This window comes from Vibrio sp. 10N.286.55.E10 (genome assembly GCF_002872555.1).
GTDB lineage: Bacteria > Pseudomonadota > Gammaproteobacteria > Enterobacterales > Vibrionaceae > Vibrio > Vibrio crassostreae.
Map to the genome: position 1 here is coordinate 69148 of NZ_MCSD01000035.1, position 57671 is coordinate 126818.

General features: G+C 44.8%; 57 protein-coding genes (1 of these 57 running past the window's edge). 27 read left to right on the forward strand and 30 right to left on the reverse strand.

Annotated elements, in window-relative coordinates; translation table 11 throughout:
- Window positions 1-163 precede the first annotated feature (163 nt).
- On the forward strand, window positions 164-1603 hold the full coding sequence (gene nhaD / locus BCV39_RS16855; RefSeq protein ID WP_055319220.1) for a sodium:proton antiporter NhaD: 1440 nt from the start codon (window positions 164-166) through the stop codon (window positions 1601-1603).
- Here nhaD and BCV39_RS16860 read toward each other — a convergent pair.
- From BCV39_RS16860 to BCV39_RS16870, 3 genes are all read right to left on the reverse strand, one after another.
- The gene (locus tag BCV39_RS16860) at window positions 1600-1986 is read right to left on the reverse strand and encodes a hypothetical protein (protein ID WP_102432112.1); all 387 of its coding nucleotides are present in this window, start codon (window positions 1984-1986) and stop codon (window positions 1600-1602) included. The two genes, nhaD and BCV39_RS16860, sit on opposite strands and share 4 nt — an antisense overlap.
- 171 nt (window positions 1987-2157) lie before the next feature.
- Complete coding sequence (locus BCV39_RS16865) at window positions 2158-2640, reverse strand: methylated-DNA--[protein]-cysteine S-methyltransferase (RefSeq protein WP_102432113.1); 483 nt, start codon at window positions 2638-2640, stop codon at window positions 2158-2160.
- A gap of 62 nt (window positions 2641-2702) precedes the next feature.
- Entirely contained in the window at window positions 2703-4079 is a 1377-nt protein-coding gene (locus BCV39_RS16870) for an AlkA N-terminal domain-containing protein (RefSeq protein ID WP_102432114.1), read from the reverse strand.
- A gap of 236 nt (window positions 4080-4315) precedes the next feature.
- On the opposite strand from BCV39_RS16870, the gene BCV39_RS16875 reads away from it, so the two are divergent.
- Window positions 4316-4519 carry a hypothetical protein gene (locus BCV39_RS16875; protein WP_048660610.1) on the forward strand — a complete coding sequence of 68 codons (204 nt, stop codon included), beginning with the start codon at window positions 4316-4318 and terminating at the stop codon, window positions 4517-4519.
- Between the two features lie 190 nt (window positions 4520-4709).
- On the opposite strand, the gene BCV39_RS16880 is transcribed toward BCV39_RS16875, so the two are convergent.
- Entirely contained in the window at window positions 4710-5600 is an 891-nt protein-coding gene (locus BCV39_RS16880; RefSeq protein ID WP_102432115.1) for a LysR family transcriptional regulator, read from the reverse strand.
- A gap of 154 nt (window positions 5601-5754) precedes the next feature.
- Between BCV39_RS16880 and BCV39_RS16885 the strand changes: the two genes are divergently transcribed.
- Entirely contained in the window at window positions 5755-6108 is a 354-nt protein-coding gene (locus BCV39_RS16885; protein WP_019819999.1) for a DUF413 domain-containing protein, read from the forward strand.
- 580 nt (window positions 6109-6688) lie between these two features.
- Window positions 6689-7489, forward strand: a complete 801-nt coding sequence (gene nagB / locus BCV39_RS16890; protein WP_008216780.1) for a glucosamine-6-phosphate deaminase — start codon at window positions 6689-6691, stop codon at window positions 7487-7489.
- A gap of 298 nt (window positions 7490-7787) precedes the next feature.
- Here the strand turns inward: nagB and BCV39_RS16895 are convergent, their stop codons facing one another.
- The 3 genes from BCV39_RS16895 to BCV39_RS16905 form a co-directional block, all read right to left on the reverse strand.
- Window positions 7788-8324 carry an MltR family transcriptional regulator gene (locus tag BCV39_RS16895; protein WP_196303849.1) on the reverse strand — a complete coding sequence of 179 codons (537 nt, stop codon included), beginning with the start codon at window positions 8322-8324 and terminating at the stop codon, window positions 7788-7790.
- A gap of 50 nt (window positions 8325-8374) precedes the next feature.
- Window positions 8375-9523, reverse strand: coding sequence for a mannitol-1-phosphate 5-dehydrogenase (locus tag BCV39_RS16900; protein WP_102432116.1), 1149 nt, complete (start codon window positions 9521-9523; stop codon window positions 8375-8377).
- Between the two features lie 185 nt (window positions 9524-9708).
- A complete protein-coding gene (locus BCV39_RS16905) occupies window positions 9709-11601 on the reverse strand; it encodes a PTS mannitol transporter subunit IICBA (protein ID WP_102432117.1) in 1893 nt (630 codons plus the stop codon).
- A gap of 576 nt (window positions 11602-12177) precedes the next feature.
- Between BCV39_RS16905 and BCV39_RS16910 the strand changes: the two genes are divergently transcribed.
- The 4 genes from BCV39_RS16910 to norW all read left to right on the forward strand — a co-directional run bounded on the left by BCV39_RS16910 (window position 12178) and on the right by norW (window position 16962).
- A complete protein-coding gene (locus BCV39_RS16910) occupies window positions 12178-13044 on the forward strand; it encodes a glycerol kinase (RefSeq protein ID WP_102432118.1) in 867 nt (288 codons plus the stop codon).
- Between the two features lie 291 nt (window positions 13045-13335).
- The gene (locus tag BCV39_RS16915; RefSeq protein ID WP_102432119.1) at window positions 13336-13992 is read left to right on the forward strand and encodes an NAD(P)H-dependent oxidoreductase; all 657 of its coding nucleotides are present in this window, start codon (window positions 13336-13338) and stop codon (window positions 13990-13992) included.
- A gap of 293 nt (window positions 13993-14285) precedes the next feature.
- Complete coding sequence (gene norV, locus BCV39_RS16920) at window positions 14286-15791, forward strand: anaerobic nitric oxide reductase flavorubredoxin (protein ID WP_102432120.1); 1506 nt, start codon at window positions 14286-14288, stop codon at window positions 15789-15791.
- Window position 15792: 1 nt separating this feature from the next.
- Window positions 15793-16962 carry an NADH:flavorubredoxin reductase NorW gene (gene norW, locus BCV39_RS16925; protein ID WP_102432121.1) on the forward strand — a complete coding sequence of 390 codons (1170 nt, stop codon included), beginning with the start codon at window positions 15793-15795 and terminating at the stop codon, window positions 16960-16962.
- Between the two features lie 201 nt (window positions 16963-17163).
- Here the strand turns inward: norW and gltS are convergent, their stop codons facing one another.
- Window positions 17164-18390, reverse strand: coding sequence for a sodium/glutamate symporter (gene gltS, locus BCV39_RS16930; RefSeq protein ID WP_048660602.1), 1227 nt, complete (start codon window positions 18388-18390; stop codon window positions 17164-17166).
- Between the two features lie 316 nt (window positions 18391-18706).
- Window positions 18707-19063, reverse strand: coding sequence for a YibL family ribosome-associated protein (locus BCV39_RS16935; RefSeq protein ID WP_017060971.1), 357 nt, complete (start codon window positions 19061-19063; stop codon window positions 18707-18709).
- Window positions 19064-19389: 326 nt separating this feature from the next.
- Between BCV39_RS16935 and BCV39_RS16940 the strand changes: the two genes are divergently transcribed.
- Window positions 19390-20187: a DUF4344 domain-containing metallopeptidase gene (locus BCV39_RS16940; RefSeq protein WP_102432122.1), complete on the forward strand. Its 798-nt coding sequence runs from the start codon at window positions 19390-19392 to the stop codon at window positions 20185-20187.
- A gap of 111 nt (window positions 20188-20298) precedes the next feature.
- Here BCV39_RS16940 and BCV39_RS16945 read toward each other — a convergent pair whose 3' ends face one another.
- Window positions 20299-20685, reverse strand: coding sequence for a tautomerase family protein (locus BCV39_RS16945; RefSeq protein ID WP_017070218.1), 387 nt, complete (start codon window positions 20683-20685; stop codon window positions 20299-20301).
- 252 nt (window positions 20686-20937) lie between these two features.
- On the opposite strand from BCV39_RS16945, the gene BCV39_RS16950 reads away from it, so the two are divergent.
- The 15 genes from BCV39_RS16950 to BCV39_RS17020 all read left to right on the forward strand — a co-directional run bounded on the left by BCV39_RS16950 (window position 20938) and on the right by BCV39_RS17020 (window position 32626).
- Window positions 20938-21558, forward strand: coding sequence for an LON peptidase substrate-binding domain-containing protein (locus BCV39_RS16950; RefSeq protein WP_102432123.1), 621 nt, complete (start codon window positions 20938-20940; stop codon window positions 21556-21558).
- Window positions 21559-21668: 110 nt separating this feature from the next.
- On the forward strand, window positions 21669-22316 hold the full coding sequence (locus BCV39_RS16955) for a sigma-70 family RNA polymerase sigma factor (protein WP_102432124.1): 648 nt from the start codon (window positions 21669-21671) through the stop codon (window positions 22314-22316).
- Window positions 22309-22989 carry a ChrR family anti-sigma-E factor gene (locus BCV39_RS16960; RefSeq protein WP_048663946.1) on the forward strand — a complete coding sequence of 227 codons (681 nt, stop codon included), beginning with the start codon at window positions 22309-22311 and terminating at the stop codon, window positions 22987-22989. Before BCV39_RS16955 ends, BCV39_RS16960 begins: the two co-directional genes overlap by 8 nt.
- 144 nt (window positions 22990-23133) lie before the next feature.
- On the forward strand, window positions 23134-24081 hold the full coding sequence (locus tag BCV39_RS16965) for a DUF523 and DUF1722 domain-containing protein (RefSeq protein WP_102432125.1): 948 nt from the start codon (window positions 23134-23136) through the stop codon (window positions 24079-24081).
- Window positions 24078-25508: a deoxyribodipyrimidine photo-lyase gene (gene phrB / locus BCV39_RS16970; protein WP_102432126.1), complete on the forward strand. Its 1431-nt coding sequence runs from the start codon at window positions 24078-24080 to the stop codon at window positions 25506-25508. Before BCV39_RS16965 ends, phrB begins: the two co-directional genes overlap by 4 nt.
- Before the next feature lie 14 nt (window positions 25509-25522).
- Complete coding sequence (locus tag BCV39_RS16975; RefSeq protein WP_048660595.1) at window positions 25523-25954, forward strand: nuclear transport factor 2 family protein; 432 nt, start codon at window positions 25523-25525, stop codon at window positions 25952-25954.
- Window positions 25954-26685, forward strand: a complete 732-nt coding sequence (locus BCV39_RS16980) for an SDR family NAD(P)-dependent oxidoreductase (protein WP_048660594.1) — start codon at window positions 25954-25956, stop codon at window positions 26683-26685. The genes BCV39_RS16975 and BCV39_RS16980 overlap by 1 nt, the downstream gene beginning before the upstream one ends.
- A gap of 2 nt (window positions 26686-26687) precedes the next feature.
- A complete protein-coding gene (locus tag BCV39_RS16985) occupies window positions 26688-27959 on the forward strand; it encodes an FAD-dependent oxidoreductase (protein WP_102432127.1) in 1272 nt (423 codons plus the stop codon).
- A complete protein-coding gene (locus BCV39_RS16990; protein ID WP_102432128.1) occupies window positions 27956-28762 on the forward strand; it encodes a DUF1365 domain-containing protein in 807 nt (268 codons plus the stop codon). Before BCV39_RS16985 ends, BCV39_RS16990 begins: the two co-directional genes overlap by 4 nt.
- Window positions 28763-28867: 105 nt before the next feature.
- Window positions 28868-30148 (forward strand): cyclopropane-fatty-acyl-phospholipid synthase family protein, encoded by a 1281-nt coding sequence (locus tag BCV39_RS16995; protein WP_061015859.1) that lies wholly within the window; start codon window positions 28868-28870, stop codon window positions 30146-30148.
- The gene (locus BCV39_RS17000; protein WP_048663953.1) at window positions 30126-30647 is read left to right on the forward strand and encodes a DUF2878 domain-containing protein; all 522 of its coding nucleotides are present in this window, start codon (window positions 30126-30128) and stop codon (window positions 30645-30647) included. Before BCV39_RS16995 ends, BCV39_RS17000 begins: the two co-directional genes overlap by 23 nt.
- A 3-nt stretch (window positions 30648-30650) precedes the next feature.
- Entirely contained in the window at window positions 30651-31226 is a 576-nt protein-coding gene (locus tag BCV39_RS17005) for a chalcone isomerase family protein (protein ID WP_102432129.1), read from the forward strand.
- Complete coding sequence (locus tag BCV39_RS17010) at window positions 31223-31765, forward strand: DUF3833 domain-containing protein (RefSeq protein WP_102432130.1); 543 nt, start codon at window positions 31223-31225, stop codon at window positions 31763-31765. Before BCV39_RS17005 ends, BCV39_RS17010 begins: the two co-directional genes overlap by 4 nt.
- 226 nt (window positions 31766-31991) lie before the next feature.
- Complete coding sequence (locus BCV39_RS17015) at window positions 31992-32255, forward strand: hypothetical protein (RefSeq protein WP_017061275.1); 264 nt, start codon at window positions 31992-31994, stop codon at window positions 32253-32255.
- A gap of 131 nt (window positions 32256-32386) precedes the next feature.
- A complete protein-coding gene (locus BCV39_RS17020) occupies window positions 32387-32626 on the forward strand; it encodes an RNA-binding protein (protein ID WP_017057644.1) in 240 nt (79 codons plus the stop codon).
- A gap of 135 nt (window positions 32627-32761) precedes the next feature.
- Here BCV39_RS17020 and BCV39_RS17025 read toward each other — a convergent pair whose 3' ends face one another.
- From BCV39_RS17025 to BCV39_RS17040, 4 genes are all read right to left on the reverse strand, one after another.
- A complete protein-coding gene (locus BCV39_RS17025) occupies window positions 32762-33106 on the reverse strand; it encodes a ribosome recycling factor family protein (protein WP_061015868.1) in 345 nt (114 codons plus the stop codon).
- 96 nt (window positions 33107-33202) lie between these two features.
- Complete coding sequence (locus BCV39_RS17030; protein WP_061015870.1) at window positions 33203-33688, reverse strand: OsmC family protein; 486 nt, start codon at window positions 33686-33688, stop codon at window positions 33203-33205.
- Window positions 33689-33717: 29 nt separating this feature from the next.
- Entirely contained in the window at window positions 33718-34110 is a 393-nt protein-coding gene (locus BCV39_RS17035) for a GFA family protein (RefSeq protein ID WP_017070209.1), read from the reverse strand.
- Window positions 34111-34218: 108 nt separating this feature from the next.
- Window positions 34219-35154, reverse strand: a complete 936-nt coding sequence (locus BCV39_RS17040) for a LysR family transcriptional regulator (protein WP_102432131.1) — start codon at window positions 35152-35154, stop codon at window positions 34219-34221.
- A 116-nt stretch (window positions 35155-35270) separates the two neighbouring features.
- On the opposite strand from BCV39_RS17040, the gene BCV39_RS17045 reads away from it, so the two are divergent.
- The 3 genes from BCV39_RS17045 (at window position 35271) to BCV39_RS17055 (ending at window position 38411) form a co-directional block, all read left to right on the forward strand.
- Window positions 35271-35954: an SDR family oxidoreductase gene (locus tag BCV39_RS17045; RefSeq protein WP_102432132.1), complete on the forward strand. Its 684-nt coding sequence runs from the start codon at window positions 35271-35273 to the stop codon at window positions 35952-35954.
- Between the two features lie 107 nt (window positions 35955-36061).
- Entirely contained in the window at window positions 36062-37270 is a 1209-nt protein-coding gene (locus BCV39_RS17050) for an MFS transporter (RefSeq protein WP_102432133.1), read from the forward strand.
- Between the two features lie 52 nt (window positions 37271-37322).
- Window positions 37323-38411 (forward strand): alkene reductase, encoded by a 1089-nt coding sequence (locus BCV39_RS17055; RefSeq protein ID WP_102432134.1) that lies wholly within the window; start codon window positions 37323-37325, stop codon window positions 38409-38411.
- A gap of 286 nt (window positions 38412-38697) precedes the next feature.
- On the opposite strand, the gene rlmJ is transcribed toward BCV39_RS17055, so the two are convergent.
- From rlmJ to BCV39_RS17135, 16 genes are all read right to left on the reverse strand, one after another.
- The gene (gene rlmJ / locus BCV39_RS17060) at window positions 38698-39564 is read right to left on the reverse strand and encodes a 23S rRNA (adenine(2030)-N(6))-methyltransferase RlmJ (RefSeq protein WP_048660574.1); all 867 of its coding nucleotides are present in this window, start codon (window positions 39562-39564) and stop codon (window positions 38698-38700) included.
- 200 nt (window positions 39565-39764) lie between these two features.
- Entirely contained in the window at window positions 39765-40706 is a 942-nt protein-coding gene (secF, locus tag BCV39_RS17065; protein WP_102432135.1) for a protein translocase subunit SecF, read from the reverse strand.
- A gap of 2 nt (window positions 40707-40708) precedes the next feature.
- Window positions 40709-42508, reverse strand: coding sequence for a protein translocase subunit SecD (gene secD, locus BCV39_RS17070; protein WP_102432136.1), 1800 nt, complete (start codon window positions 42506-42508; stop codon window positions 40709-40711).
- Between the two features lie 275 nt (window positions 42509-42783).
- Window positions 42784-43248, reverse strand: a complete 465-nt coding sequence (locus BCV39_RS17075; RefSeq protein ID WP_048610107.1) for a hypothetical protein — start codon at window positions 43246-43248, stop codon at window positions 42784-42786.
- 293 nt (window positions 43249-43541) lie between these two features.
- Window positions 43542-46316 carry a M16 family metallopeptidase gene (locus BCV39_RS17080; RefSeq protein ID WP_102432137.1) on the reverse strand — a complete coding sequence of 925 codons (2775 nt, stop codon included), beginning with the start codon at window positions 46314-46316 and terminating at the stop codon, window positions 43542-43544.
- Window positions 46317-46531: 215 nt separating this feature from the next.
- Window positions 46532-47353 carry a LytTR family DNA-binding domain-containing protein gene (locus tag BCV39_RS17085; protein WP_102432138.1) on the reverse strand — a complete coding sequence of 274 codons (822 nt, stop codon included), beginning with the start codon at window positions 47351-47353 and terminating at the stop codon, window positions 46532-46534.
- A 72-nt stretch (window positions 47354-47425) separates the two neighbouring features.
- Complete coding sequence (locus tag BCV39_RS17090; protein ID WP_102432139.1) at window positions 47426-48460, reverse strand: sensor histidine kinase; 1035 nt, start codon at window positions 48458-48460, stop codon at window positions 47426-47428.
- Window positions 48460-49752, reverse strand: coding sequence for a hypothetical protein (locus BCV39_RS17095; RefSeq protein ID WP_102432140.1), 1293 nt, complete (start codon window positions 49750-49752; stop codon window positions 48460-48462). Before BCV39_RS17095 ends, BCV39_RS17090 begins: the two co-directional genes overlap by 1 nt.
- Window positions 49753-49761: 9 nt before the next feature.
- A complete protein-coding gene (locus tag BCV39_RS17100; RefSeq protein ID WP_102432141.1) occupies window positions 49762-50562 on the reverse strand; it encodes an outer membrane lipoprotein-sorting protein in 801 nt (266 codons plus the stop codon).
- A complete protein-coding gene (locus BCV39_RS17105) occupies window positions 50555-51844 on the reverse strand; it encodes an ABC transporter permease (RefSeq protein ID WP_102432142.1) in 1290 nt (429 codons plus the stop codon). Before BCV39_RS17105 ends, BCV39_RS17100 begins: the two co-directional genes overlap by 8 nt.
- On the reverse strand, window positions 51832-52530 hold the full coding sequence (locus BCV39_RS17110; RefSeq protein WP_102432143.1) for an ABC transporter ATP-binding protein: 699 nt from the start codon (window positions 52528-52530) through the stop codon (window positions 51832-51834). Before BCV39_RS17110 ends, BCV39_RS17105 begins: the two co-directional genes overlap by 13 nt.
- 45 nt (window positions 52531-52575) lie before the next feature.
- Complete coding sequence (locus BCV39_RS17115) at window positions 52576-53256, reverse strand: hypothetical protein (RefSeq protein ID WP_102432144.1); 681 nt, start codon at window positions 53254-53256, stop codon at window positions 52576-52578.
- A 321-nt stretch (window positions 53257-53577) separates the two neighbouring features.
- Window positions 53578-55047: a S41 family peptidase gene (locus tag BCV39_RS17120; RefSeq protein ID WP_102432145.1), complete on the reverse strand. Its 1470-nt coding sequence runs from the start codon at window positions 55045-55047 to the stop codon at window positions 53578-53580.
- A 278-nt stretch (window positions 55048-55325) separates the two neighbouring features.
- Entirely contained in the window at window positions 55326-55871 is a 546-nt protein-coding gene (locus BCV39_RS17125; protein ID WP_017106464.1) for an OsmC family protein, read from the reverse strand.
- A 96-nt stretch (window positions 55872-55967) separates the two neighbouring features.
- Window positions 55968-56738: an SDR family oxidoreductase gene (locus BCV39_RS17130; RefSeq protein WP_102285520.1), complete on the reverse strand. Its 771-nt coding sequence runs from the start codon at window positions 56736-56738 to the stop codon at window positions 55968-55970.
- A gap of 442 nt (window positions 56739-57180) precedes the next feature.
- On the reverse strand, window positions 57181-57671 hold the 3' portion of the coding sequence (locus BCV39_RS17135) for a TetR/AcrR family transcriptional regulator (RefSeq protein WP_102432306.1). 82 nt of this gene lie beyond the right edge of the window; 491 of the gene's 573 nt are visible here — the last part of the coding sequence; its start codon lies beyond the right edge, outside the window; its stop codon occupies window positions 57181-57183.

The following is a 57671-nucleotide window of genomic DNA, read 5'->3' on the forward strand; positions in this document are numbered from 1 at the left end:
TCTCTTTTCTCTTTTCTCTTCAAACAAGTATTTCGTTTTCATCACAGTCTATTGCTTTCACTATAATCTATTGAATTATTAAGATATCTATCACACTGCACATGATTATTTAGGTCTACGCTTTTACCCGTGTTAATAACTTATTAACTTCGGAGCGTAATCCATGTTAGGTATCCAGCTTTCTGCTGTTTTCTCTTTATTCTTCTTTTCTTCGGTTGCGGGCGCGACTACCTCTCAGTTAGGAGAGCCTCTCAAGCTAACTAACTCATTTGTTGGCTACCTATCACTGACCATTTTTGTTATTGCCTACATTGTGGTGATGATGGAAGAGTACCTAAAACTCCGGAAATCCAAACCTGTGTTACTTGCGGCAGGCCTGATCTGGATAATCATCGGTTTTACCTACCAAGAGTACAACCTTGTTGAAGTGGCTAAACAAGCGCTCGAACACAACTTACTCGAATACGCCGAGCTGTTACTTTTCCTACTCGTCGCCATGACCTACATCAGCGCCATGGAAGAGAGAAGACTGTTTGATGCACTGCAAGCGTGGATGGTGGGCAAAGGCTTTAATTTCCGCTCTCTGTTCTGGTTAACCGGTATTCTGGCCTTCTTTATCTCACCTATCGCCGACAACCTCACGACAGCTCTATTGATGTGTGCAGTAGTTCTTAAGGTCGCAGGTTCTAACCCTAAATTCGTTAACCTAGCCTGTGTGAATATCGTGATCGCCGCCAATGCTGGCGGCGCGTTCAGTCCCTTCGGTGATATCACAACGCTAATGGTATGGCAGGCTGGCTATGTGAGTTTCAGTGAGTTCATTCCCTTATTTATTCCTTCGGTAATGAATTACCTCGTCCCCGCATTGATCATGTCTTACTTTGTACCAACAACCCAACCCGATACGGTTCATCAACACGTTGAATTAAAACGCGGTGCTAGACGCATCGTGTTCTTGTTCATCATGACCATCGCGACTGCGGTTGCTTTCCATGCCGTGCTCCACTTCCCACCAGTGATGGGCATGATGATGGGACTGGCGTATCTACAGTTCTTTGGGTATTTCTTGCGTAAGACCTTACCGAATTCACTAGCGAAGAAAAAGGCAGTGGCGATTGCCAATAATGATGAGGGGGCATTGAAACGACTCGGTTCAGTCGTGCCCTTTGATGTATTTCGAAGAGTGTCGCATGCCGAATGGGACACCTTGCTGTTCTTCTACGGCGTGGTGATGTGTGTCGGTGGCTTAAGCTTGCTTGGTTACTTGGAACTCGCGTCTGGTGTGATGTATAGCCAATGGGATCCAATTTGGGCCAACATTATGGTCGGGATTCTATCTGCGATTGTCGACAACATTCCGGTAATGTTTGCCGTGTTATCCATGGAGCCACAAATGTCGATGGGCAACTGGCTACTGATCACCTTAACCGCTGGGGTTGGTGGTAGCTTATTATCTATTGGTAGTGCAGCTGGAGTAGCATTAATGGGGGCAGCGCATGGCAAATACACCTTCTTTGGCCACTTGAAATGGATGCCAGTGATCATGATTGGCTATGCCGTCAGTATCGCTGCTCACTTATGGCTAAATGGCGGGCTTTTCTAATTCGATGATCCTTTCAAAGGTTGTTCAACGCGTGTCCAGACGTTGCTTAACTGCATCGCTGGACACCGATTGCAGGTTAGCACCGCGCCTTCGTGTTGTATTCGCATCACCAAGCCAGAATCTGATCGGCTATTCGCTGAATTCAACTTAATGTTGAGCAAATCACCTTCAATACGATAGGTTCGAGTCACGGAATTATTCGTTGTTTGATAAATCACTTGTCCCGACTCGAAATACAAATAGCTGTCATTGTCAGCGTTCTCGTACACGCCTTTAAACATAACAAGTTGTGGGACCTCGAAAGGTCGGCTGGTATCAGTTAAGCAACCTGTCAGCAATAATGCGCAGCTGCAGCCAGATATTAATAAGGGAAATCTATTCATTTGGGCATCCTTGCCTAGAGAACATAGTCAAAGAATATGCAACCAAATAGATATTTTCCAGAAAGCGTTGATTTTAATGCAAAGTCACATTTTAAGAACTATTAGCCTTTGTCCTTGAGTGCTACGTAAGCCTCAGCCAGCATCACGACAGGCTCGTTGCCAAATCGCTTTCTAGTCTTGCGATCTTCCCTCAATTACCAATAAGCGCTGTTTGCGTTCTACACCACCCGCATAACCCGTCAGCTTGCCATTTTTGCCAATCACACGGTGACACGGCACAATCACAGAAACCGGATTTTTGCCATTCGCTAAGCCAACAGCACGAACGGCTTTCGGATTACCTATCGCATCAGCCAGTTGTGCATAGCTCCAAGTCTCTCCATAAGGAATGGTAGTCAGCGCCTGCCAAACCGACTGCTGAAATGGAGTGCCTTTGGCTGCGATCGGCACAGAAAATTGGATAGCTTCGCCTGAGAAATAGCGATTAAGCTGCTCGATCGCCACTACAAAGATTGGAAAGCTATCATCTTGAACGCCTAACTGTTCAGGCTTAGTGGTATGCGTTTCAAACCAAAGGCCGAGCAAGCCCTCATTGTTCGCCTGTAAAGTTACGGTTCCCAATGGGCTCTCATAATATGTAAAACGGTTAGCCATAATATCTCCCAGCGTGGTACTGCAAATGTTTGTGGATTGCTCATGTTCGCGGGTTGCTTCTATTAAGACTGATTCCAGCAATGGAACGTGGCGTAGCTCCCCCAAGGTGAAACACTCTCTGTATTAATGGCAGGTCGATGCTCAATAAACTTCTTCACTACCAAATCACCAACCAACAAGTGGTTAGGCTCGCTTAACCCGCGAAGCAGCGCGTATTGAATTGTCCAAGGCCCAATGCCTTTTAGCTCAATCCATTTAGAAGGATGCTCAGTTTCATTGTCGACCATGTATTCGGCAAAACGCTTTAGGGTCTCTTTGCGGCTTCCCGGCATTCTTAAAAAGCTAACATCGGCCTCCGCTATCTGCTTAGGCGTTGGGAAATACGCTTTCTCGGATGCATCAGAAAGCTCTTTAACCAATAAGTTGAGCTGGCCAATCGCTGCGGTTACCGAGACTTGCTGCCCGAGAATCGCTCTCACTCCTGCTTCCCAAGCACTCCACACGCCAGGAATACGGATACCACTCTTGGCCACCAAGTTAGGATCGATAGTCTCAAAGAAGGCCTCGACCTTTGCAATATCGACATCAAGATCGAACATACGTCGAATATTCGCAATCAAGCTTCTTAAATGGCTTATATCGTCCAACTCAAATTCAATATCCAAGCGGTTATCTTTAGCCAGAGTCGACTTGAACCAGCCCTTCGACCCGTTCACATTTACCGTGCGCTGGTAATAGTCCTCACCTACCTCTTCTAAGCCTTCAATCATTCTTCGTCGATAGAAAGCTAACAGGTGCTTCCAATCCAAAGGACCGTGAAAACCAAGCTGAATATGATTACTCACACTATCACTTAGCTTTGCCCGCCGAATTTGACTTGGCGAAAGCTGCAGTTCTTTTTGAAAGGCATCATTGAAACGACGTGTACTATTAAAGCCACTCGCAAAACCTACATCGGTAATGCTCATGCTACTGGTGTGCAGCAACTGCTTAGCAAACATCAACTGGCTATAAAGACTATATTGCTTGGGTGACACACCGATGTAATTGTCGAATAAGGTTCGCAAGTAACGATCAGAAATGCCTAAACGGGTCGCAAGATCGACGATAGATCCTGAATTCAGCGCGCCATTATCAATCAACTGCATCGCACGTAAGAAAGTGGTTTCGACGCCCTTCCAAGCTGGAGAAAAAGGTGCGCTGTCTGGTCGACAACGTAAACAAGGGCGATACCCAGCCTTTAGCGCCTGAGCTTGATGGGAAAAGTATTCGACGTTTTCCTCTTTAGGTGGCGTTGCTGGGCAAATCGGGCGACAAAATATCCCTGTCGTTTTCACCGCTGTGAAAAACATTCCATCAAAGCGAGCATCTCGCGCATATCGAGCCAGATGACACTGCTCGTTCGTTAAGGTGCTGTTGTGATTGATATTTTTCGACATGCTGTACTCTTCCCATTTGCCATCGCTTTCGATCCGATAACTAAAAGTTTACCGTGAACCACCATAGTCGCTAGCCACTTTCGGAACTGAAGGTTAGATAAATCACAAAAAAGGGTTTTAATTTTATTCAATTCGACTAAATTTAACCTAGAGAAGGCATTCTTCTCACAACGTCAACGATCGGTACTTAGCACGCCAAGATGCAGAGACCTATCGAATATAAAAAGGAAAAGGCTATGGTTCTACACACATGTCGTATTGTTTTATCAAACCAACAGGTTCTCACCAGTCAATCAGTCGAGCAATCTCTTTGCTTTCTTGAAAACAAAGCAGATAACGGGATTTCTAAGATTGAGATTGACGCAACGGATGGCCACACAATCCATTCGTACATGTCACACTCTCTCGAAGAGTCTATTGAGAATCTAATGAACCTATAAGTGTGTTAACACTATAGAGCCTTAAAATAGGGCTAGATATACCAGGCTTAAACGATTTTATTGGAATGAGAAACGATCTCTAGTTCCGAAAAGAAGTACATCTCTGGTTTAAAACAAAAATGGCTCCCAACTATATAACTAGTTAGGAGCCATTTTTTATTTAATCTAAACATGGTTATAGCAAATGCCGTTACTCAGGAGCTTGTTCAGCGGCTTGTTGCAGCGTGTAAGCGGTCGATGGGTCAATCTCATTAACCAATTTCTCAACCTGCATGATCGCCTCCACCGAGGTGCTGCTCTTGCGGTAACTCAGATAAATTGGGCGATACCAGTCTTCCACCCCTTTCACCTTGTGCAGCTGACCCGAATCGATAAAAGGTTCAACTAGAGATACCGGAAGATATGCACTACCACCTTTCTCTAAAATGAAATCAAGGGCGATACGAGCCGTAGAGGTACGAAGATACGGCGCTGGCACTTTAGGGTGACGTTCTGCGTGTTCAGAACCAAAACGCGTTCCCCAATCCACATACACATACTTATGTTGGAATACAGATTCCAGGTCATCTTGCTGCGTTGATACCAACACCAAAACCAAATCAGCGACTTTTTTACAGTTCAGCTCTTCCGCTTTGATCTGATCGAACGCGAAAGCCATATCTAAGGTTCGTTCTAACAAATTACGGTTCAGTTGCTCGCGCCCCATCACCTCTGCCATAAAGCCATAACCACCAAAAGAGTCGGTCACAACACTTAAACAGTTTTGCAGATACGCATCCCAAATATTCGGCGTGCCGCCCAGCGTTAACTGCAAGGCTTTACCACTCTCTAACGACAGCTCAAATTTCGCTTGTTGTAAGGTGGAAACCATCACTTCAGCATAACCAATCAAACGTTCACCGGAAGATGTGAGTTTGATGTTATTGCGGTCACGAATGAAGAGTTGAGTATCAAAATAGCCTTCAAGCTGCTTGATTCGCGCACTCACCGCCGCTTGCGTTAAATACAAGTTTTCAGCTGCACGCCCAAAATGGCGCACCCTTGCAACCTCAAGAAAGGTTCTAAATACTTTCACATCCATCAAATACATCTCTGTAATAAATCTGCTAACTAGCCGATCTAGGATTGTTTATCGTAAAGGCAAAAACGTTTTGTTTCCTATTTTAGCCTTTTAACAATATTTTCGCGTGAGCAATAAACACTAATTTCTATCTAACCACATTACTGAGGCTGATATGTCTGAGACCGAATTCCGTCACGGAAAAAAACGTTTTTATGACACCATTAAATTCCCACGAGGGTTCGCTAAGTCGGGTGATTTTACTCTGTCAGAAGAGGAAATCCTAACCTTGTTTGGTGACACTATGCTTGCACTTGAAACTGGTGAACTAGCACCAATCAATGCAGAAGAAAAACACTTCATTAAAGTGTTGTCTCACCCTCATAAGGCAAAGTCCAAGTTAGAGCGTGTTTGGTTGAAGTACATTCAACTAGCTCGTGGACGCCGTCGCTTTCATACCCTAAACGGCTGCAAACGCGGCGAAGTGCCTAGGGAAGAATACGAAAGTGAGTTAGTGTTAGAAGATTAGTAAAATCGCTCAAGGTGATACCTCATCACTTTGGGCTTTTTTTTCCTTCAATGTTTACACTTCAAGCTCGCTTTTTCTTCTTAGTTGGTAAGTTTAGCTAACCTGTTCGGATTTACCAATATTTATAGATAATTCATAGCGATAGCGTGAATCAACATCTATTCTAGTCACCCTAAGTGTGTCTAACCCGACTAAATTCTTCGAACCTCGCTCAACAACTTCCTTTTATCACGATAGTGGCACATTGCCATCATTATTTTTCACGCCTCAACTATACTCTCAAAGCCAGTGAGTACGCAGCAGCTCTTTAATACGCCAAAGCTTATAAATCTGCAGAAACGCACAGACCCTTTCAGGCACTGAATCAAATCAACATTCCTGTATATGACAAGCGTATTAATCTTGTTTAACGCCACCAAATATCCATACAATTATTGTGCAATTTTGAGAGTTCTAGTCACAGATACAACGAAAAAAGCAAAAAATTGACCTAAAACAATAGCGGAACCTGATAACTTATTTTATAATGCGAATTAATGTTTCAGAACACTATAAAATTTTATTTCTAGGGGCAAAATCAATGAGACTTATTCCATTAAGCAACAAAGCAAAAGTAGGTAAATGGGCTGCTCGTCATATCGCAGATTCGATCAACAAATTCGCTCCAACTGCTGAGCGTCCATTTGTACTAGGTCTTCCTACTGGTAGCACACCTCTAACTACTTATGCTGAGCTAATTGAACTTTACAAAGCTGGCGAAGTTAGCTTCAAGCACGTTGTAACATTCAACATGGATGAGTACGTTGGTATCGACCCTAACCACCCAGAGTCTTACCGCACATTCATGCACGAGAACTTCTTCAACCACGTTGATATCCAAGCAGAAAACATCAACCTGCTAGACGGTCAAGCTGAAGACATCGATGCTCACTGTGCAGCATACGAAGAGAAAATCCGTTCATACGGCAAAATCAACCTGTTCATGGGCGGCGTAGGCATCGACGGTCACATCGCATTCAACGAACCAGGTTCTTCTCTATCTTCACGCACTCGTATCAAAACGTTAACTGAAGACACTCGTATCGCGAACTCTCGTTTCTTCGATGGCGACATCAACCAAGTTCCTAAATACGCACTAACTATCGGTGTTGCTACTCTTCTAGATTCAGAAGAAGTAATGATCCTTTCTCTAGGCCACAACAAAGCTCAAGCACTTCAAATGGCTATCGAAGGTTCTGTAAACCACATGTGGACTGTTACAGCTCTACAGATGCACCGTAAAGCTATCATCGTTGCTGATGAGCCTGCTCAACAAGAGCTAAAAGTTAAGACTCTACGCTACTTCCAAGAGCTAGAAGCTGAAAACATCCAAGACCTATAATCTCAGGTTTTGTTGAGACAAAAAGCCACATTATGTGGCTTTTTTTGTACCTGAATTTCGCAGTCAAGGTACAAGACTATCCAACGATTAAAACAAAACGTGCAGATTGTAATCGACATAAGAATCGTCAATTTGTGTCATGCTTAGCTCGGAAGAAATAGGAGGGCTGGAGTGAATACAAAAAAGCGATTTCTCAAACTAGAGAAACCGCCATCATTTTAAATTTTGGATTGAAACGAACGAACAGCTACAAGATATGTAGGATGCAAAACAAGATAAGCAAGACTATAAACTAAAGCTAAGAACTCAGCGCGTTATCTCGGCACAAGGTAGTGATAATGTCAGTGATAGCTAAAACGATCGTCGACTTCACTTTCTGATTATGTCGCCCCAAAAACATTTCAAGCATTGGACCAGACATGGTCTCCACCATCTCCACATCATATTCGATTGGCATAATACGCTGAATCGCGTGTACCTTATTAAGCTCAAATATAATGTCGACTTCTGTGAAACTGGTGTCGTCACCCTGTATTTTCGCCCACTCTTTCAAGGTAACGAAAACCTCTAAATCGTCATAAAGCTCTTTACTGATGACACCAAGCCCTAATAGTAGCTTAGCGCGAATCATAATCTCGCCTAACGGGCCACCGCTGTTAAGAAGAGGTTCTACAACGAACTTAATTGCAGTGTCATCTTTCTTAAAGATATTCTTTAATACGGCATCTACCGTGTCATCCAATGCATCGTAAGCAGCCATTAGGCAGGCGCCAGCACTCTCAGCTTCTGATAGGGCTTCAAGTAATTCAGTTTCATGGCTAGTTTGTATTGGCATAACGGCTCGGCAATAAGAAAGTGCCACCGGGGTGGCACTTTGATGATTTATCATTTCAATGCTAGATAAGCTTGTTCCGCTAGTTTAACAACTTCTGAATCGATATTCAGCTCAGAATAATGCGCTAATGTCTCAGCAAAACCTTTTTCTGCGAACATTGCTTGAAGTTCAACCGCTTGTGGGTCGTCTTCATTCTTGTAAAGGAATGCTGCAGCAATCGCTTTTACTAGGTGAGCGTTCGGAAGATCGTACTCTAATGTACCGTTCAATGGCTTAACTAAGCGGTCTTGTGGGCTCAGTTTACGAATAGGCTGACGGCCCACGCGGTCTACTTCATCACGCAGGAATGGGTTTGCAAAACGGCCAAGAATTTTCAAAATGTAAGCGGCATGTGCATCTCGATCAAAGCCGTAACGCTTGATCAGAACTTCACCACTCTCTTCCATTGTTGCTTTTACTTCAGAGTAGATCGATTGGTCTTCAATAGCATCTTTAATTGTCTCGTGACCAGCAAGTACACCCAGGTATGCTGTTACTAGGTGGCCTGTATTTAATGTGAACAGTTTACGCTCAACGAAAGCCATTAGGTTATCAGTGCATTCCATACCAGGGATGTTTGGAATATCACCTTTGAATTGTGTTTGGTCTACGATCCACTCGCTGAACGTTTCAACTGTTACTGCTAGTGGGTCTGTTTCGCCTGCTTCTGCTGGTGGTACGATACGGTCAACCGCTGAATCAACAAAGCCAATATGCGCTTCAGTGAACGCTTTCATTTCGTCAGAAAGGTGCTCTAAAACCGCAGCTTTAAGCTGGCTAGTACCACGAACCATGTTCTCTGCTGCGATGATGTTCATTGGCGCGGTGTTGTTTGCCGCTGCACGCTTTTCAATGCCTTGAGCAATAGACTTAGAGATAATTTTAAGAACCGTTGGACCAACCGCAGTGGTCACAATGTCAGACTCAGCAAGGCTATCTACCACAGCGCTTGTTGCTGAGTTTACTGCCGTCACGTTCTTAACGATTTCAACAACACACTCTTCACCAACAATCTTCACTGGGTATTCTTGGCGTTCAATTAACGCATTAACAACCGTTTCATTTACGTCAGCAAAAGTAACCTTCATACCAGCGTCAGAAAGAAGTTTACCGATGAAGCCACGACCGATATTACCTGCACCAAAATGTAACGCTTTCATAATTTTGACCTTATAAATATTTGAATCTAGATAGCTAACTGCTCAACAACATGCCTTGACGATGTGCCCTAAGCATTAAGCAGTAAGCTATTCAGACTGAATCTTGTTAAGACAGATTTAGACCGAAAATGAGGCCAGTAGGGGGATACCGGCCTCCTTCACTTAAGGAGCTTGACTAGAGCTTTTTAGTTTCCGTTGAGAATACGTAGAACATCAGCAGGGTTTGTTGTGTTCTGTAGGCATTCCACAGCGTCTTCATCATCAAGTGAATTGGTGATAGCCATCAGCACCATGTTGTGCTCATCGCCTTGTGCGGCAATACCGATAACCATCTTCGCGATATCGTCTTCATCTTCGCCCCACTGAATACCTTCAGGGTACTGACAGAATACGATGCCGGTTTTTTGTACGTATTGCTTAGCTTCGATTGTGCCGTGTGGTACTGCGATAGACTCGCCAAGGTAAGTAGATACAAGCTCTTCACGAGCAAACATGCCATCTACGTACTCTGGAGATACATTGCCAAGTTTTACTAATTGGTCGCCAGCAAACTTGATTACGTCTTCTTTTTGAGTCGCTTTAAGGCCAAGGAAAATGCTATCGTTAGTAAGTGCAAGCTTGCTGCCGTCTTGTGCTGGAGCCGCTGCAGGAACCGGAGCTTCTACCTTCGCTTCACCACTTTGTGCTTCAACCAGTTCTGCTACTAGGTTGTCGTATACTGCGCCGTCTAAGAAGTTGTTAAGAGACATGTGCATTGCACCAGGAATGGTTTTGCGAGCACGGTCTGTTAGGTCTTTATGCGTAATAACAATTTGCGAATCAGCCGGTAGGTTGTTGATGGCGTAGTTGGTTACTTCAATATCTAGACCAACCGTTGCTACTTTCTTACGTAGTAGACCCGCACCCATAGCACTTGAACCCATACCCGCATCACACGCTACATAAACTGCTTTTACATCCGCTAGGTTTACGTTTGCTTCTGATGCTGCACCTTTTGAAGACGCTTTCATGCCTTTCATTTGTGCAGAAGCTTTTTCTAGAGAATCTTCTTCGTCATCTTGAGCTGAAGTCTTAAGTAGAATTGAAGCGACTACGAAAGATACTGCTGTTGCAGCGATAACAGAAAGAACAACACCAATGTAAGAGCCTTTTGGCGTCATCAGTAAGATTGCAAAGATAGAACCTGGTGATGCTGGAGAGATAAGACCAGAGTCGAACACTACGTTAGTGAATACACCAGCCATACCACCTGCGATTACCGCAAGGATTAGACGTGGGTTCATTAGAACGTAAGGGAAGTAAATTTCGTGGATACCACCTAAGAAGTGGATGATAGATGCACCAGCAGCAGATTGCTTTGCGCTACCTTTACCAAACACCATGTAAGCAAGTAGTAGACCTAGACCTGGACCTGGGTTCGCTTCGATTAGGAAGAAGATTGAACGGCCGATCTCTTCAGATTGCTGAATACCTAGTGGAGAGAAGATACCGTGATTGATTGCGTTATTTAGGAATAGGATTTTCGCCGGTTCAACAAAGATAGATGCTAGAGGTAGTGCACCCGCTTCAACCATTACGTTAACGCCAGCCGCTAACCCAGAAGATAGAACTTTAACTGCAGGGCCAATCACGATGAACGCGATGATCGCGCAGATCATGCCGATGATACCAGCGGAGAAGTTGTTCACTAGCATTTCGAAACCACTCTTCACTTTGCCGTGAACAGCTTCATCGAATTTCTTGATTGCGATACCACCTAGTGGACCTACAATCATTGCACCCATGAACATTGGGATATCAGTACCAACGATAACACCCATTGTTGTGATAGCGCCGACTACCGCACCGCGGTCACCACCAACCATTTTACCACCGGTGTAACCAATCAATAGTGGCAGTAGGTATGTAATCATAGGACCAACCATTGATGCTAACGTTTCGTTAGGCCACCAACCTGTTGGGATAAATAGTGCAGTAATGAAACCCCACGCAATAAATGCGCCGATGTTTGGCATTACCATATTGGATAAGAAACGACCAAAGTTTTGAACCTTGATCTTCGCTTCTGGTGATAACATAGGTAGAACCCCGTAGTGTATTGGTTGGTCAAATGACCGAAAGTGTGTGCTCAAAAGTTGATTAAAATGTATCACAACATTTCCAAAATGCACCCTAGCCCAACTTTCGTGACAAACATCACGCATAAAAAACACTTTGGGGTTAACAGCAACGCTTTAGATCACAAAAATGTCATGAATCTAAATTACAAAGTAAAATTAATGAGAATAATTCTAATTCATGAGAGATGTAGATCACACTAATTAACTCGACAGTCAAAAATAATTAGAGATCAAGATCACACTTAATGAAAGGTGCATCTTAAAAACTATAAACCATGTATGAAGGAACGCCATTCCAAGTGTGTTTTCTATGCACTCAGATGAATTAAACCCATCATCATGTAATTTAATTACAGAATGTAATAAAGGACTTTCTTGATGCTTTTTTAGAGAACCCTTCCCCCAAAAGCTCAAAATACATGAACAATGAGGAAGCGGAATTGCGTAAAGTAGATGTGTTATTCTAGTAATCAGTTCCTGTGTAATTCCGACCCCACATTATCCAGTAGTCAAATGACGACTTAAGAGAAGACTATGTCAGACAAGATCTCCACATCGGCACTCGCTAAACAAAAAGGCATAGAAGCTAAAACTCTATTTAGTGACCTAAAAACGGCTGGCTATATCGTACGTTCAGAAGACCGCTGGGTGCTGACCGAGCGAGGAGAAAGCTTTGGGGGGGAGTATGTAGAACACAAAAAATTTGGTGTCTTTATTGTGTGGCCAGAGAAACTGCTTATCGACTTAGAGTCATTCTCTGGCAAAACATTAACCGCGACGCAATTAGGTCACGCCTTTGATCTCAGCGCCAAGAAGATCAACTTATTGCTCAATGAACTTGGGTGGATAAAGAAAGAAGAAGACGGTTGGCATGTCACCTCTACAGGCTTAAAAGCCGGTGGTGAACAAAGAGAAGATAAAGCGACTCAAAATTTATTCGTGGTATGGCACGACTCACTGGTTCGCAATAAACGTTTAAAGCAGTCTGTCGTTGAATTCCTGGGGCATGATGCTGAAAGCCACTCGACCGATGTGTCATTCTCCAGTTTTCGTCAGAAATTTGAGGCGAAGCACCGAAGCTTGGATGGGCATTATGTACGTTCAAAGGGAGAGCTGATCATCGATAACTGGCTTTATATGGCAGGAGTGGTTCATGCGTACGAGCGTCCGCTGCCAATATCAAAAGAAGTGATCAGCGATTTTTATCTACCAAGTGGCAAAGTGTACATCCAGTTCTGGGGAACCGATTCTGCGCCAATCGCCGAAGATAAACGTGAAGCTACGAGAAAAATCTATGAAGAGCATGGTTTTGGTTTAATCGAAATCACGCCAGAAGATATCCCCAACCTAGACAGCGTACTTCCGCCATTATTGCGCCAATATGGTATCAAGGCGTACTAAGCTACTGAATCTTGAGATTCCACCGCAATTAAGATCACACTTATCGAATCATTGTGGACATTATTATCCATAGTGATTTGATATGTTCGCTATTTTTCCCGAGTCATTCTTCTATTATCTTACACCCATCGACTTGAGCTACCGCAGATACTCGATTTATTGGGGCATGTTCGATAACTATTTAGACGTTCAATCTATTGAGATTCGTTTAAATTGGTTATCCGTTTATTGTTGACGTGACTGAACATAAAACCCTACAACATTTATTATTGATAGATATTAGGATTCAACATGACTCATCCAATCATTACTGATCTAAACACTCGTTACACAGCTAAAAAATACGATGCAGAAAAACGCATCTCTGCGGAAGACATGGAAGTAATCAAAGAAGCACTTCGCTTGTCAGCTTCTTCTATCAACTCTCAGCCTTGGAAATTCATCATCATTGAGAGTGACGCAGCAAAACAACGCTTCCACAATACTTTCGAAAACATGTTCCAGTTTAACCAACCACATGCGAAAGAAGCGTCACACACGATCCTGTTTGCTCACGATCCTAAGTACACTAAAGAGAAATTCGCGAAGCGTGCAGATACAGAAGTAAGCTCTGGTCACCTACCAGCTGAAATGTACGAGCAATTCTTAGGTGCTTACGCATTTGCAGAAATGAACACAGACGAGACTGGTTTCAACGGAAGCTGGACTAAGTCTCAAGTGTACATCGCACTAGGTAACATACTGCACACGCTAGCTCGTCTTGGCATCGCTTCAACACCGATGGAAGGTGTAGACGCAGCTATGATCGGCGAAGAGTTTTCTGACGAACTAGAAGGCCACGTTGTTGATGTTGCACTGGCTATCGGCTACCACAAAGACGGCGAAGACTACAACCACGGTAAACCAAAAGCGCGTCTAGCTCTTGATGAAGTCGTTACCACGCTATAACAGTTACCGCGCTATAATAGGCACAACGCTGTAATAGCTGAAACAAACAAATCGCACTGCTTTATTTGGCCAGACTCTCATCTGGCCTTTTTTATATCTGTTATTTATCCAAGCCACTACCCACCAGCAAGTCATAAAGACACGTTAAAATCAATATGATTACAAAAACTAAAAAGTCATAAAGACACAAATAAGAGCTCAAAAATCAAAAAAAATAGCCAAAACAATAATTTAGAAACATGGCACAACTAGTGCAATGAGAGCCTTAGATATTTCAATAAGGTACTATCATTATGACTATTCACGTTAAATCAAATGTTCACTGGGTCGGCGTCCACGATTGGGAAACCGAGCACTTCCACGGTAAGGAATACCACATGAACAAAGGTACGAGTTATAACTCGTACCTGATCCGTGAAGAGAAGACAGTGCTTGTCGATACTGTCGATCATCGCTTTACTGAGCAATTCCTTGCAAACCTAGAGATGGAAATCGATATCAACGAGATCGACTACATCATTTGTCAGCACGCTGAAGAAGACCACTCAGGCGCGCTCTCTGCGCTGCTTGCTAAAATCCCGAACACGCCGGTTTATTGTACTGAAGCGGGTGTAAACTCCATTGTTGGTCACCACCACCAACCAGACTGGAACTTCAGAACCGTCAAAACTGGTGACACTCTTGATGTCGGTAACGGCAAGCAACTTATCTTCGTTGAGATGAAAATGCTGCACTGGCCAGACTCAATGGCGACTTACTTAACCGGTGATGAAATCCTGTTTAGTAACGACGCTTTCGGCCAACACTACTGCGACGAAAACCTATTCAATGACCAGCTAGACCAAGTCGAACTGCATGAACAATGTCTGCGTTACTTCTCGAACATCCTGACGCCGTTTGCGCCGCTGGTTAAAGCAAAGATTGAAGAAGTGCTGAGCTTAGGCGTACCGATCGATGTCATTGCTACTTCTCACGGCTGTATTTGGCGCGATAATGCGACTCAAATCGTTGAGCAATATTACGAGTGGTCGAAAGCCTACAAAGAAGATCGCATCACGATTGTCTACGACACCATGTCCAACAACACCCGCATGATGGCTGACGCGATCGCAAAGGGTATCCGTAAAGGAAGCCCAGAAACAGCAATCAAGGTCTTCAATATTTCTAAGCACGACAAGAATGACATCCTTGCCAATATCTTCCGTTCAAAGGGTGTGCTTGTTGGCTCATCGACCATGAACAACGTGATGATGCCGCAAATCGCCGCGCTACTTGAAGAAATACACGGCCTGCGCTTTGCAGAAAAAAGAGCCGCAGCATTTGGTTCTTCAGGTTGGACTGGCGGCGCAGTAAAACGCATCGATGCTCGCTTACGTGAAGCCAACTTCGAAGTGAGCGCACCTCAGCATATTCACTGGAAACCGGATACCGACGCACTTCGCCAATGTATTGATTACGGGATGACACTGGCCGAGGTTTGGCGCACCGATGCGAACGAGGTTAGTGAGCCTAAGAAAGTTGAACGCAGTGTTAAGCCGCTTGAAACCACACCTGTACCAACGAGTACTCCGGTCGCGCTCGCTGACACAGACAACCAGCAAACCGAGCAGGCTCAAGACAAGCCAAACCATAGCGCAGACTGCACTTGCTGGCGCTGTACTGTGTGTGAATGGGTGTACGATCCACAACTGGGTGAACCCTACCAAGGCGTTGAACCAGGAACACCATGGGCACAAGTGCCAGATGATTTCCTTTGCCCCGAATGTCATTTAGGCAAAGAAGTGTTTGTGGAGAAGTAACATGTCGAACATTGTGATTGTGGGTGGTGGTTTCGCCGCCCTACAAACCATAAAGATGGTACGTAAAATTGACCAAGATGTCGCGATTACCATGATCACGGCAGATGCAGGGGTTGAGTACAGTAAGCCGAATATCTCACACGCATTCAGCCAGGCTCAAACACCACAGGCGTTAACCGTTAATAACGCTCAGCAATTGGCTGAGCAGTACAACGTGGTCATCAAAACCAAGGCTTTAGTTAGTGAAATCGATACCAAGCAGCAGTGTGTTCATGTTGATGGGCAAATCATCCACTATTCGAAGTTGGTATTAGCAACGGGAGCGACACCTTTCATACCACCAGCAGAAGGGCTTAAACGCAGCGAGACCATTACGTTAAATAGCTTGGAAGAGTTCGAGAAACACAAAGCTCAGATCGATGACGCCCAACGCATCACTGTGATTGGGGGAGGCTTGATTGGGGTCGAGCTCGCATTCGATCTTCAAACTGCGGGCAAAGATGTCACGATTATCGAACCCGCAAGTTATCTATTGAATAACTTAGTGCCGCCTTTCGTTTCACTTGAGTTAGAAGGGGAGCTGACAAAAGCAGGGGTTACCGTCGAAACCGACTCTGTGATTTGTCGAGCAACTTACCTTCACGATGGAGTCAGGCTACAAACTACCACTTCTCGATTAATACGAGCAGATATCGTGATTGCCGCAGCAGGATTAAGGCCAAATACGGCTTTAGCCGCGCAAGCGGGAATAGAGGCAAACAGAGGAATTGTGGTTGATAACACCTTAAAAACCAGCGCTAACAATGTGTATGCGATTGGAGATTGTGCCGAGGTTGAAGGGCGCGTAATGGCTTATCTACAACCCGCGATTTTGTCTGCTAACGTGTTGGCAAAGCAGCTCATTGCGAGTGATGAAGTACCTGCGACAGCTGACATAAAACTCAAGTTGCCTCATATCATCACCAAGGTGAAGACCCCAAGCTACCCCATTCAGCTTGCAGGCCGCGATCTGCAAACCGCTCAAAGCTGGGAAACTCGCTTTGACCCGAAAGGTATTGTCGCTAAGGGCTTCAATGAAGATAATCAGTTGGTTGGATTCATTGTCACGGGAGAGCACATCAAAACCGCATTTCCCCTACTAAAGGAGTTGCAGACAATTTCACCATCATAAGCACAAAGCTGTAAAAGCAGTCGACGCATTATATAGGTCGACTGTATTCAACACAAAAATGCACATCAAATTCGGGAAAATTTGAGGCTTATACTAGAGCAACTCTAGTATAAGCAAGCAATAAAAAAGCCAGTCAACAGACTGGCTTTCTTGTATTCATCTTAGTGCGATGAGCTTACCGCACTTAAACAAAGGCGAACTTTAACCGATAAACGAGATGTAACCTTGAAGAATAATCAGGTTAACGATATCGATAAAGAAGGCACCAACAATTGGGACAACCATGAAGGCTTGGGGCGACGGACCGAATCTATTCACCAAAGACCCCATGTTCATTACCGCTGTCGGTGTCGCACCTAGACCAAAACCACAGTGACCACCCGCCATAACCGCTGCGTCGTAGTTAGAACCCATTACTTTGAACGTCACAAAGTAAGAGAAGATACCTAACACCACCGCCTGAACCGCAAGGATAGCCAAGAACGGAATCGCAAGGTCAAAGATGTTCCAAAGCTTAAGGCTCATTAGCGCCATGGCTAGGAACAGGGACAATGACACCGTACCAAGAATATCGACCGTTTCGCTGTCAGTCTTATGCAGTTTAGTCACTTCAAACACGTTAGTGATGAACACACCGATAAACAACGCGTAAACAAAGTCTGGAATCATCAACCAAGAAATTTCAAAAGTCGCCACCCACTGCTCTAGGTACTTCGCACCTGTGATACAGATAAGAAGGATGAACAACACTTCAATCACCTTCTTCGCCGTCACTTTGTCTTCTTCATACTCGTTGTAAGTAACAAGTTCAGGGAAGCGTTCGTGCGTTTGCGTGCCAGTACCGTACTCAGATTCAAGCTGGTTTTTATCAATCAGCTTTTGCGCCACTGGGCTACCAATAATACCACCGATGATCAAACCAAAGGTCGCTGAAGCCATTGCGATTTCTAGCGTATTTGCAATGCCAAACGTGTCTGCAAAAGTTTGCGACCAAGCCGCGCCTGTACCGTGGCCACCCGAAAGCGTGATAGAGCCAGCAATCAAACCCATCAAGGGTTCAAGGCCTAGTGCCGTTGCTAAGGTTACGCCTACACCGTTTTGGATAATGATATAGACCGACGCTACCCCTAAGAATAGGAATACTTTAGCACCACCTTTCATCAGCTGTGTGTAGTTAGCCGCAAGGCCGACCGTTGCAAAGAACATCAACATAAAGGTGTTCTGCAAGGGCAAAGAAAACTCTAGATCAAGGCCGTTAAAGTGCAGGGCTGTAATAGCAAAAGCGACAATCAAGCCGCCGACAATGGGCTCTGGAATGTTGTACTTTTTGAGAACAGGAAGCTTTGCATTGACGAAATGACCTAGAAACAAAACACTAATCGCGATTAGGAAGGATTCTAGTGGTCCAATTGAAATTAATTGATTCATATAACCTCTATTTTTTTACGTTCTCATCTTCCTTAATGAGTCTAGTTTTATCTGTAATTATCTGTGCTGCTCTACCTATATTTATGCAAACTGGAGAGAAATTGTAGATTCGAGAAGCGAACACATTACTGCGAACACTTAGTGCCATGTTAGTAGCTCGTTAACTTTTATAGGAGATAAAAGGATTTGTGACAACAATCACCTCCAAAAAGTTAAAAGCGGCGTGAGTAATTTTGCCGCTGACTCTGCTTTTTTAAGACCTAAAAAAGCAAAAAGGAGCTATTACTAGCTCCTCTTTCATTACCATCGCTGGTAATTAGAATTTTTTCGGTGCGTAACCAGTCATAACCTCAATGCGAAGCTCTTTACCGATCTTCGTCATTGGGTGAACAATTACGAGTCCTTTAACAGACTTTTTAAGTTTACCCATATCCGCTTGCTCAGCTTTTGTAATCTCACGGCTAAATGGCATATCAACCAAAGACTTACGCTCTTGGTTCACATCGTAGCTTTCTTTGTGTTTAAGCTGGGCAATTTTCTTAGTTAGCTTCTTAATCTCTTCCTCGAATTGACGAACAACAGGACGATCATTACGAGTTTTAGCAGCATCTAACTTGTGGCGACACTTGTCTAGACGGTTGTTAATTTGTTGAAGTTCGTTTTTAACACTCATAATAATTTCCTAAGATTTAACAAGCCAATTCGGATTGGGGCGCGGAGTATAGCACAAGGGTTCACTTGAACCGAAATTTATCTGTTAATTACCAACAGAAACGAATCACATCGATACCGTTCATTCAGGCTACCTATTCTTTGTGGCGAGCCTCTGAGCGGATTATTCATTGATAGGATAGCGTCTACCTCAAAAATTGCAGTCCTCGATACATCAAAATTCCGTCTAAACTTATACTCTAACGCAGTAACTAACTCAGGGTACACAGCTTGGGGTATCCACCCCTGCAACGACTCTGATTCGCAACGTAATCACAAGGATAACCGATGACATTATTGAAAAGAACATTGACCTACAGCCTAGCCCTGATTTCAATGTTTGCCGCAACTTATGCATCTAGTGAACAAACACCCCAAAATAACCTAATCGTCGAGTACTCTGCGCCGAAAAATGCCGAAGAAGAGCAACTCAAACGCGAGATTCAAATCAGTGGCGTTAATGACACAGTGGTCGACCTATCAAACCAACTCTTCATGTTTGAGAAGCCATTAACCATTCAATATGGCGGAGAAGACGGGCCGCTCTACGACCCACAAACCCATCAAGTGCTGATCCCTTACCGCTTTTACGCTGAATCACTTAACTACTTTGAGAAGAACCAATACGAAAAAGAGTATGGGAAATCTGCGCAAACTGGCGCTATCGATACCTTACTGCACACTCTGCTGCACGAAGCAGGGCATGCTTATATTGAAGACCAAAAGATTGCCATCTTGGGCAAAGAGGAAGATGCGGTCGACAACCTAGCGACCATCCTATTACTTAACTATGTGGAACATGGCGCCGATGCCGCGATCAGCGCAGCAGACATGTTCGCTTTCGAATCAGAAGACCGCCCAGAATATTACGACTTAGGGGAATACATCGACGAGCACAGTTTCGAGCTGCAGCGTTACTTCTCTACTTTATGCTTGGTGTATGGCAGCGACCCTGATGCCTATAAGAACTTGCTCGATGAAGTGGAAAATGACTATTTGAAAGATCGGAAAGAGTTCTGTGTGGAGCATTTTGATGTGATCAATGAAAATTGGCATCAGTATTTAAAAGAGAGTGACGATACTTAAAGGTGTGTCAAGAACGAGATAAAACGGCTTTGGCATCAAACTCCAAAGCCGCCACTCGATAGGTTGGCTTAAGTCTTATGTGTTAAGAGTTAAGAGTTAAGAGTTTAAGCCCTAGACCTTCACTTTATATTTAAGATCTTGAGCTTCATCGCCTGTCATACCTCGAAATCCCCAGCAGTGCGATGGCTGTTCTTTGATGGTGATTTCAATATCAATCGGAGAGATAGCCAACTGCTTTTCTATTTCAGAAAATATCTTCTTGATTAGGCGTTTCTTGGTGTTCACCGCTCGACCTTCCATCATATTGATTTCAATGACGGTATAGGCTTCTGTTCTTCCTTCCGGGTAAAAGAAGTCATCCCGTTCCAATGGCACAAACCGATGTGCGCGCTTGTCATCAGGTAAACCCATTTCACTGTTTAAACACTGCTGCAACACGTTTGATAGTTGCAACTTAATTGGATTTAAGCACTCTTTGATACCATAAATAACAATCATGACCATTCCTTTGATGTGATGTTAGGTATAGAGGAACGTTAGATAGAAGCATCGTCTAGCGACCACCCATTCGCTTACTATTTGTACATATACTACCTAATGACACGTGTGAGAAAAGGTAAAAACAATGAATTTATGAACAGGTGCAACAAAATACTTATCCCTTTGCAAACATAAGTCGAAGCGAATTGATCGAACACCGCTATCCCGGCGTATATCTTCTGAAATCACATTTGAATTAAGGAGTACTATGTGCCGAATTCACCTAGTAAGGCCACACGGACAGACGCCGAACCAGAAACACCCGCAGAGTCTTCGCTAGAAGTCGCTGTGTTTCCGCTCCCCATCTTCCTGTTACCAAGAGGTCGTCAAAGGCTACGCATTTTCGAGCCCAAATACCTTGCGATGGTCGCACACGCAGCGCAGGGCGATGGCTTTATCATTGCTACTCAAGACAACGTAAACGCTGATCGCCTTAGCTCTTGGGGAACAAAAGTATCCATCGTAGACTTTAATATGGCTGATGATCAGATATTGGAAATCGATGTGGAAGGCCAGCAGCTAGTGCAGCTTCACTCCTCTCACAGAGACACTGCTGGCTTGATCAAAAGCAAATTCAGACCACTGCCCCATTGGCCGGTTCACGATTACGACGTGCCTAACGTGTTTACAGCGTTTTTGGTTCAGCTGTTTCGCGACCACGATTCGATAAGAACCCTTTACCCCACTCCTGATTTCGAAAGCCCGCAATGGATTTGCGCGCGACTACTCGAAATGATGCCTATCCCTTTGGAAAAGAAAACAGAGTTCACCGAGCCCGCTAGCTTTCCTTCTTTAGTTCCTTTTTTGAATCAAATCATTACGGGGCAATAAGCACTTTTCTTCACTATAATTTTGTATAGTGGAAAATAATTTAAATTAAAGTGATCCCGGCCTTCAACTTTCACGTAGTGCCACTCAAATTCGCATGATGGTTATTTACTATGCAAGTCGAAAGTAGAAGTTCAGGGAAAGGCAAGGAGCATGTCATTATCCCAGACAAAAAAACAACGACCGAATCCAAGGTTCCAACAGAGCTTTCAAGCTGGTTGATATTAGTTGGTACAGTCCGAGACAAGCAGGCATTTACCTATTTGTTCAAGTTCTTTGCTCCCAAGATAAAGCGTTTCGGAATCAGCAAGTTAGGCGGTGAAGCTGCTGCGAACGAGCTGGTTCAAGACACCATGACTAACGTTTGGAAGAAAGCCCACCTTTACAATGAAGATAAGGGCGCTGCGACGACTTGGGTCTACACCGTCATGCGAAATGCTGCGTTTGATATGTTACGCAAAGTAAAAGCCAAAGCGGAACAGACAATCGCAGACGACATCTGGCCTATTGACGCGATGGTTGCGGAATCTCAAAGTGATGAATTACCGTTTGGCGATCATTTGATGAGTCGACACGTAATGACACAAATAGAGAAGCTGCCTCTGGCTCAGAAAACCATTGTGAAAGGTGTTTACTTTCAAGAGCTCTCTCAAGAACAGCTTGCACAGCAACTTGGCGTCCCACTTGGAACCGTGAAATCACGTCTAAGACTCGCTTTAGCCAAACTTAAGGTTCACATGGGGGAACAAAGCCATGATTAAACATCACCCAAATGCTGAAATTTTGAAAGATTTTGTCGATGGCACGCTTGCAGACTCTGTTTCATTGATTGTTTCTAGTCACGTAGAACTGTGTGAACATTGCCAACAGCAGGTTAAGCAGCTTACCGCTGAGGCGGCGAACAATGCCTTTGATAAAGAACCTGCGTTCACGAACGAAGAGTCAGGCGGCTTTTCAATGGACGACATGGATTTCGACTTTGATGCAATTGAGCAGATTACTGCTGATTTATCTCAGTCAGTGGAAGTTGAGCCAAAGGTAGAGCAAGTTACCGTTGCAGATACCACATTCACTATTCCTCGCGCTCTGAACTCGGTGGCGAGAAAAGATTGGATGAACCTAGGCAAAATTTCACGCGCAAGACTCGATTTCGATGACGAAGCACATCACACAAGTTTGCTGCATATCGATAAAAACGGACAAGTGCCTTGCCACACCCACAAAGGTTTCGAAATTACACTTCTTTTAGAAGGCAGTTTCGAAGACGAAATGGGCGTCTACAACAAAGGCGACTTCATCTGGCTAGATGGCAGTCACACTCATCAACCTGCGACCAAAGAGGGTTGTGTGTGCTTGACCGTTTCAAGTGATGCCTTGTACTTCACTAAAGGTGTCAGCCAACTGTTCAACCCACTAGGTAAATACATTTACTAGTTAAGAAGGATTTACCGGGTAGATCACAAGATGCACAGCGTTGGCTAGGTGGAAAGGTAACAACCGGACTAAAGTAAACTGGAATAAGCAACAAGCCACATAATATAAAAACAATAATGAGCAATGAGCGTAAGGAATTGACCAATGGATAAGAAAATAAAAATAGGCATTAGTGCATGTGTCGCCGGTCATAAAGTTCGGTTCGATACTGGCCATAAACGTTCTCGCTTCTGCACAGACGACCTAGCAGACTACGTTGAGCTGGAACCCGTTTGTCCAGAGATGGGCGTTGGTCTGCCAACGCCTCGCCCAACTATTCGCCAGACTCGGATGTTAGACGATATCATTCACGTCTCCCGTCCAGACGGTTCTGGTGATGTGACCAATGAGTTAATCGAGTTCGGTCAAAACTACTCGAAGAACAATCAGCACATTGCTGGATTCATTGTTTGCCAAAAGAGCCCAACTTGCGGTATGGAGCGAGTGAAAGTGTACCACCACCACGGTCGTGGTTCTGAGTCGACTGGTATTGGCATGTTTACTAAGCAGATCATGGACGCTAACCCGTTACTTCCTGTTGAAGAAAACGGGCGACTTAACGACCCTATTTTGCGCGAGAACTTCATGACTCGAGTATTCACTTACCAAAAATGGCTCGACCTTGTGGATGAAGGTGTGACCAAACACAAGCTGATTCAGTTCCACAGCGCCCACAAGTATTTAGTCATGTGTCACCACGTTGAGGGATACAAAAGTTTAGGCAAACTGTTAGCGGGTAATGAGTTAGACATCGACGAATTGGCGGCTCAATATATCGAGGGCTTGATGAAGGCGTTATCTCATCACGCGAATCGAGGCAGCCACGCCAATACGCTGCATCATTTGCAGGGTTACTTTAAAAAACAACTGAGTAGCGCTCACAAACAAGAGCTGACCAACCAGATCGCATCATTCAGAGAGGGCGTAATTCCGTTACTAGTGCCGTTGACACTGATCAACCACTACCTAATGGAGTACCCAAACGAGTACTTAGAGTCACAGGTTTACCTAAACCCTCACCCACAAGAACTCAAACTGAGATACGGATATTGAGCAACATTCTATGGATACGACGAGACCTGCGGATTCACGATAACCCAGCGCTCGTCGCGGCAGTTGAAAACGGCGTGTCTATCGCCGTTTTTATTTCAACACCACAGCAATGGCAGCAACACCACCTTGCCCCCATCAAAGCCGATTTCATTTATCGTCACCTAAAACAGCTCGAATCCCAACTCGCTGAGTTTGGGATTTCATTGCTGCATCTCAAAGCCAGCGATTTTGATGACCAAGCCCGACAGCTCATCGAATTATACGAACAACTTGATGCTAAGTGCGTATACGCAAATTCAGAACCTGAGGTAGATGAACAAACCCGTGACCAGCAACTGATATCAAATGGGGTAAACCTTCAGATCAGCTCTTGTGACGTTATGCTGCCATTAGGTAGCGTTCTTAACAAACAAGGCGAGATGTTCAAAGTCTTTACGCCATTTAAGAACGCTTGGTTAAAAGAAGTTCAGGTGAAAGGTATCATCTGTAGCCCGGCTCCTATCGTGCCCGCTAAGCTTCAACAAACACAGCGTCCACAATCACAACTTCCTGACGACTTAAAAGCTTCAAGAATCTCCGCTGACTATGATTTTGACTTTCCGCGTGTTGATTCAAGCCGCTGGCCATTAAGCCAAGATGTATTGGGCAGCGTGATCCCCAATTTCTTAGGCAATAAAGTCAACGACTACGCGCGCCTGAGAGACATTCCCTCAGTTAAAGGAACATCAGGGCTATCGCCTTATTTAGCGATAGGCGCCGTGAGCCCACGTTGGTTAGCGATTCAATTGATTCAGCAACAACCCGATTTGTTGTTTGATACTCAGCTGCCGGCCTTTTCTTGGCTTAATGAATTGATTTGGCGTGATTTTTATAAGCATTTGATGTTCCACCATCCTAAACTGGTTAAAGGAGCGAACTTTCAGCAAAAATACAATGGATTAGACTGGTATCAAGATCACCCTAGCTTCAAAGCATGGTGCGAAGGAAAAACCGGATATCCATTGGTTGATGCAGCCATGCGTCAACTGGTTGAAACGGGCTGGATGCACAACAGGCTAAGAATGGTGGTGGCAAGCTTCCTAACCAAGCACCTGCTTATTGACTGGCGCTGGGGCGAGCGTTTCTTTATGTCGCACCTTATCGACGGTGACTTTAGCGCCAACAACGGTGGCTGGCAGTGGGCTTCAAGTACTGGCTGCGATGCTCAACCTTACTTTCGAATTTTCAATCCAATCACCCAGAGTGAAAAGTTTGATCCAAAAGGAATTTTTATTCGTAAGTACATACCAGAGCTGCAAAACATCCCTGATAAGCATGTACATTTTCCACATGACTTTATCGCTAAAAACGGGATAGACAGCGAATACTGGCAACCCATCGTTGAGCACAAACAAGCACGATTGAGAGCCTTAGCCTTCTTCAAATAATTAGAGTGAATATTATGGATAACTCTCTATGGCTTGATAACTTTCTCAACATGTATCGAGAACTCGGAACAGACAATTTCGACGTGCTGAAGACGGTTTATCACCCTGATATTGAATTCCAAGATCCGCTGCACCATGTCAGCGGTATTTCTGCGCTTACTCACTACTTCGAGAACCTCTACACCCAAGTGACGAGCTGTTACTTCCACATTGAACACACTTTCGAAGTGAACGATGAAGCTTCGGTTTACTGGACGATGCAATTTGCTCACAAGCAACTAAATGGGCAAAAGCCGATCGAAGTACAAGGACACAGCCACCTCAAGATGTTCGACGGTCAGGTGATTTACCACAGAGACTACCTCGACGTCGGTTCTATGTTGTATGAACACATTCCAGTACTGGGTTGCGCGATTAAATCCATCAAAAAGAGAGCGAGCCGATAATGCGTATTATGATTACAGGCGCGACCTCAGGTATCGGCCAATCCCTCGCTAAAGATTACGCTCAGCAAGGGCATCAGGTGATTGCTTGTGGCCGCAACCCAGACAAACTGCAGGCCTTAGTTGATTCTCACGATACAGACATCGCACATTCATCCATTTCACCGCTCTGTTTCGATCTGACCGATTACCACAACTTCCCAGAACTCGACCAAGACAAGCCGCTCGATCTGCTGATTCTAAATGCGGGTGATTGTGAATACATCGACGACCCATTGAATTTTGATGCCGAACTTTTCGAGCGCGTCATCAACATAAACCTAATTTCAATTGGCTACGCCCTTAAAGCCTGGTTAAAAAACATCAAGCCCGGCGGCCGTTTGGTTATAGTCAGCTCCAGCGCCAGCTTTTTACCTTTACCTAGAGCCGAGGCTTATGGCGCTTCAAAGGCAGCCCTCACCTACTTAGGCAGAACACTTTCGGTTGATCTGGCAACGCACAACATTCATGTCTCAATTGTGCACCCTGGCTTTGTTGAAACGCCATTAACCGAGCGAAATACGTTCGCTATGCCTATGATTATTAGTAGTGAGGCCGCAACTCAAAGAATCGTAAATGGTATCGCTCAAGGAAAGAGTGAAATCGATTTCCCAAGACGATTCATCATGTTGATGAAGCTACTAAGAATGCTTCCAACTCCAGTTTGGCAAAAACTCGCTTCAAGGATGGTATAACAATGAAGAAAATCGCCATTATTGGTTCAGGCATCTCTGGACTCACTTGCGCGCACATATTAGATAAGCACCACGACGTAACGGTATTCGAAAAGAACGATTATGTTGGGGGTCACACCGCGACCGTTGATATTGAACATCAAGGCTCGGCGTTTTCGATAGATACAGGTTTCATCGTATTCAACGATCGAACCTACCCGAATTTCAATCAGCTCCTGGAACAACTCGGTGTCGAAAGGCAACCTACAGAGATGAGCTTCAGCGTCCACAACACCACTACTAAGTTTGAGTACAACGGCCATAGCATTAACTCGTTATTCGCACAAAGGAGTAACATCTTCAAACCTCAGTTCTGGTCTTTAGTGTCTGACATTCTCAAGTTCAACAAACTGTGTAAGGCTCAGTTTGAAAGTAATGAATTCACACCAGACGTTACCCTTGGCAGTTTCCTACGCGATAATCAATTTTCAGATTTTTTCAGTCAGCACTACATTCTGCCGATGGGCGCGGCTATTTGGTCGACAAGCTTAGAGGAAATGGAAGAGTTTGAGCTGAAATTCTTTGTTCAGTTTTTCTACAACCACGGATTGCTCGATATCGCGAACCGCCCTCAGTGGTATGTGATTCCAAAAGGTTCACGCTCTTACGTTGAAATTATCCTTTCACGCTTGAGTAAGCCTGTTGCACTGAATACATCGATTAAACAAGTCACTCGCCAAGAACCGGGCGTCACTGTTGAATTTGAAGATGGCAGCACGCAAAACTTCGACGAAGTAATCTTTGCCTGTCACTCAGACCAAGCCTTACGTCTGCTTGGTGATGCGACAGAACAAGAGCAACAGGTACTGGGCGAGATCCCTTACAGCCGCAATGAAGTGGTTCTGCACACCGATACACGCTTATTACCAGACAGAAAGCTGGCTTGGGCAAGTTGGAACTACATGTTAGATGGCGACAGTAAACGACCAGCCTGTGTGACTTACAACATGAACATCCTGCAAGGCATCGAAAGCCAAGACACCTTCTGTGTCACCTTGAATCAAAGCGAAAGCATCAACCCAGAGAAAATCATTCGCAGCTTTGTTTATCATCACCCGGTACTTAATTCGAACACGGTCGAAGCTCAGCACAAACGAGAGCAGATTTGTGGCAAAAACCAGACTCACTTTGCTGGTGCTTATTGGTATAACGGGTTCCATGAAGACGGTGTCCACAGTGCACTCGATGTGACCAAACGCTTCGGTTTGGATTTGAGTACGAGTTCAGCGCAATGAGCAGCCAAACCTTGACACCCGAGATGGGGATCGCATCCGAAAAAAGTGAAGAACTTAGCGGTATCTATTGGGGTAACGTCAGACATCGTCGCTTTGGCAACATCACACATGAGTTCAGCTATCAGCTGTATATGATGGGGCTCGATCTTGACGAACTGCCCCAAACCACATCGCGCAGTGCGCTGTTCGGCACTCGATGGTATAACCCGATTCGCTTTGTAGAATCGGATTATCTCGCTGAAAAAAAAGAAAATGTCACTACGTATGAACCAAAATCACTTAAGCAACGTATAGCTTCCAAAGTGCAACAACTTGGTGGGGTTTGGTCTGATTCAAACCGTGTGACGATGCTGGCTCAGTGCCGTTGTTTAGGCATCTATTTCAGCCCAATCAACTGTTTCTTCTGCTATGACGAAACTGGAGATTGTAAATACATGTTGGCAGAAGTGAGTAACACGCCTTGGCGAGAAAGACACTACTATCTGATCGACATGCACCAAGAGTTGAAGGTAAAAAAAGAGTTTCACGTTTCGCCGTTCATGGATTTGAACATGACTTATTTTTGGAAGATTAAGCCACCAGCGAAACGCACGTTAGTTCACATCGAAAGCCGCCGAGACAACAAGCTTTTCGATGCGACACTGGCCCTGACCAAACAGTCAGTAACCAAGACAAACATTAGACGAACGGTATTCAAGATTCCGGCTATGACCATAAAAGTCGTGATGGGAATTTATTATCAGGCTCTCAAATTATTCCTGAAAAAAGTACCGTTTGTGGCGCATCCAGACTCAACATCTTAAGCGCTTAAAACAGAAATCAATTCTAGCTTAGGTTCGCTCCAATCAAGGAGCAAAACTCAGCTTAGTTGGCACAAAATATTAGAATGAGTTATCAGCGAGGTTTACATGGAACAGCTTGCCAAACAAAACAACAATATTGAACAACAAGCTAAAGCCGTTGCTGTTTCAAGCAACTGTAAATATCGAGCTTTAATTTTCAAGGTTTTAGAAAGCCTACAATTCGCGACGCTTGAGATCATTGAGCGCGACCAGCATTCAGTATTTGGTGATCGAGAAGCCGAACTGAAAGGTCGAATCGTGATTCATGATGCGACCTTTTTTAGAGATGTCGTTATCAACGGCAGCATTGGGGCATCTGAAGCCTATATCGATGGCAAATGGACCAGTCCAAATCTGACGCGTGTGATTCAAATCATGGCTCGTAACCAAGCCCAATTGGATGAACTTGATGACAAGACACAGTGGATTTCTCGCATCAAAAACCTCTTGCTGCGTCGTAAGAATGCCAACACCGAACAAGGCTCCAAGCGCAACATTCTCGCCCACTACGATATTGGCAACGAGCTGTATGAGCGCTTCTTAGATAGCTCGATGCAGTACTCTGCCGCTATCTACAGCGAAGATGCACAAACCCTATCCAAAGCTCAACAGAACAAAATGAAAACCATTTGTGAGCGATTAGAGTTGTCTGAGAAGGATAGCGTGGTTGAGATAGGCACTGGCTGGGGTGGCTTAGCCATCTTCATGGCGCAACACTACGGTTGTCATGTCACTACCACCACAATCTCAGATGCCCAACACGCACTTGCAGAACAGAGAGTCAAAGCACTTGGTTTAACCGACAAAATCACCCTGCTTAAAGAGGATTATCGCAACCTTACAGGAGAGTATGACAAGTTGGTCTCTATCGAGATGATAGAAGCGGTCGGCCATGAATATCTACAAACCTTCTTTGAAAAATGTTCGTCGCTACTTAAGCCCTCAGGCAAGATGCTGATTCAAGCAATTACGATTGCTGACAGCCGTTACGATAAATACCGTAAGGGCGTTGACTTTATTCAGAAGTACATATTCCCCGGCGGCTGTTTACCTTCGGTTTCAGTGATGACCCAACACCTTGCGACTAGTACAGATCTTGTGGTTCAAGAAATTGACGACATTGGTCTGCACTATGCTCGAACGCTTAACGACTGGAACATCGCCTTTGAAAATAGTTGGGAAGAACTAGAGTCTCTCGGCTATTCAGAAGAGTTTAAGCGCTTATGGATCTTCTACTTCTGTTACTGTGAAGGTGCATTCAAAGAGCGAGTGATCAGTACTCACCATTTAGTCGCAAGAAAACCTCGTTACTTTGGAGCAAAAGATGAAACGGTTTTGGATTATTAATCTCGTACTGTTTCAAGCGACCTGGGTTTGCAGTGCCTTCTTTACCGCGCAAGCCCCGTTCGTCACACCACTGATTGTAGTGGTTCATTTCCTCCTATCACCGACTCGCAGTAGCGATCTTAAGATACTCATCTTATTACCATTAGGGCTATTACTTGATAGCCTCTTCTTTCACTTCGGCGTGTTTGCCGTCGACTCTGCAATTGCTAATCAATCGTGGTTTCCAGTGTGGCTTGTTTGCCTATGGATCATGTTCTTAATCAGTTTTAACCACAGCCTAAATTGGCTTTTAAAATGCTCAAAAGTGATCTTGTTTGTCATAGGGTTCGTAGCAGGTACTAGTAGTTATTGGGGAGGCATCAAAGCAGGCGCCCTCCTGACTACTTGGCCAGATGCATCGGTAGTTGCTGCCCTTGCAATAAGTTGGGGGATTTTGTTGCCCTTACTGGTGGCCGCCTACTCCAACTTAGTACAACCTAAAATGGCAATATCGAGGTGACTTATGGCTTATCCACGCAAACCGACACAAACGTTCAAACCTGAGAGCGATATTGTTCGCGCTCATCAGCAAGCAAAAAACACACTTCTAAGCTTTATCACTCTCTCGTTAATTTTTGCTGCGCTGTTATTTTCCGGAAACACTAAAGCCTCTGCGGTCGATGACTTAAATAAACGTGGCCAAGGCGAAATGAGTTACCTATTTTGGACACTCTACTCTGCTGAATTTTATGCCACACCAACCAACTCAGAACGCGCACTGAAACTCGAGTATTACCGCGCTATCGACAGCAAAGACTTAGTCGATGCAACCGAAGATCAATGGAACAAGCTTGGTTACTCAAATAACAGTATTCAGCGTTGGTTGAAGCCGTTATACGCGATGTGGCCGAACGTAGAAGCAGGAAGCACTCTCACCATACGTGTCGCTGAAGATAATGTCAGCCGCTTCTACTTTGATGAGCAACCTATCGGAGTAATCCAAGACAAACAATTTGGCGAAGCATTTCTGGCGATTTGGTTATCTGAGAACACATCCGAACCCGGCCTACGTAAACAACTTTTAGGTTTAAACAAATGAATCCAAAAACAACAATAATAAAATTCGCTCTGGCACTTTTTTCACTCACTTGGCTGGCAGGTTGTGGTTCTGCAAGTTTAGAGGACCATGTCGACACTACGCCAGAGCTAAAGCTTGAAACCTTTTTTAATGGCAAGCTAATGGCCTACGGCATGGTGCTCGACCGCTCTGGTAACCTACTGCGACGCTTCGATGCCAAACTGGTCGCGACTTGGGACGGTGACAACGGAGAGATAAAAGAGTGGTTCTCTTTTGCTGATGGCGAGCGATCAACCCGCGTTTGGAACCTGATGAAAACTGGCGAAAACACCTACTCTGGGACTGCCAACGATGTCGTTGGAACCGCTTATGGGGAGACTCAAGGTTCTGCTCTATATTGGAAATACGACTTAGAGATTGAAGTAGACGGCAGCACCTATGAAGTGGTGCTAGATGACTGGATGTTCTTGATGGACGACAAACGCTTGTTCAACAAAACTGAGATGTCCAAGTTCGGCTTTAAAGTCGGAGAGGTCATCTTATACATAGAGAAGATTTGATATAATTGTCATTTCGGATTCTGGCCTTCGCCACTTCTGCACGCAGCCCACAATGAAAATTGTGGGCTGTTTTGTTTGTTCCCGCGAATTGCATACCTGCAAGCTCAAGCCTCTGTGCTAAGATGCGCCACCAGCACGCAAATGGGCTAGACTCACACTAAGCAGTCCCCATTTGTTTCGCTAAGCGTAGATTCCCTACCATGAATAATTGAAAAGGCTTTAAAGCATGAGCAAGTTGACCTCAGCGGAGCGTAAAGCTCGCGACAATGAACGTTTCTCACAACGCGTAAACGACCGCAGAGAAAAAGGTGAAGACGTAGTTGCTTACGCACTGACCAACAAAAAAGCTGTAAAATTCCTGACTAAGTCCGAGAAAAAACGTTTCAACGAAACGAGAGCGACTCTTCAAGAAGAGAAGCGAGTAAAAGAACAAGAAGAGCTTAACCGAATCGAAGACGCGTTCACGATCAAACAGTTCGACGACGAATAATCACGTTTGATTACTCAAAAGCGCTGGCTCTGCGTAGTAAAACCAAGCAAGCGTGATCTTAAATTATTATGTCAGGGTGAGCACAAAAATGTGCGACAATGCCCAGCGTAAATTCATATTCAAGGTTTATTATGAAACTTCTAGTTCGTAACCTATCGCGCTCTACTTCTGAGCAAGACATCCGTGTGCTATTTTCTGAGTTCGGTTCAGTAAAAGAGTGCAGCCTAGTTTTAGACCAAGAAACTGGCGACTCAAAAGGCTTTGCTTTTGTTGAAATGCCAGAGCACGAAGAAGCGAAAGCGGCACTAAACAAGCTGAACATGACTAAGCTTGGCAAAAACACGATTCGTGTAAAAGTGGCTAACTCTTAATCGAGTCACGCTTTATAAGCCGCATAGCTTAGCAGCACAGATGATAAAGCCCGTAACGATATTACGTTTTCCAGCGCAATATCGTTACGGGCTTTTTGCTGCTTGCAATTCTCTTTTCACACTATTCGAATACGCCTAGAGTCCTTCGTGTTCATCAATGGCACGTCTTGCTTCTGCCATTGAACATCCAGACTCCATCACCAGCTGAGCGACCGTCATCGAGGGTGTTGCCGCTAGCAGCGAAGCCAAACACACCACAGGTTTAGGCAATACTTTGTCTATCGCAATGACGATCCAACCATCTTTTTCGTGGGTTAACATCGTTTTAAATTCAACGAGTTGATCTTCTTGAGCGACCAGCAACCAATTACGTGAACGGCGAACTCGTTTCAACTGACATCCACATTCAGCTGCATTAGCCATGACTTGGCCTTTATCACTCACACGATGAACAAAACTATTTAAAGGGACGCTAAACATAACCTATATAAGAAACTCGACACTTGGGCTCAGTATTATACCAACCGCAGCAAATAATTGTTCACCCTAGCTTATACAACAAAGCGTAACGAAAGATTACCCTATGATTTCTGGCACGATCTCAGTTCTTATCACAATTTCTGTCTTGACCGAGTTCGCGATAAAACAGTTTTTGTGCGCAAAATGATGCAGTTTGTCGAGTTGTTTGGCGGTTGGCACCTTAGTGCCTGAGAACACAATGTCAGGTCGCAGAGTCACCTTAGTTACCGATGAGCGGCCTGATTCATCTTCCTCAAGTACACCTATCGCATCATCAACGTAAGACTCAATTACGTACTTTTGTTTAGCAGCAATGCCCAAAAAAGTCAGCATATGGCAGCTAGAAAGTGCTGCAATAAACGCTTCTTCTGGATCAACATTCTCTTCAACAGAGAGTGGCAATGGCACAACATGAGGCGATGACGACGCAGGTACAATAACGCCACCATCAAACTCCCATGTATGGCCCCGGCTATATTGATTGTCGCTAAAGGCTTCATCTTCTGATTTTTGCCAGCGAATGATCGCTCCATATTCAGACATAATCCTTTCCCTTTTTAATGCTCAATAAATTAACGATCAGCAGGATGATTGACACCATCATTGGTCACCACATCTCCAATATCAAAAGGGTTCACCCCTTCTAAACAACCAATATTGAACCCATATTCATTTGGGCTAGAGCGACGTTGATGATGGGTATAGATACCGCAGTTTGAGCAGAAGTAATGCTTCGCGGTGTTGGTATTGAATTGATAAAGCTTGAGATGCTCTGCACCTTTGAGGATCTTGATGCCATCAAGCGCAACAGAGCCAACAATCGCGCCTCTACGACGACAGATAGAACAATCACATCGACGCGGCTTTTCTATTCCGTTGGGTAGGCTGAGTTCTAGTTCAACTGCACCACAGTGGCAGGTGGCTTTGTGAAAAGGTTGGATAACCGTGTTACCGACGACTTTCATTTCTCTCTCCAATCACGTCCTTATGTTGCAGATATCATAACCAGATCGATGATCTCTGTCCGTAAGCGGGCGCTGAGTTCGAGAGATCCGTCATACGTAGGTAAGCGTCTACTCTTTGTCTGATCTCTCGACCAAACCACTAAAGTTCTCAAGAAGATAATCTAAGAAGAGTCGGATACGTTTCGGCTGATATTTCTTGCTGATGTACACCACATTCAAGTCTGCGCTTGATACAGAGGTCGAGGTGTTAAAGTTCTTCATGTAGCCATTAAGCAGGGTAACAAGGCGTTGGTTATTGATGTCATCTTGCACATCGAGTACCGACTTCAACGCAATCCCTTCTCCTTGCAATGCCCAGTATCGAATCACTTCACCATCGTCTGAAAATCGCTTCGGTACAACCGTCACAGCCTTCTTCATATCATGATCTTGAAAGTGCCATGTTTTAAGTTCTTCATTGCTGCGCAGCATAGCCAAACAGTCATGTTCAACCAAATCTTGTGGCTTGATCGGCGTGCCGTGTTTGGCGAGATATTCTGGGGACGCACATAGCACTCGTCGGCTTGGTGATAAGCGTCTAGAGATCAAACTACTATCAACCAATTCACCGTAGCGGATCACGATGTCCATGCCTGATTCGGCGATATTCGATAGGTTATCGTTCAAATACAGGTAGGGAATAACGTCTGGATACTGCTGACAAAATTCCGACAAAATAGGAAGGATGTACTGCTTTCCGATGTCTTTAGGTGCCGCAATCTTTAGTGGGCCTTTAACTTCTTTGACGCCATTTTGAATCAGGTTTTCAGCCTCGCTGACATTATCCAATATCTCCAGACACGCCTTGTGATACAGCTCCCCAGAGTCAGTTAAAGACACATGTCTTGTGCTTCGGTTCAGCAGTTTCACACCATATCGCTCTTCCAACGCCTGAAGCCTTGCTGTCATGGTCGCAGGAGAAAGCCCTAACTCTCGCCCCGCCGCAGCTAACCCGCGATGCTTAACAATGCTCACGAACATCGCCATATCTGAAAACTTGTCCATTCACCTCTCCTGCTATTCAGTTAATCCGAATAATGATTTCATATTTTAACCAATTATCAAATTTAGTCGAATAAATATAATGACAACCATCAGCAGAACACGCAGGAATTCAGAACATGAACAACGAACTTACAAACCAAGAAAAGCACACATTCGTCATCATTGGTGGAACATCAGGTATCGGCAAAGCATTAGCAATGCAATTGAGAAACGAAGACAACACAGTACACATTGCCAGCCGACACACCGGCGTTGATATCAGCAATGAGAAATCGGTTTGTGAATACTTCGAATCGATTGGTGCCTTTGATCACTTGATGATAACCGCGGGGTCATACGCTCCCGCAGGAAAAGTGACAGACGTTGCTATCGCAGACGCAAAAGCAGCATTTGATACCAAGTTTTGGGGAAGCTTAAACGTAGCCAAGCACGCCGCACGTTACATGACTCCAAACGGCTCAATCACACTAACCACGGGCATGCTGTCACGCAAAGTGGTTGCTGGTACTTACGTAAAAACCGCGATTAATGCCGCGCTAGAGAGCGTAACTAAGGTGCTTGCCAAAGAACTATCACCGATTCGAGTCAACGCAGTCAGCCCCGGCCTTACCATGACCGAGGCTTACAAAAACATGGACGATTCAGCTCGCTCAACCATGTACGACAACGCGAAAAACAACCTACCAGCAGGCAAAGTCGGAGAGGCTAAAGATATCGCAATGGGCTATCTATTCGCGATCAACAACCCATACGTAACGGGGTCAGTCATCGACATCGATGGCGGTGCTCTACTCGGCTAACACTTCGCAAAGAAGCAAAGAAGCAAAGAAGCAAAGAAGCAAAGAACAATCGTTAGGGCGTGTATGTAAACGTCCTAACAAACAAGAATTAACACAGGTACTTCACTATGAAATCAGAAGCGATCCATAAAGAAAAGATCCCATTCCAAGTTTGGATACTGACACTCGCAGCTTTTGCCATCGGCACCGCTGAGTTTGTTATTGCAGGCATCCTTCCACAAATTGCCACATCCCTTTCGATCACCGAAGGTCAAGCCGGATACCTAATCAGTGCTTACGCATTGGCTATCGTTATTGGTGGCCCGATCTTAACCATCTACCTCGCACGTTTTAACAAGAAGATGGTACTGATTGGCTTAATGGCTTTGTTCATCATCGGCAATATCTTGTCAGCCTTAGCTCCTAGCTACCCACTTCTACTTGCAAGCCGCGTTATTGCAGGCTTAGTGCAAGGTCCTTTCTATGGCATAGGTGCAGTTGTCGCGACCAATTTAGTGTCTGAGAAAATGGCTGGTCGTGCTGTTGGTCAGATGTTCGCTGGCTTAACGCTCGCTAACGTTCTTGGGGTTCCCGCAGGTACTTGGGTAAGCTTGCAATTCGGTTGGCACACCACTTTCTTTACCGTGGCTGCACTTGGCACCATCGCCATGATTTCAATCTTAACGTCAATAAAATCTTCAGGTCACAGCGAAGCGAAAGACATCAAAACTCAGCTGTTGGCATTCAAAAATCCAATGCTTCTCATCAGCTTGGCGATCACCGCTTTTGCTTGGTCTGGCTTCATGACGCTTTACGGCTACCTTGCGCCTATCGCCATGCACATCACAGGTTACGGTCAAGAATCAGTCACTTGGATCTTAGTGATTGTTGGTGTCGGCTTAATCATCGGTAACACCTTGGGCGGACGCTCTTCTGACAAAGATTTAGGCAAAGCATCGATGTTTTGGGCTATCGCGATGATCGTTTCATTAGTAGTGGTTGGCCTTGTTGTCGACAACAAAATCCTATTCGTTGCAGCTTCATTTGTCTTTGGTATTGCATCATTTGCCAACGTTCCTGCTATGCAGCTTCGAGTAATGAACCACGGTGGCGAAGGGCAAGAGCTAGCAGCAACCGCGAATATCTCAGCCTTTAACTTGGCTAATGCCTTCGGTGGCTTCCTAGGCGGCATGGTACTCGACAGCCAACTAGGCGCAGGAATGATTCCATTCGCAGCCGTTGTTGTCCCTGTGATTGGTTTGTTGCTTATTGCAAAAGCCAACCGAGCTGAAAAGCCACAAAACGACTCTATCTTCAGCCCTGCGGAATCGAAATAGTGACCACCGCACGCTAAATCAATCAACACATGACCGACACAAGGTAAATACCATGAACAAGTTATTCGAAACATCAGAACTGAAAGGCCTAGAGCTGCAAAACCGTGTGGTTATGGCACCCATGACACGCGCTCGCACTAGCCAACCTGGAAACGTGCCAAACGACATGATGGCGACTTATTACCAACAACGAGCAAGTGCAGGGCTTATCATCACTGAAGCCACACAAATTTCAGATGACTCTCAAGGTTACTCATTCACACCCGGCGTCTATACCGATGCGCAAATCGAAGGTTGGAAATCAGTAACAACAGCAGCAAAAGAGCAAGGTGCCGCGATATTCTGCCAACTATGGCACGTAGGCCGAGTATCACACCCTACCTTTCAAAAAGGCGAGTTGCCGATTGCACCTTCAGCACTGGCACCTATAGAAACGCAGGTTTGGATCTCTGATGAGAATGGTAACGGCAACATGGTGGATTGCATCCAACCAAGAGAGATGACCCAAGCCGATATTGATCGTGTGGTTCAAGATTTTGCGGAATCAGCAAAAAAAGCGGTCGAGGCAGGGTTCAACGGAGTGGAAATCCACGGTGGCAATGGTTACCTGATTGACCAGTTCCTAAGAACCAACTCAAACAAGCGCACCGACAACTATAGCGGCAGCCGCGAGAACCGACTTCGCTTTTTGATTGAAGTCGTGGATGCAGTCATTGAAGCGATTGGCGCGGACAAAGTGGGCGTACGTTTGGCTCCGTTCATCACCTTCAAAGACATGAACTGCCCAGACATCGTGCCAACGATTCTAGAAGCGTCAAAGGAACTGCAAGCTCGTAATATCGCTTATCTACACCTATCAGAAGCCGATTGGGATGACGCGCCTGTGATACCGGAAAGCTTCCGAATAGAGCTAAGAGAGTTATTTTCTAACACCATCATCGTCGCTGGCAGCTACACACCACAACGCGCTGAGGAAGTATTAAGCAAAGGCTACGCCGACCTCGTCGCATTTGGTCGCCCATTCGTAGCAAACCCAGACCTAGTTTCACGCCTACAAAACGGCAGCGAACTATCACAACTCGATGGCGCCACTCTGTTCGGCGGCAACGAAAAAGGCTATATCGATTATCCAGCTTTATAGTGAATCTTGAAGTGATAGTGATGCCTTGAGTTTTCCAACAGGCAAAAGAAAGGCTCGCATGACTAGTGCGAGCCTAATGCAGTTTAGGGGGTAAACCACAATCTAGTTTAATTATTTAACTTATGAGCCATTATGCACTTGTGCGCATTGATATTCTATTTTTAAATGATTCACTGCAATTAATCAATCGATAAAAGTTAGCGTTTGGTCAATTTAAACCACATAGATAACAGTGACTTAGTGAGTGACGTCTAGAAAATCATCATAAAACCCATAAAAATCAGATCTATAAGCTTCTCATTTGCCAATAGCCTTCACCATTAGTCGCGAGTTGGCTGTGTAAATAATCGAGCGTATCTGCGACCGTTCCCGCAATGCCTTGTGGTGGGTTGAACAACAGCAAACCACTGCCGATCAGGCGATCATCACCCTTGGGATCTCGAAGACGAAGCTCCGACTTAATCGGACTTGGTAGCAAGCCATCTTTCACCGCTGTCACGCAGTGGTTCAGAATCAGTGAACTCTTATCATCCGTGTAAAGCGGATACCAAATCAGGGCCGATACCTTATCAGACTGCTGATACGCCTTAACTAAGGCATCAATTACTTCAAGGTATTCAGAATCGGTTTCATAGGGCGGGTCGATAACAATTAAGTGATGATTATCGTGTTTAGCTACATCATCAGGCAGCGCTTTGAGCCCATCGCCAGCGGTAATGGTGAGCTTACTTGAGACATCGAGATCGCGTTGCAACTTCTCAATGTTAGTTTGTAATAGGTCAGCTTCGTCTTGCTGAATGTCTGAAAAATAGAAGCTATCTTGGCTGCGGCCTTGTTGATAGGTGATGGCCGCAGAACCCGGATAAAGAGAGATATGTTGATTCGGATTGTAGTATTCCAGAACCGACATAAATGAAGCAAATGCCGGAGGAAGATAAGCCTTGTTTCGCCACAAGTACCCGACCCCTTCAGCAAACTCACCGGCATGATTACTGGGTGCGGTGGTGAGGTCATAACACCCTGTACCAGAGTGGGTGTCGATAACATTGAGGCGTGAATGCTGCTGCATTAATGACTGAACCAGTGCACTCAAGACTGGATGCTTCAGTGCATCACCATGGTCGCCTACATGACATTGATGTCGATATTCCATTCCCTTGCCTCATTTCTACGAACGTCATCTAAACATACTTCATATCATGAGGGCTTGCCTGCTCAATCCATCGTTTTTTGAAATAGGCTCTCTTTTCTGTAACTGTTTGACTCTTATAAAAAATAAAGCCCCTCGTTTTGTTATAAACGAAGGGCTTATTGACGTTACTGACTAAGTCGTACTGTTAACCAATAGATAACCTAAGGGTACTCGCCCTCAACTTCTACTGGCGCTTTCACTTTGTAGTGACAAGGCTGTAGGCCAAGTAGCTTAGGCAGTGTGATACCGACAGACACTGAAGACCACGTACCGCTGACAATACCTACGACTAAGGCAATCGCAAAACCTTGCAGCGCCGCACCACCAAGTAGCCAAAGCGCTGATACGGTGATTAGCGTTGTACCTGAAGTCACCATGGTGCGTGAGAAGGTCGCTTTAACCGATTCGTTAAGTAGGTTATCAGTGTCACCGTTTGGATTACCACGCAGCATTTCACGAACACGGTCGGCAATGATGATCGAGTCATTCAATGAGTAACCCAAAATCGCCAACACGGCAGCCAATACAGTCAGGTTGAACTCAAACTGAGTAAAAGCGAACAGGCCCAAGATAAGCGTCACGTCATAGATGATCGCGGCAAGCGCACCCAGTGCCAAGCGCCATTCAAAACGTACACTTAGGTACAGCATGATCATTAGGAAGCACACCAATACCGCCAAGCCGCCTTGGTCAACCATGTCTTGACCGACTTGAGGCCCAACCACGCTGCTGTTAAGCACTTGTACTTGGTCGCTCACCGATGACAAAGCATCCACTAAGTTAGGCTGTGGTGCATCCGTCAATTGGCTGTAACGCAGGGTCCAGCGATCTTGTTCTGCCATGCCAACAACTTGCACGTCTTGTTGGAAAGCCGCATCAAGTTTTGTTTTTAAACCATCTTTGGTTACTTGGTCAGAAAGCTGAACTTCGGCAACCACACCGCCAGTAAAGTCTAAGCCCCAGTTAAAACCTTTTACTGCCACCAGCATCACAGAGCTCATGAACAGCACGATAGAAATCACAGACATCACCTTACGAAGGCGAGTCATATTGCTGTCTGAAATATAGCGTTCTGAATTAGTCACTTTTGTTGAAGTTCTCATGCTTAAATCCTTACATCGTGGCGTTGGTCACGCCCCCAAGCCAAATTGATGATCGCGCGTGACGCAAAAATACCTGTAAACATACTGGTTAGAAGACCCAAACCTAGGGTCAATGCGAACCCTTGAATCGGTCCATTACCAATGGTGTACAGAGCCACGGCAACAATCATGGTAGTGACGTTGGCATCGAAAATTGAAGAGAACGCGCTATCAAAGCCACGGTCGATGGCACTCGCAAAGCTGCGCCCTTCTTTCATTTTGTCTCGAATACGCTCGAAGATAAGCACGTTAGTGTCTACCGCCATACCGACGGTCAGTACCAAGCCCGCAATACCCGGCAGAGTTAATACCGCACCCGGGAGCATCGCAATCAAACCGAATAGTGTGGTCATGTTGACGACCAATGCAGCGTTCGCAACCCAACCAAGGCGACGATACCATAGCGCCATAAACGTTAGAGTAAGACCAAGGCCAAGCGCCAAAGCAGCAAAGCCGTTAGTTACGTTTTCTGCACCCAGAGACGGGCCAATAGTACGCTCTTCAATGATGGTAACAGGCGCTGTTAATGAACCTGCGCGTAGCAGTAGAGCAAGCTCTTGTGCTTCTGCCATGCTGCCTGCACCTGTGATTCTGAAGCGGCTACCCAGTTGAGATTGGATGTTCGCCACACTGATCACTTCACTGGTTTTTTCGCTGTTACCCGCTCTGTCACGGCTGTATTCGCTGTAAACGGTCGCCATTGGCTTACCGATGTTATGGCGAGAAAACTCAGACATTTTCTTACCACCAGAAGAATCCAACGTGATGTTTACTTCTGCACTGCCCATCTCACCAATGCCACTGCGCGCATCGATAATATGTTCGCCGCTTAATACCGCTTTGCGAGCAACCACTACACGATTACCATCTGAATCTTTCAGAGTTTGAGTATTGCGCGTTGCGTTGTCGTACACAGAGTAGAACGCAAGCGAAGCCGTAGCACCAATCACGTCTTTCGCGGCTGCAGGGTCTTGGACACCCGGAAGTTCGATACGGATACGGCTTTCACCTTGGCGTTGAATCGATGCCTCAGTGATGCCGAGCTCTTCAATACGGCTGCGCATGATTTGCAGGTTTTGCTGAACCGTTAGGTTACGTAGCGTTCTTTGCTCTTCTTCAGACTGAGTTAACGTTAGCGATTTATCTGAACGGTCACGCTGCCATTGTGGGAACTCTTCACGAATCAGTTTTTGTGCTTTCTCGAAATCTGCATCAGTACGGAAGTTAAATTCAACTTGGTTGTTCACCACTTTACCGCGTGCATAACGTACTTGGCTGGTGATCTCATCGACCACAGATTGCGCTTGTGCGTGGTAAACCGGTTCCATGTCCACTTCTAGCAGGAACTGCACACCACCACGTAAATCAAGGCCTAGCTGAATCGGCGCGAAGCCCATGTCAGTCAACCATTTTGGTGCTGCTGGCTCCATCGCTAGCGCAACAGTCGCGTTATCCAATAGGCGCTCATTCAGCACCTCTTTGGCTTTCGCCTGTTGTTCTGCATCTTCCAAGATCACGACCAAACGGTTGTCTTTTTGAAATGCAGATTTGGCTTGGATGCCTTCGCTTGCAAGGTATTGGGTAATTTGACTCGCGTCGATACTCTGTTCAGAACGATTGTTAATTTGTACCGATGCATTCTCGCCATACCAAGAAGGTAAAGCACTCAGAACCATGATGATGATAGTGGCGATAAGTACCACGTATTTCCACTTTGAGTAGTGGTTAATTTGTTTTCTTGGAATGCGTTTTTTCACAGTCAAGATCTCTTATTTCTACCAATCACCGTAAATACGTGCTCAAAAATAGCACCAGAAAAAAGCAGTGATCGTGCATTTTAACCAGCTAGGATGACCAGTTATTTACTACGATTGGTATGGCTAATATTTTGCGAACACGAGCGATGGCTAATCACAACCAGAACAAGCTGATTGAAAGATAGTGATGCTAAAACTGATGTCGCTATGTTTGTTTTGGTTAACTGGCGAGCTCAACGGGCACAAGTGACCATCGATACAACCAATTTAGGGTCAAACGATTAGCTAAGAAGTTCTCGGAAATGCGAGTATTGAATGTTGCCCTCTTTCCACCCAGCAAGCCGGGAGGACGGAGAACTCACAATGCTGGTCCAGTGCTGCTTGGAATCCAACAACGGTGTGTTGAAAAGCAGAGAAGCCAGTAATGAAGGGGGAGAGAAGTCGATCAGTAGATGATAAGCAGGTTCAAGATCGGCCACGCTTTCTTGCTCGTTACTGAGCATACGTCTGAAGTTTGCTGCTTGAAGGCTTGATTCAGTGTCGTGATAGTTAGAACTGTCACCAGAAGGCACAGTGCCAAACTGAGCCTTATCGCACTCTAAGTAGCTTGACGGATTATCCGTAGCGGCTTGTTTACAAAGATCGTTTTGTGAAGATTGCTCTTGAGCCGAGTATATTTGAAATGGCTTAGAAGGAAACGAATAGCCGTTAGAATTCACTAAGCCAAAGCTCAGTAAAAACAACATTAAGACTAATCGGGTACCCAGTTTAAGCAATCTAATATCCAAACAACATTATCGTAGATCGTCAATCTACAATACAAATGAAACGCTGTCTTGATTTAAAATCATTTTTTTAGAAAATGATTCGATGCAGCCGATTAAGCGTTCTCGAAATTTAGATTTACATAGATCTAAAACGGCTTAACAACAGGTGATGCATAGACGTTATGAATGGTGGAAAAACAAGAAAGCCAAGCGATACTCGCTTGGCTTTAAGTTGTCTCTTTCTGCTGGTTTCAAGCTTTAGGCTTTAGGCTTTAGGCTTTAGGACGCATGATGTTCTTAACCTTACGGCTATTCTCGCCAAATAGGTGATGGAGCAGAGCATTCATGTCTTCAACCGATATTGATTTAACGACTCGGTCAACATCAGCCAAGGCTTCCAATCCATACCCATACAATAAATAACGAGACACAAACCACGCCTGATCGATAGAGCTTGCCTCTAGTGGCACGAAGTCAGCTTCAAACTGTTTCACTATCGAATGCAGTTCGTCTTCAGAAATACCTTGTAGGAGGTCTGAGATCACTCTATCAATCGCCATTTCAACAGTATCTACGTTCTCCGGCGCGATCATTGCGCCGATTACCCACTCATGAGTCGGTTCACCATCATTCGAAGCCGCATAAGCATAAGGTGAATAATCTAAACTCAACTCTTCACGAACATAAGAGTCTAAACGAGATGCGACTAAACGTTGCAATAAGTCTTCCATGAAGACATCTTTTGCAGTCCAGCCTCCACTTTCTATCGTCGTCGGCTCTGGAATCACTCGTAAGATATATTCCGCACTATTTACGTTGTTGATCGCGACATCAATACGTGGTTTCGCTGGTTGCTTGTACTCCACTTTGAAGTCTGGCACCGTCCCCGCTTGCAATGGAATTGAAGCTAAGTACTTACGAACTAGAGGTTTCAACTCACTTGGGTCGATATCACCAACGACCACCAACTGGTTGTGTCTTAGTTGACCAAATAATTGTTGATGAACAGCACGGACATCTTCAACAGAAACCGCTTTAACACGCTCTTTATTTACGAATAGATGGCGGCTTCCCGAGCGATAAATATTTTGATTGATCGCTTGTTCAAATTGACCAATAGGCGTACTTAGGAAGGACTCTTTATCTTGCACTAGCTCTTGCTTCACAGCTTCAAGCTGATCAGAATTCACTTTAGGAGACACCATGAAGGTATATAGCGCAGCAAACGCGTCACTCATCCCATCTTTTTCGATATTAAACTCAATGCCATGTCGCGTCGAAGAAATAAAAGAATCGACTAAAATCCCTTCACGATCAAAGTAGGCTTTCAGCTCAGATCCCGTAAAGTCACCAGCACCACTTCGAGCAATAACAGGTAATGTCACATTTGCAGCTGCGTATAAATCCGGATCCAACGCCGCTTTACCGCCAAGACTCACGTACATTATCCCAACATCGTCTTTCGCGTATGAATCACGTAGGTACCACATGTCGATACCATTGCTTAAAGTCCACTTTTGAATATTTGGATCGGCGTACATTTGCTCTACCAATACAACCTCGCCGGGTACGGCAGGCGAAGCAAATGCACTGGCTGTTGCCGTTACGAATGTCTGTGTACCCTGCTGACTATAAGAAGCTTTTAATCCATCTAGAGAAGCCAGAACCGCTGTGCGATCCTCATTGTCATCCATGCCGACAATCAAAAAGTAATCACTCGAAAGGACTTCTTTGATATTTTTATTAATCGCTTCAAGGCTTAAATTAGCAAGAAAGGCTTCCATGCTGGCCTGATAGTCTTTTTGAGATTGGACAATATCGCCAGACAGTGATGCGTTCACTTTATCGTTCACGTGATCCACACTGTCCCTTTTATCCCAGTCGTGCTCAATATCATCCAGTGAGTCTTGATAATAATGGAGCTCACTCGCAATTTCTCCTTCAGAAACACCGTAATCACGTAACGACGTTAAAGTAGAAACCAACGCTTTCTGAACCGCATCACGGCTGCCTGCTGGGAAGCCAACACTTGTCGATGAATAAAGCAGAGCATCCAACCTGATGTTATCTGACGTTATCCATTGCGTCGGTAGCGCTGCATCATTAAAGTCTGCCTCTAAACGCTGCTGAATAAGAATCTGAGTGGTTTCATCCAACCAACGCTGATGTTGTTGAGCGTGGGTTTCAACAGTGTTTAAACCTCGGTTAAACGTCAAAGAAATACTCGGAGCTTCTCTGCCAGCATATTCAATGTAGTCACCTTCATTGAACGAAGTCGTATTCTGCTTTTGTGGCTTTGACGTTTTACCGCGCTCCCAGCTCGAAAATTTCTCTTCAATCATTGGGATCACTGTTTTAAGGTCCACATCACCAGAAACCACTAGCTCAACGATTTGAGGTTGATACCAAGTTTGGTAAAAGTCGGTAAGCCCTTCCGACGTGGCAGCCATAACCGAAGCTTTAGTTCCTAGCGCATCTTGCGATTCATAAGGGCTGCCTTCGAATAGGTAATCAACATATTTCTCGGGGAACGACTTATCATCGAGGCGAGCCATACGAAACTCGCCAAGAACCACGCCTTTCTCTTTTTCAACTTCTGAACTTGATAGATCCAAACCGTCACCAATGTCACGCATCCACGTCAGGGCAGACTGCAATTGGACGTTATCTGGCAAATCTAACTGGTATACCGTCTCTTCATAAGAGGTGTAAGCATTAATATCAGCGCCAAAGCTAGCGCCTGCATCTTCAAATAAGCGAATCACATCATTTTCAGAGAAATTTTTACTGCCATTGAATGCCATGTGTTCCAAGAAGTGCGCATAGCCTTCTTGTTGAGAAGTCTCTTGAATTGAGCCCGCGTGCACGACTAAACGAACAGATACGGATTCTTCATGATCTGGATAAACATGGTAGGTAAGGCCATTTTCCAGCTGGCCTGATGTCCATGCCGGATCCGGCAGGATTAAGGTTTCGGTGATATTTGATGTTGAACTACAGCCAACTAAGGTGAGGCATACTGCCGCCGCTAAATAATATGTTTTCATAACAACCTCTTAATGTCATTCATCGACAATATACAGATTGAGTTAATGATTATTATTTAATATTTAACCCGATGAATACCTTTGTGATCTAGATCTTCATTTTATAAATCATCATACGCTTTGTAAGATCGGCTGTGTTCATTAAAAGTGACGTTTTAATAAGCGCCTAATGCATCCCTTTAAACTCGTTCTCTACATACCTTTAAGCTTGTTCGCTACATACCTTTAAATAGCGCTTGCGAGGCGCGGCTGATCGGTAACTTCTCTCCTGACACATAAGCCGACATCTGACCTGAGAGCCCTTTCTTCACCTTATCAATGGCCGACACTTTAACCACCACCGAGCGATGGATCTGCCAAAACTCATCAGGATTGAGTTGGGCGATCAGCTCTTTTAGTGATACGCGAAGAATAAACTCCTCTAGAGAGCCGCCTTGGCCTTTTTTGAATATCGAGACGTACTTGTCTTCTGCTTTGAAGTAAGCCACATCATCGACGGCGATTAGGTGAATGTCTTCTCCGACACTGGCTTTGAGCCACGTTAGATACGTTTGCTGCTGAGTTGGTTGGGATAATTGTTGAAGCTGAGCCATTAACGCCGTGATATCCGGTTGTTCTGGCGTAATACCTGATTGCGTTTGGTTGATCGACAGACGCGCTTGAACCTTTTGACATGTGGCCAGTAAGCGTTCTTCATTCATGGGTTTAAGCAGGTAATCCATCGCATTGTGCTCAAAAGCTCTGACTGCGTATTCGTCGTAAGCGGTAATGAAAACCACCAATGGCGGCGAATCTAGCTTGTTCAATTGTTTCGCGAGCGAGATACCATCCAGCTCTGGCATTCGAATATCAAGAAAGACCACATCAGGCTCGAGCTGCTGAATACTCAGCATCGCCTCTAGCCCATTTTGTGCCTTAGCGACGATCTCTAGCTCCGGCCAAACCTCAGCCAAACTCTTGTCGAGATGGTGCCTTAACAGAGCTTCATCGTCTGCGATTATCGCCGTGACACTTGGCTTTGATGCTGGGTTATTCATGATTATTCCTTTAAATTCACACTGTAAATCGTCTATATTTCGTCACTGTTCTGTGCTTTCTGGTCTGAAATTCTAGGCAGCTGCGTCAGTCAGCGGTAACAAGATCGTTGACACGACCCCACCTTCAGCGTGTTCAGTAATCGTTAGGCTCGCCTTATCACCAAAAAGAGTTTCGATTCTTTGACGAATATTGCTTAATCCAACACCGTGACCCGTATTCGCAGAAGGCGTTTTCAGCCCAGCGCCATTATCAGCCACTTCTATTTTTAGCTGCTGTGCTTGTTGAGCTATGTGGATACTCACTTGGCCACCCGCCGCTTTGGGCTCGATGCCGTGCGTGAGTGCATTCTCGACCAAGGGTTGAATCAGGAACGGTGGAATCACCTGCAAATCGCTAATCTCGTGTGTTTCAATCGAAAACGCTAAGCGCTCACCCAAACGTATCTTCTGAATATTAAGATAAGCGTCTAACAAGTCGACCTCTTGTGCGATGGTCGATTGCTCGGTGCGGCTGTTTTTCAAAGTCACACGCAACAAGTCAGTCAGTTTTTCGAGCATCAACTTGGCTTTCGCGCTATCACTCTCAATCAACACATTGATGGTCGCAAGAGTGTTGAATAGGAAGTGCGGTTCAATTTGGCTTTGCAGTTGCTTAAGCTGACTGAGCACCACCACCTTTTCTTGATCGGCCTGACGACGCTTGGCCACTTCTAATTCATTGTCGGCACGCAGCTGCTTCTCTCTTGAGTAGAAGTAGTAATAGCAAACCGAGCAAAAGATAACGCCCAACAGCACCACTGATTTAAGGTCCGAGATATTGGATCCGAAATACCCGCTCAACCAATAGTGCGCGTTCAAGGTACCAAAGGTCATCGCGACCACCATTGAGATCGCCACTTCAAGCCTTCTGGATGTTCTCTTAAACAACTTCACCAAGATGAAAGAAGAACCTACGGCGCTGTAACCAAAGCCAAAACTGATTGCCAGGTTAACCGTTAATCCGCCGCCCCAAATCGTATGGGTTGTAATCGCAATAAGAACACAAAATAGCGTGGTGAACGCGAAGCTTTTGATCCATGAAAACCGATTGTTTGAAGAAGTGTCCATTAAAATCGTCCTTTGATATTTAAAAGAATCATATGACTATCGGGTAAGTTGGCGTAAGCAGAATCACTTTTACCGCCTAGAAAGCGTGCAGCAAGTTCCAAATCCAACGATGAATCGCCATTATCTAAAGCCTGGTAATTGAGCCACTGCGTAGCAATAAAGCCACCATCTTGTGGAGACAGCATGACATCAAATGTCGGCGTGATATCTTCAAGCCAGCCATATGTCGAATCCAAAGACCAGTGAAACATGATGTTGTGTTGAACCAAATTGGCGTGTTGATAACCTTGAGCGTAAGAACCAGCCAGTGATGCAGTCATAGGATTAACCGACAAAGACTCGGCACTTTCTATGGCACTTTGCCATTCAGAATTGCTCCAAGCGCGGCTATCAAACCAGTATTCCAAGACCACATTGTGGCCAGTATCATTGGCCCATGTTAATCCGGCTAACGCTTGATAGGCCTCGCCCTGCTCTTCGAGATACACAGGTTTAAGCATGGAATCAGGCTGGCTGTAGCCAAGGCTTTGTCGCTGATAAATCATCGAACCATGAAACTCCCAAGCGAGGTTTAATACCGAAACCAAGCTCGCTCCAAGCAAGCCGTGGCGCACGTCATCATAATAAGCGACCCATTGATATTCGTGGTCGCCAATCAGATTGTAACGACGTAAGCCAACGCCTTGTTGTTGGTTCTGCTTTTCGAACTCATTCACGTCTTGAGAAGTCCATGATGAATCGCTGTAAAGCAGTGTCCACTCGCCCGTCATATCGAACAGTGACGCCGATGCCACACCCGCGCCCTCCTCTGCGACAATGCCTACTGGGTTTTGGCGATAAGGTTTGATGATGTCTAGCGGTCGGTAGCCATAGCCCACGCCCCAATCTAGGCGAACCTTGCCGAGCGTCACATCGAGGTAGTGGTCACCGAACGCTGAATTAGACACCTCAACACCACCTTGCCAAAACAACTCGCGCACGATGAATTCCGATTCAAAGCTCGCCTCTTGCCCTTGAGGATTGTTGCTCAAAATATCGTTGGCTTTTACTGCAAACAGGCCAAGCCAATTGTTATATCCAACCTCTAGATCCAGCAAGCCATTTAAAGACTGACGATTATCAGACGCTAAAGGGCTGAATGGCGACTCTCTCGATTCAACGGCTTCTGCACTGAGTTGCCAGTCCCACGCTAAACTCAGATCGTCCGCTTGAATCGTGTGACTCACGCAAGACAAAGCAAGCAACGTAGCAGGTGAATACTTAATGTGAGACTTACGATTCAAAGCGTTCATGACAACCACCTACAGCCCAGACACGCTGTTACGCGATAAATAAGCAGGGTTGTAGTATTTGTCTTCCAAGCTTTGTTCAATCACTTCGCGGTACTCAATCACAGTTTTCTTACTCGGCTGAATCTTATCGAGCAAGGTCATCGACACTACTGTTGGTAATCCATCTCGCACGCCTTCAGTAAACCACGCTTGTTTCGCCAGTTTTCCTGAACGCAGATACAGATCCGCTTTAACTGGAAACGCTCGGTCTGCTGTTAACCACAGATCAATCGACTGATAACTCGCACCCTTGGTTTTCGCCGCGAGCTTTAAGTGATGGGTATCGAGTGTCTCGCCAGTCGGCATTTCAACCTGTTGCTCAGCAACCCACTCACCTTGGTAATCTTCGCTCCAAGTGAGCGTCGATATATCTCCGACCGAAGCTTCACCAAGCAGTTTTTGCATCGGTGTGATACGAATTGGGCGACGAGATTTCGGCATCAACAACCAATAGTTATCTTCAATCATCAGCATCTTCTGCCCAGCCTCGACCGCCGACTTGAACACGACCAACGACTCTCGATTTGGTCTTGTATAGACGTTGTATTCACGGGTTTTGTCCAGTTGCTCGTCTTGATATAACGCCACCAAAGACACTACCTTAGACGCTTGTGTGCTGTTCAAACGATAGCTGTCTGCCTTAGCAATCATCTCAGTGACTTGTTGTGAATCAACCGCCCAGCTTGGCGCCGATGCTAGAAGCGAAGCCAAAACAGAGCCCAACGCGAAAGCCAAACCCAAGGTATTGAATGAACGAGTTAATCTAGACATAAACCAGTGCCTCCGTGATTGGCTTATTCACGCCTTTGCGAGCAGAGAAATAAGCAGCTAGCAAACATATCGTCAGCACACCTAAAGTGGCATAACCAACCAATTCCAATGAGAAGTAAATGTTGAGTGGGTAACCCTCGGTTCGACCCGGAGGTGGTGGCATTTGGATATCAACCACTAGCAATAACACCGACATTAAGCCACTCACTAGCGCACCTATCGCACTGCCAATCACAGCCAGCAATCCCGCCTCTTTTAAGAAGCCTGCCACGATTTCAGAAGGGTAACTGCCGAGTGCCGATAACGTGCCGATTTCACGAGTGCGTTCCGTCACCGACATGGTCATGGTGTTGAACAACGATACGAACACCACCAATGCCATCACTGCACCCATGATGCCGAAGATCCGGTCGTAAAGATCTTTAACCTTGGTGTAGAAAAACGCGCGATCTTGCCATGGGGTAATCTCAATGGCTGAGCCTTGTTGACTAGCTTGCCTGTCTAAAGCCAATTGGATGCGTTGTTGTACGGTCGAGGTCTTACTGGTTTCAAAAAGGAATACCGACAAAGTGCTGACTTTGTCTGACGCTAAAAGCTCTTGAGCAGTAGTGATATGCACGTACAACTGACGTTTATCCAACTCAGGAACACCAGTCGAGTAGATACCTTGCACCTTAAAATCAAAGGCATTCAAAGCACCATCACTGGTAGTCGCGAGCAGTGTTACCCAATCTCCAACGGCAACTTTGAGGTTACGAGCAAGGTCAGTTCCCAGCATCACTTGTGGCTCTTGGCTGTCGTATCTTAGCGATTTCACATCCGAGAGAGTTTGACCGCTGCGCACATCAAGGAAAGGTCCTTTCATGTCGAACTCACGCTCATTGACGCCCGTACCCATAAAGATGGTCGACTTACTTCCGTTAGAAACCAAACCGCTGAAGTAGACTCGTGGCTGCACACCACGCACGTCGCTGTCGCCAATAATGCTCTTGGTTAGCGCTTGAACGTTATCCAGACCATTGCTCAGCGGCATGTCTTCATCTTGTTCAAAATAACCCGGCGTGCTCAAGGTGAGATGACCAGTATCGCGCGCGGTCGATTCTCTCAAAGATTCGTAGGTGTAAAGCCCATAGCCACCCGCACTGGTCAATGCAAATACCGCAATCGCGATGATCAACACCGAAAGCAGGCTGCGGCGACCATTTCTTAATAGATTAAGCCACGCCAAACGTACCGAGGTTGGTAGTAAAAAGGAGCTAAGCCCTTGTGTTAACTTGCCCATGAGATAGCCTCCGTGGTTGCAACTTGTGGCGCCAGTTGACCGTCGATAAGTTCAATGACTCGATCGCAGCGCTGTGCCATTCTTGGGTCGTGCGTTGCGACAATAAAGGTGGTGCCCATTTCGTGGCCGAGCTCTTTCATAATGTCGATCACAAGGTTGGCTGTGTGGCTGTCTAAGCTGGCGGTCGGCTCATCAGCAATCACTAGACTTGGGTTATGGATTAACGCTCTGGCTATCGCAACACGTTGTTGCTGACCGCCTGACAGGTTGTCTGGACGGTGATGTACATATTCACCTAGCCCAACACGCTCTAACATGTCTTGCGCTCTGCTTTGCTGTTCTTGTTTCGTGCATTGGTTCAACATCAATGGGTAAGCGACGTTCTCAAGCGCGGTCATCACAGGAACCAGATTGAAGCGTTGAAACACAAAACCCAACGACTGACGACGAAAGCGCGCAGCAGCGATTTGCTCTGTCGGATACGGTTGACCATCAATATTGATCTGCCCTCGATAGTCCATATCCAACAAACCAAGAATATTCAACAGTGTGCTTTTCCCTGACCCAGAAGGGCCACACAAGGCCACCATTTCACCGCGTTTGATTTGGCCATCGACTCCCTTAAGTGCGTTTACGCTTTGACCACCCGTAACATACGCTTTGCCGACATCTTTAAATTCAATCATTTCGTTGTCCTCTGATTACCCATCATTCTTAATCGTTCGCAGCTGTTATTTGGCTTTCGCTATTAAGGCTTTAGCCGTCATTGTCTCGATGTTTCCGGCATCGGTGTTTTCCATTTTTTCAAGCCACACCTGTGCTTGATCGAAGTCTTCAGCACGAATCGATGCGGTAATGGCGTAACGGTAAATCCACGATGTCGCAGCGAAATGCTGTTGTTGGAAATCATCTTCCGCGAGTAACGAGAGGAACAAGTCATAACCACGATCGAAATGGTTAAACATGTCTGGCAGAGAGGTGTAAGTCACCGCAGCCATTGCGCGAGTTAGGTAAGAATCTGGTAATCCTTGAACACGAGGTTGCTCATGAATGGGTTGGTCTTCGTCTTTAAGCAGAACAAGAGATTTATCAATGGTCGATAAACCCTTTTCTACATACTTCATCTTGTTCCAAGGTAAGAACGCATCACGCCCCATCAGGGTTTCTGTGCTTCCGAGGTAAACCAAGGTCAGTGGCGTGGCGCCGTCTTGTTGCAGCGTGGCGTTAAGGCGTTCATATGCCACCTCGACCAGATCTTCATTGCCTTGCGCGGCTTGGTTGTAAATATCAAGCACGTCTGAACTTGGATTAGCCTGCGCCAAAGTGGGAGCAAGTGAAACAAGAGCAATCAGCAATGAACGCTTAAGCACAGAAGTGGTAGAGCCTGAATTAAATGAGTGTGAAGTAGTCATGATTTCTAATCCCTTTCAAATGTTGACGTTGAAAGGTTAACGAGAATTTGTCATGCCGTTTTATCAATGCGACGAATGGTAATAGTAAGGAGTGAATGGTTTAGAGAGGGTGTGAGTGGAATATAACGTGTAGAAACGGAACTAATACTTGTTTCTATAATGGAATAAATCTGGATTAAGATCGCTAACGATACTCACGACTCGAGTATACATAGCCACCGATAGGCTTGTCTGGGTTTATACAAGCCATACAAAAATAGCCGCTAATGAGCGGCTATTTTTATCTATCCAAATGACTGTCTAATTAGGCACTCGTTAGCCTTAATAAAGTAGAGACAGTGCTTTTTCGAGCGCAGCATCTCGGCCTTGATGACGATCTTCTAACACAAAGTTTCCAACCACGTGATCTGGCTGCACCCCTGTGACTTCATGGTTTTCCAGGTCGCGATTCTTATAATATAAATTACTTAATGAATACTCCCAGCCATTGGGCAGCATTCTTCCAAACGCATCTGAGGTGGCGCCTGATGTTGATTCACCTACGATAGTCACGTGAGGGAGCGTTTTCATCGCCGATGCGAATGTTTCTGCTGCACTGACCGTACCGAAAGAGGTCAAAAGTACAATCGGTTTTGTATATGAAATACCATTGCTTGGAGTCATCATGACATCAACATCATGGCTGAATTCATCTTTGAAGTAAGAACTAACATGCCAAGCTAACTGCTGCTCTTCAATCAAGTGCTGCAATAACCACAAGCCCTGCATATCAAGCCCACCCTCATTTTCACGAATATCGATAATCAACGACTGGGTATCATTTAGCTGCGTTAAAATTTTTGTCACTAATTCTTCAAACTGACGATGAGCTTTATCTGTATTTCGTTTAGGCGTTCCTGTGATTAAACCTTCATCGATATAGCTCATGAAATCGCCAATTCTTAAGTATCCAGTCGGTATGCCTTTATTATCAATGATGCCCCAGTTAAGACGATGTTCCTTGCTTTCACGAGAAGCACGGTTTTTAAAACCTTCTTGTTCATTTTCAAACAAGTACTTCATGATATTGAGTGTTATTTTATTCTTCTGACTGGCTATGTAGCTTTCTTGCTCTGATTCAGGAATATCTAACTGGTCAGCTTCCAACTCCAATTGTTGTTCCAAGATGGTTTTATTGCTATACCATATCTGCTGCTCTTTTGAAGGAATATAAATAGAACTATGATCATCCTTCAATTGACTAAGTATTTCATCAAACACGTGAATTAATTGTTCATAGTCAGCACCATATAAATCATCATAATATTTATCATAAACCTCGTCCCAGTCAATATTGCGTTCATCAAAAAAGGCATAGTGGTTCTTCATATCTTGCCAATATATATCGAACATCGATTGGGCATCAGAATCAAAATGACCATCACGAGTCATGGAGGGGCTAAGGCCTTGAGGACATACATCATTGATATTACTTACTAAAGTGTAAGTGAAAGGTCTAGGTCGAAGAATATTTAGGATCAATTGATTACCTTGACGAGTGGCGTGCTGTTTTATCGCTTCATAACTCAACTCAGTACCATAACTCAGAGAGTTAGACACTTCATAACAAGTGTTATTAACCACTTGTATCGTTCTTGTAGTCTCATTTTCGATAACTTTAATTTCGCCGTCTCGTTGGCTAAACCAAACCCCATTAATATCATGGGTCTGGTCTTTTTTAACTTGTTCGCTATGACATGCAAAGGAGCCTTGAATTAAAGCAAGTGTCATCGCATATTTAAGAGCTTTCATTTTATTACTCCACTATACTGAAGTTAAAAATGATAAATTAAGTTAATGATAAACAGTGTAGATATATGTATGTTTTATGTAATTGTTTTTATTACATTATTCATTAGAATAAAATAAATTAACATCATCAAATTTAACCAAACCTAATTTAAATATATCTAATTTAGACAATTTAAAATAAAAAAGAGCCTATATGTGAATATAGGCTCAAAGCAGTGGCAATGCATAAATTAAAAAAGGGTTTCTATATTTTTAGCTAATTAAATAAAATCGTTTAATTAAGCAACAATCGCTGACACTTTAACGGCATCACTGATTGTTCGGTAGTTCGGAGAAAATTGTTGAACTCCGGCAATAACTTCATCGTAATCAGCTTGAGTACCATCACCTTCAACTTCAAACTGAAATTGGATCTCTTCGAAACCAACCGGAGCTTCTTCAGCTACATTCAAGAACCCACGAAGATCCAAAGCCCCTTTGATGGTCAACTTTACGGACTCTAAACGAATACCGCGGCCGCTAGCTCCTGCAACAAATCCAACCATCATACAGCCAGCCATGCCGCCCAACAGGTAATCTTGTGGCGTAGGGTATGCGTTATTGCCAAGAAGCTCTTCTGGTTCACCCACATCGAAAGTAAAATCTTTAACGATTTCTGTTCCACCGACCTTTTGGTTCAGCGTACGAATTTCGCTATGAACACCGCCTTTCCATTCAGCAACAATGCCGTATTCAGATACCGCTTGTGTTGCATCATCAGTAATTACTTTTGTGTACGCTGATAGGTCTTCTAAGTTAAGGCCATTTAATGGTGCGTTACTCATGTTGAATCCTTATATTATTTCTTATTTCTTATTTTTAATGATTAATGTTCATGTTCATGTTGTGCCTCCCACATAACGTGAGAGGCTACAAATAATTTAGTTTCGACCCGCCATAACGCCGCCATCGACATTTAGAATCGTACCCGTTACCCAAGATGACTTATTCGATAGTAGATATTCAATCGCATCAGCAACATCGTCTGTAGAACCAATGCGACCAATTGGGTGGAAATCGTTAAAGCCTTGTAGTGCAGATTCAATCTCGTCTTCAGCAATGAATGACTTATAAATTGTCGACATCACGACTGCAGGAGCCACAGCGTTTACACGCACACCGTGGTCGCCTAGTTCAATGGCCAAATTTTTTGTCAGCGAATGCAGTGCCGCTTTCTGCATAGAGTAAGCTGAAGAAGGCGTTGCTTTGATTGCTTGATGTGCCCACATAGAACCGATATTTACAATTGCGCCACCGCCGTGTTGTTTCATATTTTTCGCAACGGCTTGTGTAATGAAGAAGAAAGCACGGTTCATATCTAACTGAAGGTCGTAATCTTGCTCAGAATGCTCAAGGAAATCGACAGGTTTGAAGAAACCAGCTGCATTCACCAAGTAGCCAATGTGACGTTTTTCTGCATTTAACTGTTCAATAAAGCTTTGAACAGCAGAAGGGTCGTATAAATCAACCTGAGCAGTTTCAACATGACCATTCGTGGTTGATTCCAGATCCAATTTTGCTTCAGCAAGATTCTGTTTGTCATGAGAAAGAATCATTACAGGCACACCAGACTTAAGCAGTCGCTCTGCAGTTGCTTTACCCATACCAGAAGAACCGCCAACAATTAGTGCAATAGAAGATGTGTTAAACATAATGAAATCCTTAATTTAAAAACTACCTATCAGTAGATAGGTAGTTTATTCAAAAAAATGGAGGAGTAGTAGAGACCATCTCCTCGTCAGTGGGTGTACTTTAAGATCGGATCGGTTTCACGTCAACAACTTTATCTACCTACCAGTAGGTAGATAAAGTTGTTTATTATAAAAACCATATTTATCAGTAACATAATAAGTTAAACTATTTTTATAAAAATATGTATTCGTCTCATGGAAAGTGTCTACAACGCCACTTAGTGAGTCAAATCCATTACGAATTTTGTCCAATGGTGAGTTTTCAGACATAAAAAAAGCGAGGGCTCAGCCTCGCTTTCAAAACAACAATCTCTTTTGGGTTGCGCTACGTCCTACCTATCTATCGCGCAACGACAATGCCTCTTGTAAAACCCATTGATATTGCCGCAATCTAATCGATAAACTATGACGCCTTCAGAATGTTTAAACAGCTGGCTTTCACCGAACGGATATAATCTGTGTCCTTGAATTGAGACAGTAAAATCCCCCCCTCCAAAGCGACAAAAATTAGCCTCGCAGCTTGAGTAGCTTCTAATCCAGAACGAAAGTGTCCGCTCGCAATCCCCTGCTCTATGCTTTTACGGATAAAATCTTCATTGATTTGAACAAATTTAGACAATAGGCTTTCCAAACCATCCGCTAAAAAATAGAAATCAGAAGCATACATACCACATAGGCACAGTTTGTTGTTCTCGCGTACATCAACAAAAATGTCGGCTAATGCTTCAATTTTACCTTCTGCAAAGATATCTTGACTCTCGATACGCTTTAACGCAACTTCGTAATTCGCAAGGTAACGTTCAAATACCACTTGAGCCAGGTCTTGTTTAGTTTTGAAATGATAATGGATACTCGCAGTCTTTATCCCAAGCTCATTTTGAATATCGCGAAAAC

Coding starts and splice junctions, on each gene's coding strand:
- nhaD (WP_055319220.1), top strand. CDS start 164: ATGTTAGGTATCCAGCTTTCTGCTGTTTTCTCTTTATTCTTCTTTTCT.
- BCV39_RS16860 (WP_102432112.1), bottom strand. CDS start 1,986: ATGAATAGATTTCCCTTATTAATATCTGGCTGCAGCTGCGCATTATTG.
- BCV39_RS16865 (WP_102432113.1), bottom strand. CDS start 2,640: ATGGCTAACCGTTTTACATATTATGAGAGCCCATTGGGAACCGTAACT.
- BCV39_RS16870 (WP_102432114.1), bottom strand. CDS start 4,079: ATGTCGAAAAATATCAATCACAACAGCACCTTAACGAACGAGCAGTGT.
- BCV39_RS16875 (WP_048660610.1), top strand. CDS start 4,316: ATGGTTCTACACACATGTCGTATTGTTTTATCAAACCAACAGGTTCTC.
- BCV39_RS16880 (WP_102432115.1), bottom strand. CDS start 5,600: ATGGATGTGAAAGTATTTAGAACCTTTCTTGAGGTTGCAAGGGTGCGC.
- BCV39_RS16885 (WP_019819999.1), top strand. CDS start 5,755: ATGTCTGAGACCGAATTCCGTCACGGAAAAAAACGTTTTTATGACACC.
- nagB (WP_008216780.1), top strand. CDS start 6,689: ATGAGACTTATTCCATTAAGCAACAAAGCAAAAGTAGGTAAATGGGCT.
- BCV39_RS16895 (WP_196303849.1), bottom strand. CDS start 8,324: ATGCCAATACAAACTAGCCATGAAACTGAATTACTTGAAGCCCTATCA.
- BCV39_RS16900 (WP_102432116.1), bottom strand. CDS start 9,523: ATGAAAGCGTTACATTTTGGTGCAGGTAATATCGGTCGTGGCTTCATC.
- BCV39_RS16905 (WP_102432117.1), bottom strand. CDS start 11,601: ATGTTATCACCAGAAGCGAAGATCAAGGTTCAAAACTTTGGTCGTTTC.
- BCV39_RS16910 (WP_102432118.1), top strand. CDS start 12,178: ATGTCAGACAAGATCTCCACATCGGCACTCGCTAAACAAAAAGGCATA.
- BCV39_RS16915 (WP_102432119.1), top strand. CDS start 13,336: ATGACTCATCCAATCATTACTGATCTAAACACTCGTTACACAGCTAAA.
- norV (WP_102432120.1), top strand. CDS start 14,286: ATGACTATTCACGTTAAATCAAATGTTCACTGGGTCGGCGTCCACGAT.
- norW (WP_102432121.1), top strand. CDS start 15,793: ATGTCGAACATTGTGATTGTGGGTGGTGGTTTCGCCGCCCTACAAACC.
- gltS (WP_048660602.1), bottom strand. CDS start 18,390: ATGAATCAATTAATTTCAATTGGACCACTAGAATCCTTCCTAATCGCG.
- BCV39_RS16935 (WP_017060971.1), bottom strand. CDS start 19,063: ATGAGTGTTAAAAACGAACTTCAACAAATTAACAACCGTCTAGACAAG.
- BCV39_RS16940 (WP_102432122.1), top strand. CDS start 19,390: ATGACATTATTGAAAAGAACATTGACCTACAGCCTAGCCCTGATTTCA.
- BCV39_RS16945 (WP_017070218.1), bottom strand. CDS start 20,685: ATGATTGTTATTTATGGTATCAAAGAGTGCTTAAATCCAATTAAGTTG.
- BCV39_RS16955 (WP_102432124.1), top strand. CDS start 21,669: ATGCAAGTCGAAAGTAGAAGTTCAGGGAAAGGCAAGGAGCATGTCATT.
- BCV39_RS16960 (WP_048663946.1), top strand. CDS start 22,309: ATGATTAAACATCACCCAAATGCTGAAATTTTGAAAGATTTTGTCGAT.
- BCV39_RS16965 (WP_102432125.1), top strand. CDS start 23,134: ATGGATAAGAAAATAAAAATAGGCATTAGTGCATGTGTCGCCGGTCAT.
- BCV39_RS16975 (WP_048660595.1), top strand. CDS start 25,523: ATGGATAACTCTCTATGGCTTGATAACTTTCTCAACATGTATCGAGAA.
- BCV39_RS16980 (WP_048660594.1), top strand. CDS start 25,954: ATGCGTATTATGATTACAGGCGCGACCTCAGGTATCGGCCAATCCCTC.
- BCV39_RS16985 (WP_102432127.1), top strand. CDS start 26,688: ATGAAGAAAATCGCCATTATTGGTTCAGGCATCTCTGGACTCACTTGC.
- BCV39_RS16990 (WP_102432128.1), top strand. CDS start 27,956: ATGAGCAGCCAAACCTTGACACCCGAGATGGGGATCGCATCCGAAAAA.
- BCV39_RS16995 (WP_061015859.1), top strand. CDS start 28,868: ATGGAACAGCTTGCCAAACAAAACAACAATATTGAACAACAAGCTAAA.
- BCV39_RS17000 (WP_048663953.1), top strand. CDS start 30,126: ATGAAACGGTTTTGGATTATTAATCTCGTACTGTTTCAAGCGACCTGG.
- BCV39_RS17005 (WP_102432129.1), top strand. CDS start 30,651: ATGGCTTATCCACGCAAACCGACACAAACGTTCAAACCTGAGAGCGAT.
- BCV39_RS17010 (WP_102432130.1), top strand. CDS start 31,223: ATGAATCCAAAAACAACAATAATAAAATTCGCTCTGGCACTTTTTTCA.
- BCV39_RS17015 (WP_017061275.1), top strand. CDS start 31,992: ATGAGCAAGTTGACCTCAGCGGAGCGTAAAGCTCGCGACAATGAACGT.
- BCV39_RS17020 (WP_017057644.1), top strand. CDS start 32,387: ATGAAACTTCTAGTTCGTAACCTATCGCGCTCTACTTCTGAGCAAGAC.
- BCV39_RS17025 (WP_061015868.1), bottom strand. CDS start 33,106: ATGTTTAGCGTCCCTTTAAATAGTTTTGTTCATCGTGTGAGTGATAAA.
- BCV39_RS17030 (WP_061015870.1), bottom strand. CDS start 33,688: ATGTCTGAATATGGAGCGATCATTCGCTGGCAAAAATCAGAAGATGAA.
- BCV39_RS17035 (WP_017070209.1), bottom strand. CDS start 34,110: ATGAAAGTCGTCGGTAACACGGTTATCCAACCTTTTCACAAAGCCACC.
- BCV39_RS17040 (WP_102432131.1), bottom strand. CDS start 35,154: ATGGACAAGTTTTCAGATATGGCGATGTTCGTGAGCATTGTTAAGCAT.
- BCV39_RS17045 (WP_102432132.1), top strand. CDS start 35,271: ATGAACAACGAACTTACAAACCAAGAAAAGCACACATTCGTCATCATT.
- BCV39_RS17050 (WP_102432133.1), top strand. CDS start 36,062: ATGAAATCAGAAGCGATCCATAAAGAAAAGATCCCATTCCAAGTTTGG.
- BCV39_RS17055 (WP_102432134.1), top strand. CDS start 37,323: ATGAACAAGTTATTCGAAACATCAGAACTGAAAGGCCTAGAGCTGCAA.
- rlmJ (WP_048660574.1), bottom strand. CDS start 39,564: ATGGAATATCGACATCAATGTCATGTAGGCGACCATGGTGATGCACTG.
- secF (WP_102432135.1), bottom strand. CDS start 40,706: ATGAGAACTTCAACAAAAGTGACTAATTCAGAACGCTATATTTCAGAC.
- BCV39_RS17075 (WP_048610107.1), bottom strand. CDS start 43,248: ATGTTGTTTTTACTGAGCTTTGGCTTAGTGAATTCTAACGGCTATTCG.
- BCV39_RS17080 (WP_102432137.1), bottom strand. CDS start 46,316: ATGAAAACATATTATTTAGCGGCGGCAGTATGCCTCACCTTAGTTGGC.
- BCV39_RS17085 (WP_102432138.1), bottom strand. CDS start 47,353: ATGAATAACCCAGCATCAAAGCCAAGTGTCACGGCGATAATCGCAGAC.
- BCV39_RS17090 (WP_102432139.1), bottom strand. CDS start 48,460: ATGGACACTTCTTCAAACAATCGGTTTTCATGGATCAAAAGCTTCGCG.
- BCV39_RS17095 (WP_102432140.1), bottom strand. CDS start 49,752: ATGAACGCTTTGAATCGTAAGTCTCACATTAAGTATTCACCTGCTACG.
- BCV39_RS17100 (WP_102432141.1), bottom strand. CDS start 50,562: ATGTCTAGATTAACTCGTTCATTCAATACCTTGGGTTTGGCTTTCGCG.
- BCV39_RS17105 (WP_102432142.1), bottom strand. CDS start 51,844: ATGGGCAAGTTAACACAAGGGCTTAGCTCCTTTTTACTACCAACCTCG.
- BCV39_RS17110 (WP_102432143.1), bottom strand. CDS start 52,530: ATGATTGAATTTAAAGATGTCGGCAAAGCGTATGTTACGGGTGGTCAA.
- BCV39_RS17115 (WP_102432144.1), bottom strand. CDS start 53,256: ATGACTACTTCACACTCATTTAATTCAGGCTCTACCACTTCTGTGCTT.
- BCV39_RS17120 (WP_102432145.1), bottom strand. CDS start 55,047: ATGAAAGCTCTTAAATATGCGATGACACTTGCTTTAATTCAAGGCTCC.
- BCV39_RS17125 (WP_017106464.1), bottom strand. CDS start 55,871: ATGAGTAACGCACCATTAAATGGCCTTAACTTAGAAGACCTATCAGCG.
- BCV39_RS17130 (WP_102285520.1), bottom strand. CDS start 56,738: ATGTTTAACACATCTTCTATTGCACTAATTGTTGGCGGTTCTTCTGGT.